The sequence below is a fragment of the Nocardia sp. NPDC058480 genome (assembly GCF_042720495.1).
GTDB lineage: Bacteria > Actinomycetota > Actinomycetes > Mycobacteriales > Mycobacteriaceae > Nocardia.
Genome location: NZ_JBHXMN010000004.1, coordinates 337,066 through 394,736 on the forward strand (window position 1 = coordinate 337,066; position 57,671 = coordinate 394,736).

Annotated in this window: 49 protein-coding genes and 2 pseudogenes (2 of these 51 only partly in view); 15 read left to right on the top strand and 36 right to left on the bottom strand. The window is 67.5% G+C overall.

Annotation, left to right across the window (positions count from 1 at the left end; translation table 11 throughout):
• The 4 genes in view from ACFWO8_RS13265 to ACFWO8_RS13280 are tightly spaced (at most 30 nt apart) and all read right to left on the bottom strand, a layout consistent with a single transcriptional unit that may run on beyond the window.
• Positions 1-4,119, bottom strand: partial view of an AMP-binding protein gene (locus ACFWO8_RS13265; RefSeq protein ID WP_378949266.1) — the 5' portion only. 30 nt of this gene lie to the left of the window's left edge; 4,119 of the gene's 4,149 nt are visible here — the first part of the coding sequence; its start codon is at positions 4,117-4,119; its stop codon lies beyond the left edge, outside the window.
• The gene (locus ACFWO8_RS13270; RefSeq protein WP_378949269.1) at positions 4,116-4,655 is read right to left on the bottom strand and encodes a DUF6309 family protein; all 540 of its coding nucleotides are present in this window, start codon (positions 4,653-4,655) and stop codon (positions 4,116-4,118) included. Before ACFWO8_RS13270 ends, ACFWO8_RS13265 begins: the two co-directional genes overlap by 4 nt.
• A gap of 14 nt (positions 4,656-4,669) precedes the next feature.
• Positions 4,670-5,467, bottom strand: coding sequence for a phytanoyl-CoA dioxygenase family protein (locus tag ACFWO8_RS13275; RefSeq protein ID WP_378949272.1), 798 nt, complete (start codon positions 5,465-5,467; stop codon positions 4,670-4,672).
• 30 nt (positions 5,468-5,497) lie between these two features.
• A complete protein-coding gene (locus tag ACFWO8_RS13280) occupies positions 5,498-6,469 on the bottom strand; it encodes an NAD-dependent epimerase/dehydratase family protein (RefSeq protein WP_378949275.1) in 972 nt (323 codons plus the stop codon).
• A 411-nt stretch (positions 6,470-6,880) separates the two neighbouring features.
• On the opposite strand from ACFWO8_RS13280, the gene ACFWO8_RS13285 reads away from it, so the two are divergent.
• Both ACFWO8_RS13285 and ACFWO8_RS13290 read left to right on the top strand, forming a co-directional pair.
• The gene (locus ACFWO8_RS13285) at positions 6,881-7,897 is read left to right on the top strand and encodes a zinc-dependent alcohol dehydrogenase family protein (protein WP_378949278.1); all 1,017 of its coding nucleotides are present in this window, start codon (positions 6,881-6,883) and stop codon (positions 7,895-7,897) included.
• 166 nt (positions 7,898-8,063) lie between these two features.
• Positions 8,064-8,990, top strand: coding sequence for a LysR family transcriptional regulator (locus ACFWO8_RS13290; protein WP_378949281.1), 927 nt, complete (start codon positions 8,064-8,066; stop codon positions 8,988-8,990).
• Here ACFWO8_RS13290 and ACFWO8_RS13295 read toward each other — a convergent pair.
• The 4 genes from ACFWO8_RS13295 to ACFWO8_RS13310 all read right to left on the bottom strand — a co-directional run bounded on the left by ACFWO8_RS13295 (position 8,939) and on the right by ACFWO8_RS13310 (position 12,750).
• Positions 8,939-9,502: an SDR family oxidoreductase gene (locus ACFWO8_RS13295; RefSeq protein ID WP_378949284.1), complete on the bottom strand. Its 564-nt coding sequence runs from the start codon at positions 9,500-9,502 to the stop codon at positions 8,939-8,941. The genes ACFWO8_RS13290 and ACFWO8_RS13295 overlap by 52 nt on opposite strands.
• 17 nt (positions 9,503-9,519) lie before the next feature.
• The gene (locus ACFWO8_RS13300) at positions 9,520-10,281 is read right to left on the bottom strand and encodes an SDR family oxidoreductase (RefSeq protein WP_378949287.1); all 762 of its coding nucleotides are present in this window, start codon (positions 10,279-10,281) and stop codon (positions 9,520-9,522) included.
• 240 nt (positions 10,282-10,521) lie between these two features.
• The gene (locus ACFWO8_RS13305) at positions 10,522-11,286 is read right to left on the bottom strand and encodes a MerR family transcriptional regulator (RefSeq protein ID WP_378949290.1); all 765 of its coding nucleotides are present in this window, start codon (positions 11,284-11,286) and stop codon (positions 10,522-10,524) included.
• A 129-nt stretch (positions 11,287-11,415) separates the two neighbouring features.
• Positions 11,416-12,750, bottom strand: coding sequence for a TerD family protein (locus tag ACFWO8_RS13310; protein WP_378949293.1), 1,335 nt, complete (start codon positions 12,748-12,750; stop codon positions 11,416-11,418).
• Between the two features lie 23 nt (positions 12,751-12,773).
• Between ACFWO8_RS13310 and ACFWO8_RS13315 the strand changes: the two are divergent.
• Positions 12,774-13,260 (top strand): annotated as a pseudogene (locus ACFWO8_RS13315) (hypothetical protein).
• Positions 13,261-13,300: 40 nt separating this feature from the next.
• Here ACFWO8_RS13315 and ACFWO8_RS13320 read toward each other — a convergent pair.
• From ACFWO8_RS13320 to ACFWO8_RS13365, 10 genes and pseudogenes are all read right to left on the bottom strand, one after another.
• A complete protein-coding gene (locus ACFWO8_RS13320) occupies positions 13,301-15,130 on the bottom strand; it encodes an ATP-binding cassette domain-containing protein (RefSeq protein ID WP_378949297.1) in 1,830 nt (609 codons plus the stop codon).
• A gap of 15 nt (positions 15,131-15,145) precedes the next feature.
• Positions 15,146-16,315: a type III polyketide synthase gene (locus ACFWO8_RS13325; protein WP_378949300.1), complete on the bottom strand. Its 1,170-nt coding sequence runs from the start codon at positions 16,313-16,315 to the stop codon at positions 15,146-15,148.
• A gap of 46 nt (positions 16,316-16,361) precedes the next feature.
• The gene (locus tag ACFWO8_RS13330; RefSeq protein WP_378949303.1) at positions 16,362-17,828 is read right to left on the bottom strand and encodes a fatty acid desaturase; all 1,467 of its coding nucleotides are present in this window, start codon (positions 17,826-17,828) and stop codon (positions 16,362-16,364) included.
• Between the two features lie 252 nt (positions 17,829-18,080).
• Positions 18,081-18,887: an LppX_LprAFG lipoprotein gene (locus ACFWO8_RS13335; protein WP_378949310.1), complete on the bottom strand. Its 807-nt coding sequence runs from the start codon at positions 18,885-18,887 to the stop codon at positions 18,081-18,083.
• A gap of 181 nt (positions 18,888-19,068) precedes the next feature.
• A pseudogene (locus ACFWO8_RS13340) lies at positions 19,069-19,545 on the bottom strand (transcriptional regulator); the annotation flags it as partial.
• A 12-nt stretch (positions 19,546-19,557) separates the two neighbouring features.
• Positions 19,558-19,968: a helix-turn-helix domain-containing protein gene (locus ACFWO8_RS13345; RefSeq protein ID WP_378949313.1), complete on the bottom strand. Its 411-nt coding sequence runs from the start codon at positions 19,966-19,968 to the stop codon at positions 19,558-19,560.
• Positions 19,969-20,110: 142 nt separating this feature from the next.
• Entirely contained in the window at positions 20,111-20,920 is an 810-nt protein-coding gene (locus ACFWO8_RS13350) for an SDR family NAD(P)-dependent oxidoreductase (RefSeq protein WP_378949316.1), read from the bottom strand.
• A 110-nt stretch (positions 20,921-21,030) separates the two neighbouring features.
• Positions 21,031-22,281: an alpha-hydroxy-acid oxidizing protein gene (locus ACFWO8_RS13355; RefSeq protein ID WP_378949770.1), complete on the bottom strand. Its 1,251-nt coding sequence runs from the start codon at positions 22,279-22,281 to the stop codon at positions 21,031-21,033.
• A 146-nt stretch (positions 22,282-22,427) separates the two neighbouring features.
• Positions 22,428-23,051, bottom strand: coding sequence for a TetR/AcrR family transcriptional regulator (locus ACFWO8_RS13360; protein WP_378949319.1), 624 nt, complete (start codon positions 23,049-23,051; stop codon positions 22,428-22,430).
• A gap of 384 nt (positions 23,052-23,435) precedes the next feature.
• On the bottom strand, positions 23,436-23,840 hold the full coding sequence (locus tag ACFWO8_RS13365) for a MarR family winged helix-turn-helix transcriptional regulator (RefSeq protein ID WP_378949326.1): 405 nt from the start codon (positions 23,838-23,840) through the stop codon (positions 23,436-23,438).
• Positions 23,841-23,917: 77 nt separating this feature from the next.
• Here ACFWO8_RS13365 and ACFWO8_RS13370 point away from each other — a divergent pair, with 77 nt between their 5' ends.
• A complete protein-coding gene (locus tag ACFWO8_RS13370; RefSeq protein WP_378949329.1) occupies positions 23,918-25,738 on the top strand; it encodes an ABC transporter ATP-binding protein in 1,821 nt (606 codons plus the stop codon).
• Between the two features lie 22 nt (positions 25,739-25,760).
• On the opposite strand, the gene ACFWO8_RS13375 is transcribed toward ACFWO8_RS13370, so the two are convergent.
• Together ACFWO8_RS13375 and ACFWO8_RS13380 are read right to left on the bottom strand one after the other, a co-directional pair.
• On the bottom strand, positions 25,761-26,651 hold the full coding sequence (locus ACFWO8_RS13375) for a cyclopropane mycolic acid synthase family methyltransferase (RefSeq protein WP_378949332.1): 891 nt from the start codon (positions 26,649-26,651) through the stop codon (positions 25,761-25,763).
• A gap of 214 nt (positions 26,652-26,865) precedes the next feature.
• The gene (locus ACFWO8_RS13380; protein WP_378949335.1) at positions 26,866-26,991 is read right to left on the bottom strand and encodes a hypothetical protein; all 126 of its coding nucleotides are present in this window, start codon (positions 26,989-26,991) and stop codon (positions 26,866-26,868) included.
• A 199-nt stretch (positions 26,992-27,190) separates the two neighbouring features.
• Between ACFWO8_RS13380 and ACFWO8_RS13385 the strand changes: the two genes are divergently transcribed.
• Positions 27,191-28,597, top strand: coding sequence for an aldehyde dehydrogenase family protein (locus ACFWO8_RS13385; protein WP_378949338.1), 1,407 nt, complete (start codon positions 27,191-27,193; stop codon positions 28,595-28,597).
• Between the two features lie 56 nt (positions 28,598-28,653).
• Here ACFWO8_RS13385 and ACFWO8_RS13390 read toward each other — a convergent pair whose 3' ends face one another.
• Complete coding sequence (locus tag ACFWO8_RS13390) at positions 28,654-29,160, bottom strand: hypothetical protein (RefSeq protein WP_378949341.1); 507 nt, start codon at positions 29,158-29,160, stop codon at positions 28,654-28,656.
• On the bottom strand, positions 29,157-29,762 hold the full coding sequence (locus tag ACFWO8_RS13395; RefSeq protein ID WP_378949344.1) for a TetR/AcrR family transcriptional regulator: 606 nt from the start codon (positions 29,760-29,762) through the stop codon (positions 29,157-29,159). Before ACFWO8_RS13395 ends, ACFWO8_RS13390 begins: the two co-directional genes overlap by 4 nt.
• Positions 29,763-29,982: 220 nt before the next feature.
• Here ACFWO8_RS13395 and ACFWO8_RS13400 point away from each other — a divergent pair, with 220 nt between their 5' ends.
• The 5 genes from ACFWO8_RS13400 (at position 29,983) to ACFWO8_RS13420 (ending at position 36,966) form a co-directional block, all read left to right on the top strand.
• The gene (locus tag ACFWO8_RS13400) at positions 29,983-31,152 is read left to right on the top strand and encodes an amidohydrolase family protein (protein WP_378949347.1); all 1,170 of its coding nucleotides are present in this window, start codon (positions 29,983-29,985) and stop codon (positions 31,150-31,152) included.
• Position 31,153: 1 nt separating this feature from the next.
• Positions 31,154-32,392, top strand: a complete 1,239-nt coding sequence (locus tag ACFWO8_RS13405; RefSeq protein WP_378949350.1) for a M24 family metallopeptidase — start codon at positions 31,154-31,156, stop codon at positions 32,390-32,392.
• A complete protein-coding gene (locus tag ACFWO8_RS13410; RefSeq protein ID WP_378949353.1) occupies positions 32,382-33,506 on the top strand; it encodes a M24 family metallopeptidase in 1,125 nt (374 codons plus the stop codon). The genes ACFWO8_RS13405 and ACFWO8_RS13410 overlap by 11 nt, the downstream gene beginning before the upstream one ends.
• 68 nt (positions 33,507-33,574) lie before the next feature.
• On the top strand, positions 33,575-34,534 hold the full coding sequence (locus ACFWO8_RS13415; RefSeq protein WP_378949356.1) for an enoyl-CoA hydratase/isomerase family protein: 960 nt from the start codon (positions 33,575-33,577) through the stop codon (positions 34,532-34,534).
• The gene (locus ACFWO8_RS13420; protein WP_378949359.1) at positions 34,531-36,966 is read left to right on the top strand and encodes a CoA transferase; all 2,436 of its coding nucleotides are present in this window, start codon (positions 34,531-34,533) and stop codon (positions 36,964-36,966) included. Before ACFWO8_RS13415 ends, ACFWO8_RS13420 begins: the two co-directional genes overlap by 4 nt.
• A 231-nt stretch (positions 36,967-37,197) precedes the next feature.
• Here the strand turns inward: ACFWO8_RS13420 and ACFWO8_RS13425 are convergent, their stop codons facing one another.
• From ACFWO8_RS13425 to ACFWO8_RS13435, 3 genes are all read right to left on the bottom strand, one after another.
• The gene (locus ACFWO8_RS13425) at positions 37,198-38,514 is read right to left on the bottom strand and encodes a lipase family protein (RefSeq protein ID WP_378949362.1); all 1,317 of its coding nucleotides are present in this window, start codon (positions 38,512-38,514) and stop codon (positions 37,198-37,200) included.
• Between the two features lie 116 nt (positions 38,515-38,630).
• Positions 38,631-41,078 carry a glycoside hydrolase family 2 TIM barrel-domain containing protein gene (locus ACFWO8_RS13430; RefSeq protein ID WP_378949366.1) on the bottom strand — a complete coding sequence of 816 codons (2,448 nt, stop codon included), beginning with the start codon at positions 41,076-41,078 and terminating at the stop codon, positions 38,631-38,633.
• On the bottom strand, positions 41,075-42,661 hold the full coding sequence (locus ACFWO8_RS13435) for an aldehyde dehydrogenase family protein (RefSeq protein ID WP_378949371.1): 1,587 nt from the start codon (positions 42,659-42,661) through the stop codon (positions 41,075-41,077). The genes ACFWO8_RS13430 and ACFWO8_RS13435 overlap by 4 nt, the downstream gene beginning before the upstream one ends.
• A gap of 163 nt (positions 42,662-42,824) precedes the next feature.
• Here ACFWO8_RS13435 and ACFWO8_RS13440 point away from each other — a divergent pair, with 163 nt between their 5' ends.
• The 5 genes from ACFWO8_RS13440 to ACFWO8_RS13460 are packed head-to-tail and all read left to right on the top strand — an operon-like array spanning position 42,825 to position 47,656.
• Positions 42,825-43,982, top strand: coding sequence for a mandelate racemase/muconate lactonizing enzyme family protein (locus ACFWO8_RS13440; protein WP_378949374.1), 1,158 nt, complete (start codon positions 42,825-42,827; stop codon positions 43,980-43,982).
• On the top strand, positions 43,979-45,049 hold the full coding sequence (locus ACFWO8_RS13445) for a zinc-binding dehydrogenase (RefSeq protein WP_378949377.1): 1,071 nt from the start codon (positions 43,979-43,981) through the stop codon (positions 45,047-45,049). Before ACFWO8_RS13440 ends, ACFWO8_RS13445 begins: the two co-directional genes overlap by 4 nt.
• On the top strand, positions 45,049-46,038 hold the full coding sequence (locus tag ACFWO8_RS13450) for a hypothetical protein (protein WP_378949380.1): 990 nt from the start codon (positions 45,049-45,051) through the stop codon (positions 46,036-46,038). The genes ACFWO8_RS13445 and ACFWO8_RS13450 overlap by 1 nt, the downstream gene beginning before the upstream one ends.
• Positions 46,035-46,805: an IclR family transcriptional regulator gene (locus ACFWO8_RS13455; protein ID WP_378949383.1), complete on the top strand. Its 771-nt coding sequence runs from the start codon at positions 46,035-46,037 to the stop codon at positions 46,803-46,805. The genes ACFWO8_RS13450 and ACFWO8_RS13455 overlap by 4 nt, the downstream gene beginning before the upstream one ends.
• The gene (locus ACFWO8_RS13460) at positions 46,802-47,656 is read left to right on the top strand and encodes an SMP-30/gluconolactonase/LRE family protein (protein WP_378949386.1); all 855 of its coding nucleotides are present in this window, start codon (positions 46,802-46,804) and stop codon (positions 47,654-47,656) included. Before ACFWO8_RS13455 ends, ACFWO8_RS13460 begins: the two co-directional genes overlap by 4 nt.
• A 351-nt stretch (positions 47,657-48,007) precedes the next feature.
• Here the strand turns inward: ACFWO8_RS13460 and ACFWO8_RS13465 are convergent, their stop codons facing one another.
• The 11 genes from ACFWO8_RS13465 to ACFWO8_RS13515 all read right to left on the bottom strand — a co-directional run.
• Positions 48,008-49,210, bottom strand: a complete 1,203-nt coding sequence (locus tag ACFWO8_RS13465; RefSeq protein ID WP_378949389.1) for a cytochrome P450 — start codon at positions 49,208-49,210, stop codon at positions 48,008-48,010.
• 38 nt (positions 49,211-49,248) lie between these two features.
• Positions 49,249-50,430: a cytochrome P450 gene (locus tag ACFWO8_RS13470; protein ID WP_378949773.1), complete on the bottom strand. Its 1,182-nt coding sequence runs from the start codon at positions 50,428-50,430 to the stop codon at positions 49,249-49,251.
• 94 nt (positions 50,431-50,524) lie between these two features.
• Positions 50,525-50,719 carry a ferredoxin gene (locus tag ACFWO8_RS13475; protein ID WP_378949392.1) on the bottom strand — a complete coding sequence of 65 codons (195 nt, stop codon included), beginning with the start codon at positions 50,717-50,719 and terminating at the stop codon, positions 50,525-50,527.
• Entirely contained in the window at positions 50,716-51,909 is a 1,194-nt protein-coding gene (locus ACFWO8_RS13480; protein ID WP_378949395.1) for an NAD(P)/FAD-dependent oxidoreductase, read from the bottom strand. The genes ACFWO8_RS13475 and ACFWO8_RS13480 overlap by 4 nt, the downstream gene beginning before the upstream one ends.
• A gap of 187 nt (positions 51,910-52,096) precedes the next feature.
• Positions 52,097-52,942, bottom strand: coding sequence for an SDR family NAD(P)-dependent oxidoreductase (locus ACFWO8_RS13485; protein ID WP_378949398.1), 846 nt, complete (start codon positions 52,940-52,942; stop codon positions 52,097-52,099).
• A 29-nt stretch (positions 52,943-52,971) separates the two neighbouring features.
• A complete protein-coding gene (locus ACFWO8_RS13490; protein ID WP_378949402.1) occupies positions 52,972-53,826 on the bottom strand; it encodes an alpha/beta fold hydrolase in 855 nt (284 codons plus the stop codon).
• Positions 53,823-54,965: a 3,4-dihydroxy-2-butanone-4-phosphate synthase gene (locus ACFWO8_RS13495; protein WP_378949405.1), complete on the bottom strand. Its 1,143-nt coding sequence runs from the start codon at positions 54,963-54,965 to the stop codon at positions 53,823-53,825. The genes ACFWO8_RS13490 and ACFWO8_RS13495 overlap by 4 nt, the downstream gene beginning before the upstream one ends.
• Entirely contained in the window at positions 54,962-55,576 is a 615-nt protein-coding gene (locus ACFWO8_RS13500; protein ID WP_378949408.1) for an NADPH-dependent FMN reductase, read from the bottom strand. The genes ACFWO8_RS13495 and ACFWO8_RS13500 overlap by 4 nt, the downstream gene beginning before the upstream one ends.
• Before the next feature lie 15 nt (positions 55,577-55,591).
• Entirely contained in the window at positions 55,592-56,581 is a 990-nt protein-coding gene (locus ACFWO8_RS13505) for a cyclase family protein (RefSeq protein ID WP_378949411.1), read from the bottom strand.
• A gap of 19 nt (positions 56,582-56,600) precedes the next feature.
• Positions 56,601-57,440, bottom strand: a complete 840-nt coding sequence (locus ACFWO8_RS13510) for a coniferyl-alcohol dehydrogenase (RefSeq protein WP_378949414.1) — start codon at positions 57,438-57,440, stop codon at positions 56,601-56,603.
• A 4-nt stretch (positions 57,441-57,444) separates the two neighbouring features.
• Positions 57,445-57,671, bottom strand: partial view of an LLM class flavin-dependent oxidoreductase gene (locus ACFWO8_RS13515; RefSeq protein ID WP_378949417.1) — the 3' portion only. Its footprint extends 1,099 nt past the window's final position; only the last 227 of its 1,326 coding nucleotides appear in the window; its start codon lies off the right edge, out of view; the stop codon is at positions 57,445-57,447.

The window sequence follows — 57,671 nt, forward strand, 5'->3', positions numbered from 1 at the left end:
AGGGAAGTACCCGGCCCCGGTCCCCCACGCGAGCGCGGTCGACCACCACCGCGGGGTCGGTGCGTCGAAGTGGATACCGAGCCGGTTCAGCGCGGCGACCGTCCAGGAACTGTCGATGCCGACATTGCGGTCCGCGTCGTGGTGCGACCACGCCATCGCCTGCCGGACCGCCGCCGAATGCGACCGTTCGACTCGGGTGAGCGCGGCCGTGAACGTGGCATCGTCGGTGAGGACGACCGGATAGCCGGCCGCGGCACTCCAGGCGACGAGCTCGTCGTGGGCCACCAGGTGCGGGGTTTCGATGTGATAGACGCCGGGCGCGCAGGCGGGCCGGCCTGCCAGTACCGCGATCGACTCGGCGACCGTGTCGACATGGGAGAACCCGAAACTCACCGCGGGCCGACACGGTGCGGCACCGGCGAGCAGATACCCGCGGATCAGCTGGTAGACGCGGTTGTCGCCGATATTGCGCTGGAATTCCCCGGTTCGGCTATGGGCCGCGATGTGGCCGCTGCGATGGATGTAGCACTGCCGCCCCCGGGCCGCCCACTGCCGCACAGCCAGCTCGGCCCCGAACTTCGCACGCTCGTACGGAGTCCGGAAATACTGGCCGATCCGCAGGTCGGCTTCGCTGAAGCGACGCGCGGCGCCGTCGACACCACCGGCGACCCCGAGGGTCGACAGGTGATGGAACCGCGCATCCGGGGCGTGCGCGTCGATCCAGGAGAGCAATCCGGACACCGCGGTGTGATTGGTTCGTTCGAGTTCTGCGGGTGCGGCGACCAGTCGGGTGTCGGCGGCGGCGTGGATGATCACCTGGGCCTGTCCTGCCGCGTGCGTCGCGTCGGCCGACATTCCGAGATCCGCACGGGTGATATCACCGGTGAGCACCCGGATTCCCCGCACGTGGCGCAGCCGCTGCCGCGCCTCGATGTCTCGCTCCCCCCGCACCAGGCACGTCACCTGTGCGTCGCGCGCGAGCAGTGCGGTGAGCAGGTGCCCGCCCAGGTAGCCGGTGGCACCGGTGACCAGTACCCGTGGCGCCTCGTCGACCACCCGCGCCCGCGCTCGCGGTGCTCGGGCGCCTGTCAGCAGGACCTGGCCGGAGGTGGACAGCGCCGATGTCGTGTAAGCGGGCGCCACCGTGCCCGCGTGCTCGGCGACGGCACCGGCGAAGCGAGTCATGATCTGGCGCGCCCGGTCGTCGGAGTCCGGGGAACCCGGGTGCACGAGGTCGGTGACCAGGCGGCCCTCGACGATGCGGGCGGTGAGCTTCAGCCGATAGAGCAAGTCGCAGTGGGGATTGCGCGCGGTACCCGCCTGTTCCGGCGCGACCGACCAGTCCAGGGTCTGTTTGTCCGGCAGCTGGAAGGTGCCGAGGAAATTGAACCCGATATCGGGGCGCTCCCCCGCGGCGTCCATCGGCTGCTCGGGCGTGTGCGCGAGGAGGTGCTCGATCTCCGCGGCGGATTGGGTAGGCCCCGAAGGTGCATGCCGTTCCAGGCGTAGCCATTTGGTTGCGGTGAACCAGCCGACGGTGTCGAGGTACTCGCCGCCGCCGTCACCGACATCTCGGCCGTGGGTCTCCACCTCGACCGCGAGCGGCGACTGGTCCTCGCCGCGCTGCACCGCCGCGGTGAACGCGGACAGCAGCAGCGCCTCGAGGCGCTGCGCACCCCCGTACGCGCGAACGAGCGCCGCCGTCGCCGCCCGGTCCAGCGTCCACACCAAGCTCGCCGGGCGTGGCGCGGGCCCGATCGTGCGAGCGGGTCGGCGTGCGGGCGCGGCTGCTCGGTCGCCGCGATCGGCCGCCCAGCGGTAGTAATCGCCGGTGTCGGGCAGATCGAACTGCTTGCCGTGCAATGCCGTTCGATACGCGTAGGCGAAATCGTCGAGCAGGATGTGCCAGGAGAACCCGTCGACGGCCAGATGGTGGACCACCACGGCGAGGCGGTCGTCGTGATCGCCGCCGCCGTCGAACAGGTGCACGCGGATGAGCCGACCCGCGGCCGGATCCAAGCTCAGGTGCAGGTCTGTACAGGTGTCCTCGACGAACTCCGCGATCTCCGCGGCCGATCGCGGCAGCCGGGAGAACGACACTGCCTCCCCCTCGTCGATGTCACGGCAGACGCCCGGCCCGCTCGGCCCGATCTCGGTGCGCAGGACGGCATGTCGCCCGAGGAGATCGGCCACCGCACGCGACAGCACACCGGCGTCGACGGCGTTGCCGCAGTGCAGCACCACCGACTGATTCCACTGCCGGTGATCGGCGACCGGCTGCGCGAACATCCACCGCTGGGCAGGCCCGAGCCTGCGCATGGGCTGCTGTCGCGCGGAGTCCGGCGAGACACCGGATTCGATCGGTCGCGCGACCGCCGCCAGACGCCGCGGGGTCGGGTGCTGGTAGAAGTCGTCGAAGGTGACGCGCTGACCACGCCGGTACAGAAAGGCGATCGTGCGCATCGCCAGAATCGAGTCACCGCCGAGGTCGATGATGTCGGCTTCGGTATCCACCGACTGCACGCCCAGCGCACCGGCCCACAATCCGGCGATGCTGTGCGCGAGGCCGCCTGCCGGATCGTCAGCTAGACGAGCATCACCGGTGGCGCCGCCCGCTCGGGAGTCGAGCAGCTCGGTCACCATCGCGGTGACGCGGGGGCGATCGAGCTTCCCGGTGGACCCGAGCGGTAGTTCGGCCAGTACGAAGATCGGTTGCGGCACCGCATAATCCGGTAGCACCTCGTGCAGGTGCGCGCGTAGCGCCGCCAACGTGGCCGTGTCGGCGCCGGTGCGCGAGGTCAGCCGAACAGCCGCACGGAGCCGGTTGCCCACTGCGGTCGACTGGACGACCACGGCCGCCCGCTCGACGCCGGGCACCAACTCGGCGGTCCGTTCGACCTCGGCGGGATCGACCCGGAAACCACGAACCTTCACCTGACGGTCGACGCGGCGCAGGAACACCAGCGCTCCGTCCGGGCGCCGTCGGCAGATGTCGCCGGTGCGGTAGACCCGGTCCCCGCCCCGCGGAACGAACTTTCGCGCCGTCTCACCCGGCGAACCGAAATAGCCTGTGGCGACACCTTTTCCGCCGATGTACAGCTCGCCCTCGGCACCGTCGGGAACCGGGTCGCCCCGGTCGTCGAGCAGGCACAACGTCGTCGCGCCGATGGCCGTCCCGATGGGAACGACCTCCTCCGCGGGCAATTCGGCCGCCGCGGTGGCGACGAAGCAGGCCGCGCCGACGGTCGCCTCGGTGGGTCCGTAGTGATTGACCACCCGGTGCGCGATGCCGCGCGTGAGCAGGTCGGCGGCGGTGGCGCGCGAGAGCGGCTCACCGCCGAGCAGCACCACGTCCAAGGGGGCGCAGTCCGTGCCCTGTTCGAGTAGTGCGCTCAGATGAGAGGGCGTGGTCTTCAGTACCGAGATACCGGCACGGCGTACCGCGGGCCAGAAGGCCGCCGGGTCCCGGGTGTCACGATCAGCGATGACGTGCACCGAACCGGCGCTGGCCAGTGCGAGCAGCCACGCCGTATGCCCGAGGTCCGCGGCCAGTGTCGTGACGTGCCCGACGCACGGCGCGTTGTCGGCATCGAAACCGAGTCGTTCACACAGTGACCGCGCGTAATGCGTGGCGTTGCCGTGCGTCACCGCGACCGCCTTCGGCTCACCGGAGGACCCGGACGTGAACGAGAGATAAGCGAGGTCACCAGCATCGACAGGGCACGCGCCGCCCAGCCTGTCGTGCCCGACCGCCTCGACCGGATCGATGACGAGGGGCCCGTAGTCGTGCACCGCCGCCGACACCGCGCAGCGCACCCCGACAGCGGCGAGACGTCGGCGCAGTTGTCCAGCGCTCCACGAGGATTCGACCGGAACGGCCACCGCACCGCAGCACAACACCCCGAACATCAGCGCACACTGCCTGGCGTCTCGTTCGCCGAGAACAGCGACACGATCGCCGCGGCCGATTCCCTCCGCGCGCAGCCGGTCCGCGGTCACCTCGGCTATTCGCTCGACCTCGCGATAGGTGAACACACGGTCGGCATCGGCCAGCGCCGGCCGCTGTGGATACGCACGGGCGTTGTGCCGCAACAGGTCGATCAGTGTGTCCGCGCTCATCGCCGAAGACCTTCGCCGCGCAGCGCACCGGCCACGACACCCTCGATCAGGTCCCCGTCAGCAAGTCTGCCCGCGAGTTCCCAAGCGATCATGCGGTGCAGTCCGTCGAGATGGAACAGCCCTTCCTCGGCACACAGATCGGCGTAGTCGCTGTGCCCCGCTGGAGCGGCGCTGAGGAACACCGTGTTGAACGGTGCCGCGACGAGTGCGGTGATCAACCCCGTGCAGACCGGATTGGCGGCAGCCAGATCGGCGCGCTCGGTGCGCAGCCGCGCGGCGGCCTGTTCGACGGTCAGCCCGGTGCGCGGCACCAGTTCTCGGTCGCCACCCTCGCTCAGGTGCCAGGGCAGGGTGACAGCGGCCAGATCGGCCCGCGACAACAACACTTTGGTCCAGGTGCCCGTCAATTCGTCACCCCGGCGAAGATTGTCCTCCCCCTCGCGAAACCGCACGCCTTCTTCCGCGCCGTGCGCGCAATGCTCATCCCGATAGATCGCCAATACCTCGGCGAGATCGCTGTCTCCGATGATTCTCATGATCCTCAGCGCCCCTATCCTTGTGCGATATCGTCTCGGAAATGCTTGTCGGCGAACAGCTCCGGTGACAGACCGGTGCCAAGGCCCAGCTCCCGCGCGCGAGCGAGCATATGGCGCCAATACGGTTTCACCGGCCGCCAGCGCGCCGCGCCGGTCTGGCAATAGGACGCATCGACGAAGTAGCGCCGCCGGTCCGATGCCGTCGCCGACAGTCGTCGTGCGTGCAGCAACGCCGAATGCAAGAGCACCGTCGAACCCGGCGGCAGCGAATTGATCACCACTTCACCATCGATGGGGCCGGTCCCCAGGTGCGCCATCGCCGACTTACCGCGAGGCTGACGATGCGACCCGGGCAGGATGACCAGCGCGGCCATGGCGTCTTCGAGTCCATTGAGATAGTGCAGCGTGTGCACCATCGCCATCGAGGAATCGGCCAGATCATTGGGTTCGTAGTCGTGATGCCAGGATTTCGCCGCGATGGTCGCGTCATGGCGGTCACTGTGCAGGTGGTGGAACACGAAATCGGGTCCGAGCAGCTGGGACAGGATCGCCATCAGCGGCCGGTGCGTCAGTATTTCCCCGTGCGCGGGCAGTTCCAATTCCATCACCGGCGGGATTCCGAAAGTCGCGGGATCGCGACAACTGTCGATGGACCGGGCACGGAGTCCCTGATCCACCCATAGGTCCACTTCCGGAAATAACCGTGCGCACAATTCGTCCGGGATCAGTCCCGGCACGATCAGATAGCCCGATTCGGCGAATTGTTTCGCTGCGAGGACGCCGGTGTGATCATCATCGAGAACAGGCCGCATCAGCCCGCCCCTCCCTTCGGCAACAAGCAATTACACGGTGGGAACCAGGGAGGCTTGCGCGTCCCGTAGCCAATTCAAGGTGCGTTCGATGCCATTGGGCAGGGCGGTGGTCGCCTCGAGGATTCGCTCGGAGCGTGCGCGCGCGACATCGAGGCAGCTGCGGCGCACTTCACCATCGCGAGCGGCGGCGTAATGCGGAAGCCATGTGGTCGGTTGCAGGCCCGCGGCGGTGCGGATCGCGTCGACCAGTCCGTTCACGGTGATCTCGACTCCCGTGCCCACGTTGTATTCACCGAAACTGTGGTGACCACATTGCGCGGCGGCGATATTGGCTTCGACCACGTCGTCGACGTAGACGAAGTCACGGGTTTGCATGCCGTCGCCGTAGATGATCGGTGGTCGGCGATCCAGCGCGGCCGCGCAGAAACGCAGCACGACACCGGAGTCACCGTCGAGGGATTGCCGGGGACCGTAGATATTGCTGTATCGCAAGGCCACGACGTCGATATTCGTGGTGTCGGCGAACCAGCGCCCGTATCGTTCACCCGCCCATTTCGCCAGCCCATAGGCCGACGGCGGATCGGGCGCGGTGCCCTCGGGTGTCGGGTAGCGCGCGGACTCGCCGTAGATCGCGCCGCCCGTCGAACTCAACACCACGCGCCGAACCCCGGCGGCAGCCGCGGCGGCCAGCACACTCACCACGCCGACCACGTTCTGTTCGGCGTCTGTCACCGGATCGGCGATCGAATAATGGACGCTGACCTGGGCTGCGAGGTGGAACACCACGTCCGGATGAAACCGCTGCATGATCTCGCGGACCGCGTCCGCCGACCGGACGTCCGCGCTGACCAGGTCCGCACCGCGGTGCAACGCCGACTCGAGATTTCCCACATTGCCGTGACTGAGATCGTCCACCACGAGCACGTCGGCCCCACGTGCCACGAGCGCATCCGTCACATGCGAGCCGACAAATCCGGCACCTCCGGTCACCAACGCACGCATCACTGCGGCCCCCTGAGAAGAAGTGGTGGAGAACCATCATGAGTTGATGGCTCGAGTTTTGAACGATGTTGTCCTACAAGGTATTTCGCAACATCTACCGAACCCGACGGTGCAGCCACCGTAACACGCGGTTACCGAATGATGTTGTAACTCAACAGGTTTCAATATTGCGAACGCAGTTCGAGCGATCGAACGATACCGAGCGGTTCCAGGAGCGGGTCATCCAGCGAAGTGCCGGGTAGCGGATGAGCTGGGACAACAGGGGGTCACCCGACGTGGTCGGCGGAACGGGAGAGAAGCGCCGTTGCTCTCTGATCCCGTCTTACAGTGGGCCACACTGTGTTTGGATCGTAGCAAGCGAATTACGTACCACCTGTTGGTAATTGGTCATTCATTGACAGGATCGATCTCATGCGCGGCACCGTCCTCCACGCCCCCGGCGACATCCGCGTCGAACAGCTACCCGATCCCCGGATCGAGGCACCGACCGACGCGATCATCCGCACCGTCGCCACCTGTGTGTGCGGGACGGACCTGTGGGTCTATCGCGGCATCGAGGCCGTCGCCGAACCGCAGCCGATGGGCCACGAGTACATCGGTGTCGTCGAAGAGGTCGGCGCCGAGGTGCGCACCCTGCGGCCGGGTCAGTTCGTGGTCGGCTCGTTCGCCACCTCCGACAACACCTGCCCGAACTGCCGCCACGGCTACCAATCCCGGTGTACGCACCGCGCGTTCCTGAGTACGTGCCAGGCCGAACACATCCGCATCCCCAACTCCGCCGGCACCCTGGTCGCGCTCGACGAGACCCCTGATCACCGCCACCTCCCGAGCCTGCTCGCCCTGTCCGATGTGATGGGCACCGGTTGGTACGCCGCGGTCGCCGCCGAGGTACGACCGGGTTCGACCGTGGCCGTGGTCGGCGACGGCGCCGTCGGGCTATGCGCGGTGCTGGCCGCTCGCGAGCTCGGAGCCGAACGCATCATCGCGATGAGCCGGCATCCCGCGCGCCAGAAGCTAGCGCTCGCGTTCGGCGCCACCGACATCGTCACCGAACGCGGTGAGGACGGTGTCGCGGTAGTCCTGGATCTCACCGGTGGCGTCGGCGCGGACTCGGTCATGGAATGCGTTGGCACCGGCGAGTCGATGACCCAGGCCCTGCGCTCGACCCGTGCGGGCGGGAATCTGGGCGTCGTCGGCATTCCCCACGCCGTCGAGTTCGACAGTGCCGAACTCCTCGCGTCGGCGGTCGGCGTGCGCGGCGGCGCGGCCCCCGTGCGCCGTTTCCTCCCCGATCTCATCGACCGTGTCCGCACCGACCGCATCGACCCCGGCCAAGTCTTCGACCTCACCCTCCCCCTGGACCAGATCGCCGAGGGCTACCGGGCGATGGACGAACGCCGAGCGGTCAAAGCCCTCGTCCTACCATGAATTTCGGCGGCATGGAGCGCTGGAGCCGTGCACGTCGGCCCTCGTGCCGCGGTGTCGTCAGGACGGCAATGGAGTAAACGCACCGCCGGCGGCGTTGTAGCACTTGTTGTTGCAGCGATTGATCGGGTTCGGGCGGCGGTCCGGCCCACGAAGGGAAGGGGTGCCGATGAGCCTTCGTCAGTTCGAGTACGCCCTGGCCGTTGCCGAGGCAGGTTCTGTGACGGCGGCGGCGGCGATGATGCATGTCGCGCAACCGTCGATGTCCCAGCAGATCCGCAACCTCGAGCGGGAGCTCGGGGTGACGCTGTTCGCCCGGACACCGACCGGGCTGGTGCCCACAGTGGTCGGTCGCGCGTTCCTGCGGGAGGCGGAGGTGGCGGTGAGCGCGTCGCGGCGGGCGCGCGCGACGGCTCGCGCCGCTGCCGATGAGCTGGTGGGCGAGTTGGTGGTCGCCGCGCAGATGGGGTTCGGCACGCGGCAGCTGCCAGTCGTGCTCGCCTCGTTGCGCCGTCGCTTTCCTCGGCTCGAGGTCACTGTCTTCGAGGAGCCGAGTTCCGCCGAACTGGAGCGGCTGTGTCGTCAAGGCGTACTCGACCTCACCCTGATGGCGGCGTGCGATCGCGGCCCCGCCGACGCCCACAACCTCGGCCACGAAGAGTTCGTCGTGATGCTGGGCGCCGGGCACCGGCTGCTCGCCGCGGACCGGGTCGAGCTGCACGAGCTGGAAGGGGAATCGTGGGTGCGGTTCGAACCCGACAGCGCGCTCGACGGCGTGTTGACGGGCGTGCTGCGCGACAACACGCTGACCCCGACTACAGCCGCCCGCGTGTCTCAAACCGTCACGGCTGCCCGCTGGGCCGCGAACGGACTGGGCGTGACTCTCGTCCCCGCCTCCGCAGTCCCCCACGGGTACGAGCATCTCGCCCGCCCCGTGGCCCCGGCGGTGTCCCAGCCCGTCGTCGCCGTGCTCCGCCAGGACGCTGGCCCGGCGGAGACGGCGCTGCTGGAACTCCTGCGTAACGAGAGTTGGCACCAGCCCGCTCAGAGCTGGGTAGCACCTCCGTCCATGACGAATTCGATACCGGCCGCGTAAGTGGCGTCGAAAGCGAGAAAAGCTGCAGCCCTAGCAATTTCGTCGGGGGTGCCGAAACGCCGCATAGGATTTCCGGCAACCATTTCCGCTTTGAGTTGCGCGGCGGCCGCCGCGGTCATCGAATTCTCCAGAATTCCCGTATCTATGGGACCGGGACTGATCGCGTTGACCCGGATTCCGCGCGGAAGCAACTCACCCGAGAGGGTGCGGGCCATCGAGCGCAGCGCCGCTTTGCCCGCCGCGTAGACGCTGGTCTCCAGCAATCCCATGACGTTAGCGTTCGAGGTGGTGAGGACGACGCCCGCGCCCGCGCTGAGCAGCGGGGCAAGCTTCTGCACCGTGAAGAACGCGCCCTTGACGTTGATCCCGAACAGTTCGTCGAACATCTGCTCGGTCGTCGACTCGAACGGCGTGAGAGTGGCGATGCCCGCGTTCACGAACAGCGCATCGATCGTGCCCAGTTCGGTCTGCACCCGGTCTGCCAGCGAATCTAGATCGGCCGATACGGCCACATCGCCTCGGACCGCAATTACCTGGGGAATTCGCCGCCGTCGACGACGAGGCTGCTCCCGGTAAGCCAGCTCGCCCGGTGGGACACGAGAAACAGCACCGCGTGGGCAATGTCGTCGGGGTGACCATCACGACCCAGCGGTGGACTGGTGTTGTCCTGGCCCGGCCCCTCGTTCAGTCGCGCCCATTGCTCGCGCGTCGCTTCGCCGCCGGGAGTGGTGGTTCTGCCAGGAGACACTGTGTTGACCCGAATTCCGAACGGGGCCAGCTCCGCGGCCAGTCCCCGGCTGTAGTTCTCCAGCGCCGCCTTCGCGGTCGTGTAGTGCAGAAATGGCGGCGCCACAGTGGGAACCGCGGCCGAGGAGATATGTACGATCATCCCCGAACCGCGTTCCCGCATCCCCGGCGCCAGCAGCGAGTCCAGCCGCACCGAAGCCAGGAAGTTCAGGTCGAGCGCGTGCTGCCAGACCTCGTCCGGGATCGCCAGCGCGCCTTGGTACGGCGCCGCGCCGCCCGCGTTATGGACCAGGATATCCACCCCACCGAGCACCTCCTGCGCGGCCGCCGAAAGCGCTTGCGCCCCAGTCTGTGTCCGCACATCGGCTGCCACGAAGGCTGCTCCCTCCGGTGCCGCGCTCGTCGCCGACCGTGCGGTCGTGAGCACCGCGGCACCCGCATTCAGAAGTTGGCGCACAACAGCCGCTCCGATTCCGCGCGTACCTCCTGTCACCAGTGCGCGTTTCCCTGCGAGTTCTCCCGAATTTTTCTCGATCGTGCTCATGCCAGCAGTCCTCTCGATTGCGCATTTATCGGATCGACGAAAGGAGATCGCACTGAATACCTCGTCGAGCTGTTTCACGGTATGTCCGCAATAGAACGAGAGGCAAAGACGAATATTCAGCAGACGCCATAGGGGATTCCTTTACCGCCTGGCAATAGCTCAATCATTGGACGGGTGTTGCGATCATCGGGTCGATCCACGCGACTGCTTTCGACGCCGTCCTTCGTACGGCGGCGCCCGCTACCCCCGAGCGGCGTTCGCGGCCGTGATGAAATCGATCTGCGTGGGCGACGGTCCGCAGAATTCGCTCTCGATGCGGTTGGACTCCTCGGCCTGCATCCGATACATGCTGTCGCGCAGGCCTGGATCCCCACCATGGAACTCATCCAAGAGCTCCATCCACCGCGCCGCCATTCGCTGCGCCTCGGGTGCGGTCGGGTCCATTCCCGCGGCGATCGCCGCGTCGACCTCGGGGATCAGCTCGGCCCAGTCTGCCTCTGCTTGCTGAATGTGCTGTTCACCGAGCGTCTCCCGGCGCAGCGCGAGCTGGGTCAGCTGCGCCTCGGTGAAGTATTCCTTGATGGTGTCGTCGACCATGACGGTTCTCCTGATCAGTTCCAGGAAGTGATCCGCGGATGTGTCCGACCTGCTCTCCGCCGTGGCGGTCAGTGCCGCGACCAGGGCATGTAGATCCCGGGTCGCAGCAAGCTGCACGGCCAAGTAGTCACGATGTGCAGCCAGCACCTGCGGCATCGCCACGACACCCTCGAGCAGGTCCGCGATCTGGTCCAGGCCGAGGCCCAGCTGACGCAGAGCCAGCACTTGGTAGAGACGCTCGACATCGCTCGCGGTGTAGATCCGGTGGCCGGTGCTGGTCCGCGCTGCGGGGTGCACCAACCCGATCCGGTCGTAATGATGCAGCGTCCGCACAGTCAGTCCGGCCTCGGCCGCGAGCTCACCGACCTTCCACACACGCCCGGTACCGCGCTGGTCCATCCGTTTCATCCCACTTCCACCGGCGCATTGTGCGCTGGTGTGATCGACGGTAGAACCTCACCTTACGTCAGGTGCAAGCCCGATGTGCGCCCGTCGAATCCGACCTGGGACGCATTGCCGTTCAGCTGATTATCGACCTCAGCGAGGGGTCGGGCACTGGCCTTCGTAGCGGCTCAAGCCGAGGCCGCTGGCCTTCTTGCTGCGGCCTACGGGGCCGTTCTTGGCCGAGCGGACCCAGGTGCCATCGGTGTCGAGGACGGGCATGCGTTCGCTGAAGGCGCGGCTGTAGTGGATGGTGCCGTCGACGGTGAGGATGCCGTCGCGAACGTCGATATGGGCGACGGTGGCCCAGAAGGAGCTTTTGCCGTTGCCGATGATGACGGTGATCTGATCGGCGTCCTTGTCGGGGAGCCCGTCGGGGCCGGGGCGGCCGTAGCGGACGCGGACACGGGGTTTGCCGAACTTGTCGATGGCGCCCGCTCCGTTGTCGACGGATTGGTAGACGTTGAGAAGGAGGTCGCCGTTCTCGGTGGGGCGGACGGTGACCTGCTCGGTGGCGGGGAGGTTGTTCGCGCCGGGTCCGCGGGTGTCACCCTGGTGGTGGATGAACGGCCACTGCGTGATGTCGCCCTGGTGGCCCTTCTCGCCGCTGAGGACCACGTAGTCGCCGGTGATCTCGTTGCGGCAGAAGAAGTACACGTCCAGGTCGCCCGTGCCGAACTCGGTGACGCGGCCGTTCGCGTCGTATTTCGCGCCGCGACCATCCCACTCGAGGCCGACGGTCAGCACATAGCCGGGGTCGCCCTTGCGGAGGTCGATGGTCGCGCGGCGGCCTGGCGAATCCTTGGTCAGCACGACATCGACTTTGCGGAGATCGACCGACGGCGCAGGGGGCGTAACACTCTGCGCCGCAGGCACTTCGGTCACGCTCGGAGTGGCTTGCACTTCGGCCGGCTCTTCTTCCGCATCGACGACGATGCCGTGATCGGTCGCGAAGGCCGCCAGTCCGGCGCTATACCCCTGGCCGATCGCATCGAGCCGCCACCCACTCCCCCGGCGGTACAGCGCGACAGCTTGCAGCACCGTCTCCGAATCCAGGCCCGGTGGCACGAAACTCACCGATTGACTCGCGCCGACGGCGGAAACCCGAAGCCCGGCCACCGCACCGAACCGAATCCCCTGCGCCTCAGTACTTCCGGTGATCACCACCCGGTGAATCTCGGCAGGCAGGGCCGAAAGATCGACCGCGACAACAGCATCGGACTCCAACCGAACACCGGATGCCGCCGGGTTGTTGAAGAACACGAAGTCGGCATCGGAGCGCACCTTGCCGTCGGCGGTCAACAGCACCGCGGCAATGTCCACCGCCCCGGCCGGACTGTCGAGATCCAGGCGCACCGTGTACTGCCCGTCGACGAGATCGGTCTTGGACCCTTTGGAAACCTCGACCATCGTTGTCGCACTCCCACTCATGATTCTGCCCCTCCGCCAGTCGACTGAGCCCCACGGTACCCGCAGAGTCCGCCGATGGTCCCGCGCTCAGCGACGGCCCCGGACCTGTAGGTATCGCCGGGGTGGTTGGTGCTGTTCGGCCGCTGCTCGGTGGGCTGGTGGACGAGTTGATCGTGGTCGATGCCGGGTCCGCTGATCGCACCATCGCGCGGGCACGGGCGCCGGGGCCGCGGTCTACACGCGGGAGGAGGCCTTGCCCGGAGTCGCGGTGCGGCCGGGCAAGGGTGAGGTGCTGTGGCGGTCGACCTCGGGATCCGCGTACACCGCAATCGGTCGACGCACGAACTCGCGGTGATGAGCCGACAGGTGGTGGCGACTCTGCTCGATCGACTCGGCATCCGCGATTCCGGGGTCGGTCTGGTCCCGTTCCTGCCTGATGAATCCGGTTGGCGACGAACACCTTCCGAGGTCAGCCTCGCTGACCGGCCGCCGATGCCACGCCGCCTCGCCGAGTACCGGGATATCGCCTGACACGCGAGAACGCCGGCCCCGCAGGACCGGCGTTCACGCACTACACGGCGACGAGGCCGAGGTCGAGCTTCACCAATTGATCGGCGCAACCGAAGTACCGGTCGTCGTGGGTGATCACGATGACGGTCTTTCCACGGCGCTTCAGATCCGTGAGGATCTCGTGATAGAACACGTCGCGGAAGCGCGGCTCCTGATCGGCGGCCCATTCGTCGAAGACGTAGATCTGGCGGTCTTCGAGCAGGGCCGTGAGCAAGGCCAGGCGCTTGCGCTGCCCCTGCGACAAGTCGACAGTCGACAACCGCCCGTCCTGCACGGTCACCTTGTGCGCGATCTGCAACTCGTCGAGATAACGCTGGACTTCGGCGTCGATACCAGGGCGGTCGAAACCCAGGTAGTCCTCGAACAGATGGAAATCGGTGAACACCGCAGACGAATTCTGTCGGTACCACTCGATATTGTCGTGGTCGATCCTCTCCCCGTTGAGCGACAACGACCCCGAGCGTGGCACATACAGACCGGTGATCAGCTTGGCCAGCGTCGACTTCCCGCTGCCGTTGCCACCGACGATGAACGTGATCTGGCCGGGTTCGAAAACCAGGTCGATCGGTCCGAGCCGGAAACCGGCGTCGCCGGATTCATCGAGTCCGGGCGGAGCCAGCGGACGCACATCGGCGCCACCATGGTCGACCCACTTCTTGCCGTTCACATCCACCGGACCGCCGCCACCCGGATGCGCACCGGGGTGGGCGGGATGCGGATGTCCCGGTTTGCCCTCACGCGGCGGCATCCCGGGACGCGGCGGAGGTCCACCCGGCCCGTGCGATCCCGGCGGCGGTGGCACCAGAGACGGCGCCTCCGAACGATAGATGTAGCTGACGTTCGTCAGTTCCAGCTTGGCCTCCCCTGCCGCTGGACGCTCCGAATACGGCAGCGACTCCTCGTCGTGCAGCGTCGTCATCGACAGGTTCATCGCCCGGATCTTGGCCAGTGCCACATCACCACGCAGCAGATCGGGGATGCGGTGCATGAAGTTCTGCATCGGCATCGCCAAGAAGGTGGTGACCAGCACGTAGCCGACCATCGTCTCGCGCGGCAGATCCAGTGCGGCCGCGATGACGAACAGGATCAGCGCCATCGTGCCCAGCTGCAACGCCTGGCCGAAGCCTTGGGCGTAGGAGAACTTCGAGCCCGCGTCGGTGTTCTGATCGCGCAGCGTGCCCGCCGAACCGAGCAGGTGCCGGTCCATGAAGTCGCGGCGACGGCCACGGTGCAGCTTCAGTTCCTTGATGCCGAGGGTGACGGCCTGGAACGATCGCAGCAGCGCGTCCTCGTTCTCACGGGCTTCCCGGTAGATACCGCGGACGCGCTTGAGGACCAGTTCCACACACGCGATGCCGACCAGCGTGCCGCCCACCGTGACCGCGAAGATCGGTCCCGACACCACGGCGAGGAACACGAAGCAGCCGACGATCGTCGCCACATCCACACAGATCGAGGGGATGGCGGTGACGGCCTGCGACAGCGAACGCACGTCCTCGGTGAGCGTCGCCATCAGACGATGCATGCCGAGCCGTTCGAGGTGTTCCAGTGGGGCGGAGACGATTCCGGAGCTCAGATCGCTGCGCAGCCGGTAGATCGCGTCCTGGGAGAGCCGGATCAGCAGAACCTGCGACAGCACACCGCTGACGAGGATCACCAGACCCGTGGCCCCGAAGTGGAGCAGCAGGTTGTCCGGCTGCGGGCGCGGCGAGACGACCGCGTTGATCAGCGTGACCAGGTAGGTGTTGGCGGCGCCGCAGATCAGGCCCGCGGCGACGACGGCCGCGATCCTGGCCGGCGAGAGCGCGGCGAGAAAACGGAGCAGATGCATGACGTGACTGCGCTCTCAGCTGCGGATGACATCGAACACGATGCCCTCGAGGGTGACACCGGGTGCGAACGAGAACGCCACACCGGTCGAGATCGGTGCCGCCGTCTGCGCGTCGCGGATCATCCGCTCCAACACGAAGATCAGCGAGACACTGAGCATGTTGCCGTGCTCGGCGAGCACCTCCCAGCTCGGCGCGGCAAGCTCGGTGGGGATGCCGAGCGAACGCGCCGACTCCTCGATGATGCGGGGACCACCGGGGTGGATCGCCCACAACTCGATATCGGTTTTGCCGAGTCCGTTGCGCGCCAGCACTTCCGAGACCACCGGGTCGACACCGCGGTAGATGTAGTCGGGCAGGCTGGTCGCCAGTTCGCAGGTGATGCCCGCGTCCTTCACGCCGAGCACGATGCCGTCCTCGGCGTCGTCGAACAGGTGGCTGAAGCTGTCGCGGATCACGACGCTGCCGGCCGCGAGTGGCTTGTGCACCTGGTTGGCGCCGATCACCACCGCACCGCAGCCGTCACCGAACAGGCTGTGGGTGATCACGTCGTTGACGTCGTCGTCGAAAACGGCGTTGACCGAACTCAATTCGATGCACAGCACCATCGCCTTCTTGTCCGGATGGGCCCGGACGTAGTCGACGGCGGCGCGAATGCCGTTCATGGCCGCGGCGCAGCCCATGAAGTTGATGACCATCCGGCCCACCGTCGGCGACAGACCCAACTGCTTGACCACCGCGACGTCGACGCCGGGGGCGATGAAGCCGGTGCTGGTGACGAAGATCAGCTGGCCGATGTCGTCGGCCGGGTTCTCCAGCCCGGCGACCGCGCGCCGTGCCACGTCGACCGCCAACGGCACAGCGTGCTCGACGAACAGGTTCATCCGCTCCCGGATGGTGCCGGGCCTGCGGCTGAACTCGAGGAACTCGGGGGCGAGCGGGTCGATGGCCAGGTGGCGGGTGTCGATCCGGGTCTTGGCGTAGATGCGCGGAATACGCTGGCGCTGAACGGGATCGGAGAACAGTTCGGCGACCCGGCCCGCGTTCACGGCTTGATCGACGACTCGCGAGGGCGAACCGGTGGCGACCGCCTCGATCACGCCGACGGTCGTCGGCGGCGTGGGTGGTAGCAGGTCGTGCCCGCGCTCGACGTCGGGCGTGTGGAGCAGGTCAAAGGAAACAGACACGGGCACAAATCCTTTCGAGACAGAACAGATGCGGCAGCGGGCCGGGTCAGACGGTTCCGATGCCGGAGAAGCCCTGCGCGGTATAGGTGACGCAGGTCTTCAGCGCTGACGGTGCGCAGTGTTCGCGCACGAAACCCCACCGGTTCTCCTGCGCCTCACGGGAGGGCGCGAGCAGATAGGTCCGGCACAGCTTGGGGAAACGATCTCCGAAGAAGCTCTTGGCGGGCAGCCACTCCACGCCGAACTTCGCGGCCTCCTCACGCACCACGTTCTCCGACGCGATATTGGCGAACCCACTGCGCTGGAACGGAAGTACGTGATGCGCGCGGTGCGAGCTCAGGCCGGCCGAGAGGAAGCAGTCGACATATTTGTTGCCGACCACGGTCAGGTCGTAGGCCTGCTCGAGCTGGTTCACCGCCCAGTCCTCGGTCTCGGTGTGCAGTTCCTCGATCGGGACCTCGAAGTCGTGGCTGGCCACCACCATGAAGGTGCTGATCCACAGCGTGATCACGAATTGCAGGCCCCAGGCGAGCAGGTCGCCCGCGAAGGCGAAGGCCACGAACTCGGCCACCAGCAGGAACCGCATCCCGAACGAGCCGATGAAGTGCGGCAGCGCACCACGCCAGCTGCCGTACATGTCCTTGATGCCCACCTTGCGGGTGAGCCGGCAGACATCGAGAAGCCGAATGATCATGCCCGTCAACAGATGTCCGAACTTGTGCACCGTGTGCACCGGCACCCGGTACAGGCGCGGAATCTGCATCATCATCGTGAAGACGTTCTTCTTGATGTCGACTTCGCTCTGGGTGTGCGGGTGGTGCAGCAGCGCGTGGCCGTCGGCGGTGACGAAAGACAGTGCGACATAGTTCATGTCGAACGCGTTGACCGCGTACTTGTTCAGGCCCTTCTGCGCGCGGTGGATCGCGTAGTGGCCGAAGCCTGCCAGCGAGCTGCGCAGCAGCACCATCGCGATCACGAAGGCGGGCAACGGCATCCAGCTCGTGTCGTAGAGACGCAACGCCTGCACGGCGATGTAGGCGAAGATCAGCACACCGACGACGATGTTGAACGCGCGATCCATCCGCTGCAGGCGCGCCGCCAGCTCGGGCTCCTTGAGCCGGGCCTTCACCTGGTGCAGCAGATCGGACTTGTTGTCGAACTTGTACTTCGGGGTGTCGTCCCAGCTGTTGAAGCCGTCCTTGAACAGGAAGTCGGGGGCGTTGTTCTTGGGATGGATGTCCTCGGGCGTGGCATCGCGACCGAGACTGTAACGCTCGATCATCCGCGCGATTTTTTCCGGATCACGATGGTAGGAACCGATGATCGAGGTGATGTCGCGATTTTTCGTGCGGCCGATGAAGAATTCACCGCCTGGATGCTTGGAGATCCAGTCACTCAGGTCGTAGGCTCTGCCGTTATAAACCCATACGTTGTTGACGGGAGGCCGACCCCCCGGACCGGGCGGTGGCGGGAGCTCGCGCTCCGCTTCATCCGGTCGATCATCGATCGTCATTAGTTCTTCCTCCGTGTCCGATCGGCGTCCGATGCGTGTTGCCTGCCGACCAGCGTCCCGACACGTATAGTCCTTGTGGCGCCTTGCATCTCGCTGAACATTCTCTTATTGGATGCGCACTGGTGCGTTCGTGATTCGCTTACCGCTGGCGACACCCAGACGACACACCGGCCCGGGGCTGCGGAGGGCACTGCGTGCCAGGTTCCGCTGACCCCGGACCGGTGTGGGTTGATCCGGTAGTACCGGCGAGTATCAGCCGGCGGGCTTGATGATGTTGACCGGCTCGGCCCAGTTCGACAGGCCGACGGTGACCTCGCCCTGATCCTTCTTCACCACGGCGCGAACGAGATTCGGGCCGTCGCCGGTGGAGGGCGCGTCCGAGGGCTTGGTGGAATCGGAGGCCGGCGGGGCGGTGTCCTGGATCCACACGGTGATCGGCATGGTGCCCGCGTTCTGGCCGATGCGCGGCACGATCGGGTCGATCACGGCGGCGTCGATGGTGCCGGAGACCTTGACGGTGTTGATACCGTCGATCACTTCGCGGCCCTCGGTCTTCGCGTTCTGGATATTGGCGATCACATTCGCGATGCCCTTGTCCTTGTCCAGGATGACGCCCGGATCGTAGACCTTCTCGGCCGGACCCGCCGGCACGTAGCGGCCGCCGGTCTGGGTGTACAGGACCTTGTCCACCACCAGGAACTTCGCCTCGGTGAAGGAGGCGTCGGGGGTGAGCTTGACCTTCGCCTCACCCATCGCGGCCCCGGAGCCCTGGGTCTCATTGGTGACGTCGGCGGAGACGGTTTCCACCGGCAGGTCGGGCAGGTTCTTGACGTTGATCTTCAGGTGCACGTTGTGCAGGGTCTGCGTGGTCTTCGCCGACTCCTTCACGATCTGTGCGCCCTCGGGCAGCTGGCCGGTGGGCGCCGGGCCCGCCGTGGTGGCCGAATCGTCTTTCGTGCAGCCGGATACGAGGGCCGCGCAGACCGCCGCCGCCGCGACGACCGAAGTGATGCCGGAACGTCGCGCGAAGCGCCGACGCGAGGTGGGGTTCGGTGTCATGTCGATCAAGTTTCATCCCCTGGAGATGGTCGTATATCGGTATGAGGCAGCCGAAGACCATCGTTCATCTCTCGTGCTCCCCCGTCGGCGATAGTACCCGAGGAACTCGATTTGCGAGTTGTCTACACGGACTGACTGTTTCGGATATCTGAGACCAGTCGAGATGCCCCATTGCCCCAGGTCAGCCGACCGCGTGGAACCGCCGCCGATGCTCGTCGACCGGGCGCAACCGCGCTTCGTCCGACATCGCCAGTAGCACGGACAGTTTCGCGGCCTCCGCCGCGTCTACCGGAGTGAAGATCTGGATCCATTCGCCGTCGGTGGCGGGCAGCGCCATCATCGTGAGGTGCGTCGCGAGCTCGCCGACCGCGGGGTGCTGGATCACCTTGATCAGGTTCACCGGCACCGCGACATCGTTGCGGGCCCACATCCCGGCGAATTCGGCACTGGCCTCACATAATTCGTCGACGAGCGCCTGCCACGTCGGGTCGTCGAGGTGTCGGACGTAGGCGCCACGCAAATAGGCGACCATGCGGCGCTGGTCATCGATGTTGTGCTGATAGGGGTTACAGCACTCGGGCGTCAGGAACACCGTTCGCAGGACATTGCTGCCATCGTCGCTGAGGCCGGGGAACAGCGCGCGATAGGCGTCGTTGTGCGCTAGGACGTTCTACTTGGAATCGAGCAGCACGGCGGGCAGCGGCGAGAGCTGGTCCAAGATCATCGGCAGGCCCGGCGGCATCATCGACGGCTCCGGCGCAGCCGGCACCGACGGCACATCCGCGAGCCGGTACAGGTGCACTTTCTCCGCGTGGTCGAGCTCGAGCGTGCGCGCCACCGCGTCGAGCACCTGGACGCTCGCATTGATCGGCCTGCCCTGTTCCAACCACGTGTACCAGGTAACTCCGATGCCCGAAAGCTGGGCGACCTCTTCGCGGCGCAAGCCGGGGGTGCGTCGGCGTGAACCCGGCGGCAAGCCGACGTCACCCGGGGTGATCTTGGCGCGGCGCGACTTCAGGAACGCACCGAGTTGGGCTCGGCGCTCGGTGCGCACCGAGCGCATGTCGACCACTTCACTCATCCCACCATCGTCGCCGATGCTGGTCCTGGTATCCAGGTGGTGCTGATACCCGGATCGACGCGGGTCGGCGTTCGCCGCCCTCCTCGGCGACCGGCCCGGGCCCGGCGCCACACATAGTCGCGGGTGCGAATAGTCGACCAGCTCAGCGCAGCCCTGGGTGCTGGCGCGAAAGGATGGGCACCAGAAGACGTTTCGGCAGGAAGGGCACCAACGCGGCGGCCGCGCGGTTGGCCAGGCCCGGGATAGCGACCATGGCGCCCTTGGCCAGGCCGCTGATGCCGACGCGGGCCACCGTCTCCGGTGATTTCCACATGACGGCCGGCAGCGCGGCGTGCGCCTCCTCGGAAGTGAAGCCGGCACGCTCGCCGAAACCGGTATCGACCGGCCCGGGGCACAGCACGGTCGCGGTGACGCCGGTGCCGCGCAGTTCGCCGGACAGGCTCAGCGTGTAGGACAGCACGAACGCCTTGCTCGCGCCGTACCCGGCCTGGCCGGGTAGCGGCTGAAACGCGCCGGTGGAGGCGACATTGAGCACCGCTCCCGTGCCACGGGCCACCATCGCGGGCAGGAAGCGGGTGCACAGATCGACGACCGCGACCACATCGAGTTCGACCATCGCGATCTCGGCATCCGGGGTGGCCTTGTGCACGGGGCCGAGAGTGGAGATTCCGGCGCAGTTCACCAGGATCGAGGGCGCGAGACCGAGCGCTTCGACGCGACCGAGCAGCGCGGCGCGGGCCTCGCGGTCGCCGAGGTCGGCGGCGAGGATATCGGCGCGGCCTCCGGTCGCGGTGATCTCGGCGGCCAGTTCGGCCAGCTTGTCGGCGCTGCGTGCGACCAGCGTGACCTGGTGTCCGCGCCCGGCCAGCTCACGGGCCAGGGCGGCGCCGATGCCCGAGGACGCGCCGGTGACGATCGCGGTGCAGTCGGCGGCAGGCGAGGGAAGACTCATGCGCCCCAGCCTAGGGTGAGCGACGCCCACCTACGCAGAGCCTGATGACCGGCAGGCGGCCCGATCGGTCAGTGCGGGGCGCGCGACGGTCACGGTCGCTGAGTCGGAATTCAGGTCCGACCGGGCAGCGGCAACGATCGTGGTGCAAGTCTGGTCAGCTGCGTGACGTGCTGGGGCGTGAGCTCGTCCAGACAAGTGACGCCGAGCAGCCGCATGGTGCGTTCGACTTGTTCGGACAGGATCTCGATCGCACGGTCCACACCGGCTTCGCCGCCGGCCATCAAGCCGTAGAGGTAGGCACGGCCGATGAGGGTGAACCGCGCGCCCAGCGCGATCGAGGCGACGATATCGGCACCGGACATGATTCCGGTGTCGATCATGATCTCGGTGTCGCGGCCGAGTTCCGCGGCCACCGTAGGCAGGAGGTGGAACGGGATCGGCGCGCGATCCAGTTGGCGGCCACCGTGATTGGAGACAACGATGCCGTCGACACCGATCTCGACCAGTGCACGCGCGTCCGCCAGCGTCTGTACTCCTTTGACAACGACCTTTCCGGGCCACTGATCGCGGATCCAGGCGAGGTCGGCGAAGGTGACGGTGGGATCGAACATCGTGTCGAGCAGTTCGGCCACGGTGCCGGACCACCGATCCAACGACGCGAAGGCGAGCGGTTCGGTGGTGAGGAAGTCGAACCACCACTGTGGCCGTGGCAGGGCATCGAGCACGGTGGACGGTGTCAGCGCGGGCGGTATCGACATGCCGTTTCGCTTGTCGCGCAGGCGTGCTCCCGCCACCGGCACGTCCACGGTGACCAGCAGCGTGTCGTAGCCTGCTGCGGCGGCGCGCTCCACCAGTGCCATCGAGCGGTCGCGGTCCTTCCACATGTACAGCTGAAACCAGTTGCGACCGTGCGGGTTCGCACCCGCGACATCTTCGATGGATGCGGTCCCCATGGTCGACAGCGAGAACGGGATGCCCGCTCGACCCGCCGCCCTGGCACCCGCGTACTCGCCTTCGGTCTGCATCATCCGGGTGAAACCCGTAGGCGCGATTCCGAAAGGCAGCGAAACAGGCGCGCCCAAAACCTCTCGAGTGGTGCTGATCGTCGAAACGTCGCGCAGGATCGCGGGGTGGAACTCGATGTCGAGAAACGCTTGGCGCGCGCGAGCGATCGACAGCTCTGCTTCGGCCGAACCGTCGGTGTAGTCGAAGGCAGCGGTGGGAGTGCGCCGTTTGGCGATCGCGCGCAGATCCTCGATCGTCAGCGCCGCGGCCAATCGCCGCTTTTTTCCGTTCAGCTGCGGCCGCTTGAACTGCAGCAGCGGCGCGAGGTCGCGGGGTTTGGGCAATTGTCGTTTCATCAGCCTACTTTCGGAACCAGGGACACGCCGCGGGGCCGGGCGGGGGCAGCTGAGCCAGCCGACGCGCCCGCGCAGCCTCCCGGCACCGAAGCACGCATTTCTATGGACGCCGATACCCATCACGTCTCGTCGCGATCGGCTCTAATTCACCTGACCACACCCTGGTCGTACTGCTCGACCGCGCTTGCGTCAGCCGGTGCCGCTGCCGCGGGGAGGGCGTTGTCGACGAGGAGGGCTGCGATGGCGGCGGCGGTGGTGAACGCTTCGGTGTTGAGGACTCGGCCGCGGGCCGAGGCGCCGTCCAGGAGTAGCGCCAGTTGCTCGCCGAGCTGCTCGGGGTTGGTGGCGCCTGCCTCGCGGGCGGTATCGGTGAGCCGGGCGGCAAAGCCATTTTTGTAGTCGCGGGCGAGTACGCGTGCCGGGTGGCCCGGGTCGGGGATTTCGACGGCCGCCGCGATGAATGGACACAGGGGCGAGTGCACGTCGAACACGGCGAGAAGTCGTTCGCGAGGCGTGAGATCGGTGCGGTCGAACACTTCGGGCAGGATGTCGGGATCGAATCGGCGTAGGCATTCGGCGATCAGCTCGTCTTTGCCGGTGAAGTGCTGGTACAGCGTGCGCTTGGACACCTCGGCCACTGTGCAGAGTTGGTCCATGCCGGTGCAGCTGATGCCTTGATCGCGGAACAGTTGTTGTGACGCGCTCAGGATGCGCTCTCGTGCGCCCCTGCCGCGCCGCTGGCCTCGCGGCCCCTTCTCCAACTCTGTCACAAGCCCAGCTTAGCCCAATCGGGTACCGATCGGTGTGCATAGCTTGCACGCCGCGTAGCTGTTCGCTACGTTAAGCACTCAAATTGGTGTCTTTAACATCGGCGTGGCGCGCGAATGGAGTAGTTGTGGGAAAGCTCGATGGCAAGTTGCGGTGATCACCGGCGCGACAAGTGGTATGACACTGGCCGGTGCGAAGTAGTTCGTCGACGAAGGAGCTCACGTCTTCATTTCGGGCCGGCGGAAGGACGCGCTGGACGAAGCCGTCAAGCTGATCGGCCGGAATGTGACCGGCGTGCAGGCCGATTCGGCCGACCTCGATGATCTGGACCGTTTGTTCGAGACGGTCGAGCAGGAAAAGGGCTGGACCGCACCCCACGCCCCGCCTCAGCGGGCGAGTTTGCCGAGAATGTCCCGCAGTGCGGCGCGCTCATGGTCGGTGAGTCTTCCGAAGAAATCGTCGGCGTCCTTCGTCCTGGCCGCGGCCAGGGTGGCGAGGGTCCTTCTGCCCCGCGCGGTCACCGCCACGAGAATCGCGCGGCGGTCTGTCGGGTCGGGCTGCCGAGCGACCAAGTCTGCCTTTTCGAGTGCGTCTACCACTTCCGTGGCCGAGCGGGGGCTGATCCGCAATGCGTCGGCGAGGGCCGACAGCCGGAGACCGTCTTGCTCGCCGGTCACCCGAAGCGCGCGTGCCTGGTGCGGGGTCAGCCCCATCGGCGCGTACGCCGCCGCCCAGCACCGACGCAGCGTCCTGGCCACCTGCATCAGGAGGTCGCTGTCGTTGTCGGGCATAAACCCGCCTCTCGCTTTGTTTCCCCTACCAGATAGTGAGGTAACCTCAGCATAAGCACAACCCAAGGGGGTTGCATATGGAAGTGAAAGACTCCGCCGGCGGCGGACGTGCCCGCCGCCCCGACCCGGCCGACCGCGCACAATTGCGCGAGTCCCCCGTGTCCCTGCGCCGGATCGCCGCGCTTTTCGCGCCGTACCGGCTTCAGCTCACCCTGCTGACCGCCCTGATCGTGGCGGGTTCGACGATCAGCCTCGCCTCGCCGTTCCTGCTGCGACTCGTGATCGATGACGCGTTGCCGCACCAGGACGTCTCGCTCCTGCTCTGGGCCGTGGGCGGCATGCTCGCCGTCACCGTGCTCACCGCGGTGCTCGGCGTCGGCCAGACGCTCATCTCCACCACTGTCGGACAGCAGGTCATGCATGTCCTGCGTGCCGACGTGTTCCGTCACCTGCAGCGGCAGTCACTGGCTTTCTTCACCCGCACCCGCGGCGGTGAAGTCCAGTCCCGCCTGATCAACGATGTCGGTGGCATGCAGTCCGTGGTCACCAGCACCGCGACCTCCATCGCGAGCAACGTCACCACTGTGGTCGGCACGGCTATCGCGATGGCCGTGCTGTCGTGGCGGTTGTCGCTGCTGTCGCTGGTGGTGCTGCCACCGGCGATCTGGCTGACCCGACGCGTAGCCCTGCTTCGCCGTGACATCACCGCCCAGCGCCAACGCCACCTCGCCGACCTGCACGGCCAAGTCGAGGAGGGACTTTCGGTGAACGGAGTGCAGCTCGGCAAAACCCTCGGCACCGGCCCTCTCACGTCCGCCCACTTCGAGAAGACCTCGCACGACCTGGTCGGCCTCGAAGTGCGCTCACAGCTCGCGGGCCGCTGGCGGATGGCCACCATGAGCATCCTCTTCGCGGCCATCCCAGCCCTGCTCTACCTCGCCGCCGGTCTTCCGGCGACCAGCAGCGGCATGACGATCGGCACCCTGGTCGCCTTCACCACCCTGCAGGCCGGGCTCTTCAGGCCGCTGATGGCCCTGCTCAACGTGGGTGTCGAAGTCACCAGCTCGATGGCGTTGTTCAGCCGGATCTTCGGCTACCTCGACCTTCCGGTCGAGATCGATGAGCCCAGCCAGCCGGTCGACCTGGACCCGCGCGATGTCGTGGGCGAGGTCCGGTTCGAGGAGGTCGGCTTCCGATACGACGCCGCGGGCCCCGATGTGCTCGATGGCGTCTCGCTCGTCGTGCCGCCTGGGTCGACGCTGGCGCTCGTCGGCGAGACCGGCTCCGGCAAGACCACCCTCGCCTCACTCGTCGCACGACTGCACGACGCGACCGCCGGTCGGGTGAGCATCGACGGCGTCGACGTCCGCGACCTGAAGCTCGGCACCCTCGCTCGCATTGTCGGCGTGGTGTCGCAGGAGTCCTACCTACTGCATACGACCATTCGCGAGAACCTCCGCTACGCCGCGCCCAGCGCCACCGACGCGGAGATCGAGCGCGCGGCCCGCGCCGCCCAGATACACGAGCTGATCGCCTCGCTACCCCAGGGCTACGACACCGTGGTCGGGTCGCGCGGTCACCGGTTCTCCGGCGGTGAGAAACAGCGGATCGCCCTGGCCCGCACCCTGTTGCGCGACCCACGCGTGCTGGTGCTCGACGAGGCGACCAGTGCACTCGACAACGAGACCGAGCGTGCGGTGCAGGCCGCCATCGACGTGGTCGCACAGGGCCGCACGGTCATCACGATCGCGCACCGGCTCAGCACCATCCGCGACGCCGACCAGATCGCGGTACTCCACCATGGCCGGGTGGTCGAGCTCGGCGATCACACGACACTGCTCGACGACGGCGGACGCTACGCCCGACTCAACGGCGCCGCCGAGGTCGTGGCAGCCTGAGCGGACGACCGAACCGTGCGGGTCATGCCGGCGGTGTTTTCGCGCAGGTGAACTGCATGACATCGATCTGACCGGCCCGGAAGCGCTCGGCGCTGCCGGTCAGGTAGCGCTGGTAGTTATCGACCGTGGCCTGCCCGGCGATCGCGACCGCCTCGTCGTTGTGCGCGGTCAGCGCGGCGACCCAATGGTCGAGGGTTGTCGCGTAATGCAACTGCAGCGCCTGAATTTGCGTGACGGTGAAACCGCCGGCTTCGGCGCGTTCGCGTACGCCGCGCGAGTCACTCCCCCATGGCACGGGCAGCTGCCCACCCGGAAAGATCGTCTCACGGATGAACCGCATGAACTCGAAGTCCTCACGGGTCCATCGGATCCCGTTCTCCCGCAGATGGTCCCGCCCGTATCCGACGATGGTGTGTAACAGCATGACCCCGTCGGCGGGCATCGCCCGGCGAGCGAAGTCGAAGAAATCGCCGTAGCGCTCGGTCCGGAAATGCTCGAACGCCCCGATACTCACGATTCGATCGACCCGGCCCTCGAACTCCTCCCACCCAGCCAACAACACCTCACCATGCCCACCGCCGCCATCGCGCTTGCGCAACAGATCCGATACGTATTCGTACTGATTGCGGCTCAACGTCAGCCCGACCACATTCACCTGATAAGTGTCCAGGGCCCGCAGCATCGTCGAGCCCCACCCGCACCCGACATCGAGCAACGTCATACCCGGCTCTAGCCCGCATTTCCCCAGCGCGAGATCGATTTTCGCGATCTGGGCCTGTTCCAGGGTGTAGCCGGGTTCTTTCCAATACGCGCAACTATAGGTACGGGTCGGATCCAGGAACAATCCGAAGAAATCATCACTCAAATCATAGTGGGACTGGACATCGGTATAGAACGGGCGCTGACTACTCACGACAACAACCTCCACGCCATCGAAGTGAGATCCCGCGACCACCGACAGGCAACCACAGGACATGATCATCCAGCCTCCACCACCCCACCGCTCGCAGCAACCCCCGGAAATCGCTCTTCACCGACGACCCGATAAACAAATCGGTCACACCTTCATTGCGAATAAAGAATGCAACCGTGAGCGGTTACGGTCAGTGAAGTAAAGGCGAACCGATTCAGTCGCGCTGCTGCTGAAGCATCACGATCGCCGGATGCGACAACCCCGCGGCCCGATCGGCCTCCCGCTCGGACCGCGTCCAAAACTCCGGCTCCGCGGAGAACTGCGCCGCCAGCACCTTCACCGCATCGGATCGGATCGGATCGGATCGGATCGAGGTATCCGCAGAGTTGACTTTCCTTAGCTATATGCCATTTCCCTCTAGGGAGAGTATCATTCTCATCGGTTACTGCCATGGGAACCCTTTCGTAGCAGGGGTTCTCGGCACCCGAGGACTCCGCGCCGACCCGCGCCCAGGGCGGCCCGGCGAAAGGAGAGGCACAGTGAGCAACACCATCGAGGTCTTCGACCCGTCGACCGAGGAACAGATAGCGGAGGTCGTCGATTCCGACCGGGAGGCCGTCGACGCGGCGGTTGCCCGGGCCCGCGAGACATTCGAGTCCGGGGTCTGGCGCAAGCAGCCGGCCGGTCACCGCGCGCAGGTCCTGTTCCGGGCCGCGGCGATCGTGCGGGAACGCACCGACGAACTCGCCGCGATCGAGGCCCGCGACAACGGCATGAACGCTGTGGCCGCCCGCCACATCATCGCGGTGGCCTACGACATGCTGATGTACTACGCCGGGTGGGTCGGCAAGATCCACGGCGAGTCGAGCAGTCTCGTCTCCGACGGGCTGCTGGGCGAATTCGAGAGTTTCCATACCTTCACCCAGCTCGAGCCGGTCGGCGTGGTCGGCCTCATCGTGCCGTGGAACGGGCCGTTCTTCGTGGCGATGCTCAAGGTCGCGCCTGCGCTGGCCGCCGGGTGCAGCGCGGTGCTCAAGCCCGCCGAGGAGACCCCGCTCAGCGCGCTGAAGCTCGAGGAGATCTTCCGCGAGGCGGGTCTGCCCGACGGTGTGCTCAATGTCGTCACCGGGTACGGCGAGACCACCGGCGCGGCGCTCACCGCGCACCCGGACGTCGACAAGATCTCGTTCACCGGATCGACCGAGGTCGGGCGCCTGATCGTCAAGGCCGCCGCGGGCAACCTCAAGCGCCTGACCCTCGAACTCGGCGGCAAGTCGCCGCTGATCATGTTCGACGACGCGAATCTGGACAAAGCGATCATGGGAGCGGGTATGGGCCTGCTCGCCGGTTCCGGGCAGAACTGCTCGTGCACCTCGCGCATCTACGTCCAGCGCGGCATCTACGACCGGGTAGTGGAGGGACTGGCAGCCTTCGCCGCGATGCTGCCGATGGGCGGCAGCGACGATCCCAACTCGGTACTGGGTCCGCTGATCAGCGAGAAGCAACGCCGACGCGTCGCGGGGATCGTCGACGACGGTGTCGCGGCAGGCGCGCAGGTGGTGACCGGCGGCAAGCCGATGGACCGCCGCGGCTACTTCTACGAGGCGACGATCATCACCGGAACCACCCCCGACATGCGGCTTATCCGCGAGGAGATCTTCGGCCCGGTCGGCTCGGTGATCCCCTTCGACGACGAGGACGAGGTGATCGCGGCCGCCAACGACACCGAATACGGTCTGGCAGGCTCGATCTGGACCGAGAACCTCGGCCGCGCCCACCGCCTCGCCAACGAGCTACGCGCGGGCCAGATCTGGGTGAACACCTCGCTCGCCGCCGATCCCTCGATGCCGATCTGCGGCCAGAAGCAGTCGGGCTGGGGCGGCGAACGCGGCCGCAAGGGCATCGAAGCCTATTTCAACACCAAGGCCGTCTACATCGGCATCTGACCGGCTCGCCGCCGTTCGCACCCGACTCCACGGGCGCGAACGGCGGCTTCGGCGGTTCAGCCGACCGGGCTCAGATCCGCCCCGATGGGCGGGAACATCGACGCCCCGCTGCGGAAGACCTCGGTCGCGCCGACCGATTCGGCCGGCAACCGGGCCGCGGTCAGCGCCTGCGCCTTGAACGCGCGCGCGGCCACACTGAGCCGGTGCACCACCGGATCGACCCGATGTTCGGGTGGCGAGGACCAATCATCTCCCCAGACAACGACTTCCACGCCCCCGTCGCGCAGGGCCGAGACCACACCGCGGTGCGCGCGGGAGTCGCGACAGCAGACGTCGCCCGCGATCGCCAGCGCGTGCGGTCTGCGGCCCTGCCCGTGCGCGGAGAGCACCTGGTGCAGGTCGACCAGTTCGGCACCGAGGATGCGCAGCGGTCGCGCATCGGAGATCTCGGCGACCAGCACCGACACATCCCAGCCCGCGACGGCGCGATCGAACAGCCAGCCCCCGGCATGCTCGACGACATCGACCACACTGGTCGCCACGACGTCGAGGCGATACCTCATCGCCGAGGGTCCGGGGCGAAGTCGCGTGTCAGCGACCTCGTGTACTCGGCGAACACCTCGGCCAGGGGTATCGAATGATCGAGCAGCCATGAGATCTCCATTCCATTGATGAAAGCGACGATCTCCACCGCCCGGATCCCGGGATCGAAATCGGCACGGTAGCGGCCGATTTCCTGGTTGTGGCGGATGAGCGCCGTGACGATGCCGACGGCCAGGTTCCATCTGTCCAGCATCCGGTCGTGCAGCGGAGCCTCGGGCTGGAGGTTCTCCACGAGCAGGACCGCGAAGGTGCCGACCAGTTCGGGCGAGCGCTGGATGCGCTCGGCGACCTTCTCGATCTCGGCGATCAGGTCCCCGCGCAGGTCCGCCTGCTGCAGGTCGTCGGCATCGCGGGCATCGAGCACCGCATGCAGCAGCTGGTTCTTCGAGGTGAAGTGGTGCAGCAACCCCGCGGGGCTCACCCCGGCCTCACGCGCGATCATCGCCAGACTCGTATTCCGCCAGCCGTTGCGGGTGAGCAGACGCTGGGCGACAGTCACGATCCGCTGGCGGCGATCCTCTCCCTTGGCTAGTAGCGAGGCGTAAGGACGGGGAGAAGTCATGCGCGGCAACCTGTTCGACAAAAACCTAGTGAACACACAGTAGGTTGGTTGGCTCGATGTGACAAGGGTCTCACCCCTCTCGGTCGGGCTCACTGATGAGAATAGCGTTCTTGCGCTGCCGGGTGGATGGAATCGCGCTCATGAGAAAAGTGCTGACCGATCGGCTCTCCACCTGTGATAACGTTATTTCCGCATTAGGAGAATCACATTGGAGGGCAAGATGCCGGTTCCCAGTAGTAGCGCCCCGCTGTACCCACCCGGCGGATTCGGCCCGCCCAAGGACCGGCGCGGCAAGGCGGCAGGCACCCCCGGGCTGCCCGCCGGCACGGAGGTTTTCTCCGCCGACAACCACATCTCGCTGGCGCACGACATCTTCTACGAGCGTTTCCCCGAGAACCTCAAGGACCGGGCACCGCGGGTCTGGTACGAGGACGGCGCCTATCAGCTCGGCCGCAAGGGAAAGTCGTTCCTGCCCGGCGATTTCAGCCATGTGCTCATGCAGTACGACCCCCTCGAAGGGTCCGGCAGCGCCAATCTGGCCGCCCGCGGCGCCGACCTGCGCGCCGACGGCATCGCCAGGGAACTGGCGTTCCCCAACGCGCTGCTCGCGCTGCTGTTCTACCCGGACAAGGAGATCCGCGAGCTCTGCTTCCGCGTCTACAACGCCTACATCGCCGAACTCCAGGAACAATCCGGTGGCAGTTTCTACGGTGTCGGCCTGATCAACTGGTGGGACGCCGAGGGCGCGCGCCGCACCCTCGACGAGCTGAAGTCGCTGGGGCTCAAGACCTTCCTGCTGCCGCTGTCGGCGGGCAAGGATGACGACGGCGCGGTCATCGACTACGGCAGCACCGCGATGATCCCGGTCTGGGACGCCATCGAGGAATCCGGTGTGCCGGTCTCCCACCACATCGGTGAGTCGCCGCTGTCGGCACCGTGCGAGGTCAACAGCGTCGCGGTCGGCATGATGCACAATGTCGCGCCGTTCCGGGAACTGTTCTCCAAGTACATCTTCAGCGGCATCATCGACCGGCACCCCGGGCTGAGCATCGGCTGGTTCGAAGGCGGCGTGAACTGGGTGCCCGCGGCCATTCAGGACGCCGAGCACATGCTCGCCTCCTTCCAGCACATGCTGGACCGGCCGGTGGAACACGACATCCGGCACTACTGGGACAACCACATGCGCGCCTCGTTCATGGTCGACCCGCTCGGGCTCTCGCTCATCGATCAGATCGGGATCGACCGGGTGATGTGGTCCTCGGACTACCCGCACAACGAGAGCACCTTCGGCTACTCCGAGCAGTCCCTTGCCGCGGTCGTCGCGGCGGTCGGGCCCGCGGCGGCGGCCCGGATCGTCAGCGGCAACATCCGCGATTTCCTGGGCATCTGAGATGACGGTGTCCGGCACGGCCGCGCGGTCCGCGGCCTTCGAGATCCCCGATGTCCCCGACCGGGCGCGGATGCGGCGTGAGACCGGCGCCCGATTGCGCGCGGCGATGGCCGCCCGCGGTGTCGACGCGCTGGTCCTGCTCAACAACACCAATGTCGCCTATGCCACGGGTGCGAACTGGCCGCTCGGTGATGCCGGGCTCTCGCATGTCGAGCGTCCCGTCGCCGTGGTGGTGGCCGGTGATCCCTGGCCGCACCTGTTCCTGCCGTTCCGGGAGGGCACCTCCGACGAGGCCGAACTGCCCGCCGATCACCTGCACGGGCCGGTCTACCTCGAATTCGACGAGGGCGTGGACACTTTCGCCCGCGTGCTCGCCGAACTGGTTCCGGCGGGGTCCACTGTCGCGGTCGACGAATGCACCGGTGCGATGCGCCGGGCGCAGGACGCGCTGTTCCCCGGCGGCGCTCCCTCCGATGCCGCGCTGGTCGTCGGGGCGGCCAAACTGATCAAGACACCGGATGAGATCTCGTGCCTGCGGATCGCCAACCGGATCACCGAGAAGGCCATCGCCGAGGTGCAGGCCGACCTCGCGCCTGGTCGCCGCCAGATCGACCTGTCGGCCCGATTCGTCCGGCGCGCTTTCGAACTCGGCGCCACCGCGAACATGCTCGACGCCATCTGGCAGGTGATGCCGCAGTCCAAGGCCGAGGGCGTGTGGACCACGCACGGCGACCTGGCGCTGCCGCTGCTCACCACCGAGCGCGCCCTCGCGGCCGGTGACGTGCTGTGGACCGATGTCAGCATCACCTACGGCGGCTACTGCTCGGACTTCGGCCGCACCTGGATCGTGGGCGACGCTCCGAACGCGCGGCAGCAACGCCAGTTCGAGCGCTGGCACGAGATCATCACGGCGGTACTCGAGGTCACCCGCGCCGGTGCGAGCGCCGCCGATCTCACCCGGGCCGCGATCGCGGCCAACGGCGGCGTCAAACCCTGGCTGCCGCATTTCTATCTGGGTCACGGCATCGGCGTCAGCGCCGCCGAGATGCCGATGATCGGCACCGATCTCGGCGCGGAATACGACGAGAACTTCGTGTTCGAACCCGGGATGGTGCTGGTGCTCGAACCGGTCGTCTGGGAGGACGGCACCGGTGGATATCGAAGCGAGGAGATCGTTGTGATCACCGACCAGGGCTTTTCGCCCCTCACCGACTACCCATACGACCCGTATGGGTACTGAGATCCTGCCCGACGAGCGCGCCCTGCGGCATGGGCGGCGCGCTCGCGCACTGGCACAGATGCATGCCGACGATCTCGACATCCTCGTCCTGGGCAGGCAAGCCAATGCCCGCTACGTGGCAGGCGCCCAGCAATTGTGGGTGGCGGGGACCCGGCCCTTCGGCCCCGTCGCCACCCTGGTGCGCGACACCGGCGCGGTGCATCTGCTGAGCACCTGGGACGAGGGCATCCCCGAGGACATCCCGCACGACAATCTCTACGGCCTGGCATGGAATCCGCTGACCACCATCGAGGTGCTGCGCCGCATCGATGGCGCGAGCACGGCCCGCCGGGTCGGCACCGACGCCATGTCCCCGACCTTCGCCCAGTTGCTGCCACAGGCGTTCCCGCAGGCCGAACTCGTCGACGGGGAACCGGCGATGAGCGCGGCACGGCGGATCAAGACACCCGAGGAGATCCTCGCGTTGCGCCGTGCCCTCGCCGTCGCGCAGACCGGTCTGGCGGCGTCGGTGGCCGCGCTCGCGCCGGGCGTGAGCGAGCAGTCGCTGATCGGGATCCTGCTCGAGGCCATGGCCGCGGGCGGGATCAGTACGCCCGCCTCGCAGGATTCGGCATGGGTGACCTCGCGAGCGCATCCATGGCAGCGGGCGGGCGCGCAACGGCGGGTGGGAGCCGGTGACCTGGTGGCGTTCTCGGCGGGGATTCTCGGCGAGGGCTACATCGGTGAGGTCGGCCGCACGTGGCCCGCCGACGGCGAGGCTGATGCCGGCGTGCACGCGCTCTACCGGCGCTGGGATGTGCTGTGGGACAGGCTCGTCGAGGCTTGCCGTCCGGGCGCGGTGGCCGCCGATCTGCTCACCGCCTACGAACTCGCCGGGGAAGCACTGCCGCCGATGCCGGTGGCCCGCGGCCTCGGCATGGGTTTCGACGCCCCGGTGGTCTCGCCGCTGTTGCGGCAGACCGCCGAGGCCGAACGACTCGAACCCGGCATGGTGCTGTCGGTCACCAGTTATGTCTGGGAGCCCGGCGTCGGTGCGGTCTTCGGCCGTGACGCGGTCCTGATCACCACCGACGGCGCCGAGGTGCTCACCGACGCGCCGCACTGGCCGCACTGACCCGCAACACATTTCGAGGCGGGCCGCCTGCCGGGCGGTCCGCCTCGTCCAGGCAAAGGAGCCGCATCGTGCCCGGACCGGAGCAGCCGTCGGCGGAGGAGATCATCCGCTACGACAAAGACCCCGAAACCCGTATCGCCACCATCACTTTCGACCGTCCCGACCATCTCAACGCCCCCACCAGCGCGGCCCGGCTGCGCTACGGCGACCTGATCCATCGCGCGAGCATCGACGACGACGTCAAGGTGCTCGTTGTCCGGGGCGTCGGCGACGATTTCGGCAGCGGCGCCGATCTTCCTGAATTCCTTGCTACGCAGCGGGATCCGGACCAGGGGCCGCGACTGGCCGAGTACAAGATCGGCGCCGAGGAGGGCGTGCGGTACCCGCCCACAGGGTCGTTCCGGCACGGCGCGTCGGTCAGCCAGTGGTACGCCAACGCCCAAGCGGGCTGCCGGAGCCTGCAGGAGTTCAAGAAGATCAGCATCGTCGAGGTGAAGGGCTACTGTTACGGCTGGCACTTCTATCAGGCCGCCGACGCCGATCTGGTGATCTCCAGCGATGACGCGCTCTTCGGCCATCCATCGTTCCGCTACTACGGCTGGGGACCGCGGATGTGGACCTGGGCGCAGACCATGGGATTGCGCAAGTTCCAGGAGATGGTGTTCACCGGCAGGCCGTTCACCGCGCAGGAGATGGCCGACTGCGATTTCCTCAACAAGGTGGTGCCCAGGGACGAACTGGAGGCCGAGACCGCCAAATACGCGCTGGCCTGCGCCCGTAATCGCCCCACCGACACCATCTTCATGCAGAAGGTCTTCTTCGAGATCATGAAGCAGCAGCAGGGCGAGTACATGGGCAGCCTGCTGAGCGGGTTCTTCGAATCGATGGGCGGACACGTCCACGCCGACGACGAGCTCATGCTCGGCGATGCCTACGACAGCGGACTCAGCGCCTCGGTGAAGGACAACGACGCCCGCTTCCCGCCGGAGTTCCGGCTGAGCAAATCAGCGCGCAAGGACGACCGGTGAGTACCGCGCCGCTGTCCGGGTGGTCGGTCCTCGACCTGTCCACCGGGATCGCGGGGGCCTACTGCACCAAACTGCTGGCCGACGGCGGCGCCGAGGTCGTCGTGGTGGAACCGCCGGGCGGCGCGGCGCTGCGGCGGTGGTCCGCCTCGCACACCGTGCCCGCCCAGGGCAGCGATGCGCCGCTGTTCACGTTCCTGTCCGGCGCCAAACGCAGCGTGATCGTCGACGTGGCCGCGCCACCGGATCGAACACTGCTCGACGCACTGCTGGCCGCCGCCGATATCGTTGTGTGGGAACCCGATTCGCCGATCACTGCCGATCCCGCCTACTCCCCCACGGCCCTGCGGCGCGCGCACCGGCACCTGGTGGTCACCGCCATCACGCCGTTCGGGCTCGACGGGCCGTGGGCGAGTCGCCCCGCCACCGAGTTCACCTTGCAAGCCTGGTCGGGCGGCATCATCGGGCTCGGGCGCGGGGCGCCGGAGCGGGCGCCGGTGGCGGTCGGTGGGCGGATCGGCGAATGGTTCGCCGGTGCCCACGCCTCGGTAGCCACCCTGACCTCCCGGTTGCGCGGCGGTGCGGGCGAGCTGATCGACCTGTCGATTCTCGAAGCCCAGATCCTCGGACTGACCTACTTTCCCGTCACCTTCCACGACGCGCTGGGCCGCCCGTTCCGGGATCGGCGCCGGCGCAGTGTGCCCGGTATCGCGACCGCGGCCGACGGCCTGGTCTCGGTGGGCTGCGGTACCATGCAGCAGTGGTTCGACCTGTGCGCGATGGTCGGGCATCCCGAGTGGATCGACGAGGACACCGACGCCTCGATCACCGAACGCGCCGCCGCCAGGGCACCGCAGATCTACGCCTGGCTGGCCGAACAACCGGTCGAGGTGGTGCAGGATCTGGCTTCGGCCTTCCGGATTCCGAACGGGCCGGTCGCCGACGGGTCGAACGCCCCGACGATGGACCATCACCTGGCCCGGGGGTCGTTCGTGACCGATCCCCGGGACGGGTTCGTCCGGCCCGGCGCGCCCTATCGTTTCGATCCGCCGCTGCTGCCGGAGCTGGGTCCCGCGCCGCGGCTGGGTGAACACACCGAGCACTACCGCGCCCCGGCGAACCGATCACGCGGTGTCCGAACCCGCAGTGGCGCAACCGAACAGCTGCCGTTCCGTGGTGTGCGAGTACTCGATCTCACCACCTTCTGGGCGGGTCCGTCGTGCACGCACTATCTGGCGATGCTGGGCGCCGAGGTGATCCATGTGGAGTCGGCCGCCCGGCTCGACGGCACCCGGCTCATCGCGGGAGTACCGGTCAGCGAGGACCGGTGGTGGGAGAAGTCACCGATCTTCGCCGGGCTCAACGCGGGCAAGAAGAGCGTCACCCTGGACCTGTCCGACGACCGTGGCCGCGCGGTGCTGGCGAAGCTCGCCGCGACCTGCGATGTGGTCGTCGAGAACTACACCCCCCGCGTGCTCGCCCAGATCGGCCTGGACTATCCCGCCTACCGCGCGCTGCGGCCCGACGGGATCATGGTGCGCATGCCGGGTTTCGGGACCACCGGGCCGTGGCGGGACAATCCCGCGTTCGCCTACGTCATCGAGGACACCTCGGGCATCAGCTGGCTCACCGGCCACCCGGACGAGAATCCCGTGCAGCCCTATTCGATCGGCGACCCCAACGCCGGGGTGCACGCGCTCAACGCCCTGCTGCTGGCCCTCACTCACCGCCGCCGCACCGGTGCGGGCACCCTGATCGAGGCCGCCATGGTGGACGCCGCACTCAATGTCGCCGCCGAGCAGGTGCTCGAGTACTCCGCCAACGGAGTGCTGCTGCACCGCGACGGCAACCGTGGTCCGGCCGCCGCGCCACAGAACCTCTACCAGGCCGCGGGCACCGACGAATTCGGTGGCCGGGACTGCTGGGTCGCGATCGCGATCGCCACCGACGGGCAGTGGCGCAAACTCCGCGAAGCCCTCGGCACACCGTTCTGGATGCTGGACCCGGCACTGTCGAGCGCGGCGGGCCGGCGCGCCAGACACACCGAAATCGACACCAGACTCGCGACCTGGTGCGCCGACCGCGACAGCGACGACATCGTCCGAACCCTCTGGGATGCAGGCATTCCCGTGGCAAAGGTGTTGCAGCCGCACCGCCAGACCGAGATCCCGCAACTCATCTTCCGCGGCTTCTTCGAGAACCTCACCCATCCGATCACCGGAACCGCCCGCCACAGCACGATCCCCGCCCGCTTCTCCGCAGGCCCCTACCGCTTCCACCGCACGCACGCCCCCCTGCTCGGCCAGGACAACCACGCCATTCTCACCGACCTCGGACTGGAGCCGACCCTGCTCACCGAGCTCTGCACCGCCGGCGTCGTCGGAGGGCACCCGACAGTCGGTCCGGCCACGGTCCCCTCATCAACCAACCGGTAGGCCCATCGGTCCGAGTCGGCTTCGCCGAGATGCGCGGGCTCTACGCGGAGATCCACGTTCACCGGGCACCAGATGCCCGAAGCGTATGCGCGGCAACTGATCCACGACTGCAATCACAAGGGCATGGCCGCTTTGGACCCCGGCCACTCGTGACGGATCGGTCAGATGTCCATGCCTCACCGCTATCTGACTGAACCTGTCAGGAGCACTGGCCAACTAGATGGCATTGGATCAGAGCTGGTGGGCGTGGCGTTCGGGAGTGAGGGGGTTGCCTGCGGGGATGTTTCCGCAATTGGTGGGGGCGGGTTGGTTGTCGAAACGGTCGATGAGCCACTTTTGCGCCGCTGGTGCCCAGGCGATGAGAGCAGTGACGTGGCTGTGGGCGTCGTACTGGTCGTATTGAACGGCCAGTCCGGCAGCGCAGTACTGATTGGCCAGGGTGCGGACATCTCCAGTGATCATGACGCCGTCTCCGGCGCCGAAGCCAGGATGTGCTGGTGTGCCCTCGAGGATGCCGTTGGCGCCCTGGGCGATGAACATCGGAACGGTCGGGGTCGGCGCTGTGCCCATGTTGAGCTTGTTGACAACGTCGACGTATTCGGGAATCGAGTTCGGGTCGGCGTATTCGGGTAGGGCCATTTGTGCCCAGGTCAGGCCGGGGTATTGGGCGAGCACGTTCATGATCGACGCGTCCTGCATTTCCTCGAGGACGCGGCGGCCGGTGTCGCTGAGGTACTTGCTGAAGTCGACGTCGAAGGACCGCGAGATGCCGACAATGGCCATTCCGATCACTCCGGCCCAGATCGGACTGCCCGCGACGTAGCTGAGGTTGTGTGCGGGGTCGACCAGGACTCCTCCTTCGGCGACCCCGATGAGATCTTCGTTGATGTCGGGGGCGTAGGAGGGTGCTTCGATCGCGGTCCAGTTCGCGGCGATCGCGCCGCCGGAGTATCCCATCAGGCCGATCTTGGTCGTGTCGTCGATTCCGCTGAGAGTGGTGATATGACGTGCTGCGCGCAGTGAGTCCAGGGTCGTTCTGCCGTATTCGGGGCCAGCGGCGAAGTCAGCGGCGGGGCCTTCGGTGTCGGGTACGACGATGGTGTATCCGGCCATCAGCAGCGGGGCGAAGAACTGGACTTCCGAAGAGGCGATATCGCTCAGGGGATCCGAAAGGCCGGTGAGTTCGATATCGGCGGCAAATGCTCGGGAAGGACTGTGCGCCGGGTTGAGTGAGTCGTATGCCGAAAGGAAAGAAACGACCTTGGCCGCGCCGGTGGCCGGTGCCGGGGGTTTGATGATCGTGGTGACGTTGGCTGTCGGGTTTCCAAGGGAATCGGTCGACCGGTAGAGCACTTGGATCGTGGTCAACGGTGTGGCGAAAGTGTCGGCGTGATATTCGAGGGTCCGGGTCTTCAGCACGGCGCCTGGGGCAAGTGATGCCAGCGGTTCGGCGCCGTCGTAGCTGTAGAACGACTCCGGCGCCTGCGCCATCACCGCAGGCACGCTTCCCAGGGTTGTGGCCAGGGTGGCCGAGAATGCCGCTACCATCAGCCGCGGCATCCCCGCCGGCTTCCCGGCTCTGGTACTCACGCGCCGCCCGCCCATGGTGCGGCCACGGCGTTGTAGGTTGAGCATCACTGTCGAATTCCTGTCGTCGAGAATGGTCAGCAGACGGGCTGCTGGTCGCCGCGCACATCGATGGTTACCGTGCGCGGTTCGAGGTCGTCGGCGCCGGCGCGAACCGTCAGGATCCCGGCACCGGTGGGTCGTACGATCGCCAGGATCGTGCCGGCGTAGGTGGTTCGGGTGGTAGTGAGCATGGGTTCGTCAAGGCGCGGGTCGCCGCTGCCGAGCCCGGCCAGCACCCCAGGGCCCTCGATATCGACTCGGACAGTGCGGGTTTCGGCGGGATTGGTGCGACCGTACTGGTCGACGAGGGCGATGCGGACGTGGACCAGGTCGTTGTCGTTGGCAGTTGCTGTCGTGCTCTCTGCGGTGAGACGCAGGTCGGCGACGCGTGCGGCGGTGTGCAGTTCGGTGGTTTCGGCTTCGACACCGTCGCGGTAGGCGGTCGCGGTGAGGACGCCGGGTGTGTAAGTGGCTTCAAAGGTAGCGATATAGCCATGTTCGGGGCCGGCGGAGCGTCGGCCGAGGCTCTGCTGGTTGACCCGTAGTTCGACCTGTTCGGCGTCGGAATAGACGTCGATGCGGACCGGTTTTCCTTCGTCCGCGGGCCAGGTCCAGTGGCCTTCGGAGCCGTCCCATGCGAAGGCGTTGGGGACGGCGCCGATTCCGAATCGTTGCGGTGGGTGGACTGAGATGTAGGGCTCGGTGCGCAGGCCGAAGACGATTTCACGGAAGTAGGAGGCGGGTCTGCGGGTACCGGTCATGTCCAGGTCGCCGGTTTCCGAGGTCAGATGCGGGTAGTCGCCGAGTGCGCTGTCGAGGCTCATTTCCACAGCGCTGCCGGGTTCGCGGACGCGGCCGATTCCGGCTTCGCCCAGATAGTCCCAGCCGGTCCAGCAGAAGTCGCCGATGACATGGGGCAGGCGGGCGGTTTGCTGCCAGCGGGCTGCGATGTCCTGGCGTGCCGTTTCGCTGCCCACGCATACCCGATTCGGGAATTGCGTCGGGTCGAGGTCGTAGCGGGCATCGCCATAGTTGTATCCAGCGACGTCGACCTGGGCGAAGGCTTCGGCGGTCAGAGCCGCGGTGTCCTCGGAGCGCCACAGCATCGCCACCATCTCCTCCATCGACCCCAGCATGTCGTTCACACCGCCGCAGGCCCCTGCCGCGCTCATCGCCGCGGCAATCTGGTCCAGCGACGAGACCAACACGTTGATCGCGTTCACGGTGAAGCGGTGGGGGTCCAGTGTCTTCACGGTGGCGGCGAGTTCTCGTCCCCATCGGGCGCTGAGTCGGTTGCCGGTTTCGAAGATCTCGTTTCCGATGGAGTAGAGGATGACACTGGGGTGGTTGTAGTCCTTGGTCACCATCGACTCGATGTCGGCGCGCCACCAGGTCGGGAAATCGCGCGAGTAGTCGAAGCGCGTTTTGCGCACGGTCCAGGAGTCGAAGGCCTCGTCCATGACCAGCATTCCCAGCCGGTCACAGGCGCGCAGCATTGCCTTGCTCATGGGCTGGTGGGCGCTGCGCAGCGCATTGAATCCGGCGGCACGCAGAAGTTCGACGCGGCGTTGTTCGGCGCGCGTGATCGCTGCCGCGCCCAAGGGCCCGTTGTCGTGGTGCACGCAGGCGCCGCGCAGTTTCACCGGCTGCCCGTTGATGCGCAGACCGTGCGCGGGATCGATCTGAATACGACGGATACCGAAGTGATCTTTGCTGTGGTCGACGACTCGGTCGTTGTGGATCAGCGAGACGCGCCCGAGATAGAGATCGGGGTGCTCGGGGCTCCACAGTTTCGGGTCGCGGACGAACACTCGACGGTGCACGGTTGCCCGCTCGCCGGCGAACACGGTCAGCGGCATCGTCTCCTCGGCGACCAGGTCGCCATCGGGGTCGAGGATTTCGATGCGGACGTCGAGATGCGCTGTGCGGGTGGATTCGTTGTGGACGGTCGCGTCGACGTGGACCGCGGCGAGGTCGTCTTCGATGTCGGGGGTGGCGAAGCGGGGACCCTCGACCGTCAGATGGATCAGCTCTCCCCGGTGTAGGGTGACCGGCCGGTGGATTCCGAGGCCGGAGTACCAGCGAGTGTCTTCGGTAGCCGAGCATTCGACGCGGATGACGTTGGTCTCACCGTATCGCAGATACGGGTCAGCGGCGACGAAGAACCGGGAGTAGCCGTACGGCCGGTGAGCAGCCAGCGCGTTATTGATGAAAACGCGCGCATCACGGTAGATGCCTTCGAACTCGAGGGTGATCCGGTGATCGGCCCATTCGAGTGGCACGTCGAAGCGCTTTTCGTAGTCCGCGTCACCGTCGGGAAAGAACCCGTTGGCCGCGCCGTCGCCCGCATCGTGGGCGCGTGGAAGGGTGAGCATCTGGTCGTGTGGCAGGACCACCGGGCGATAAGGTCCCGCGGTCATCGCGAAGAACGCGGATTGCAGCGGGCGAACGCCCCAGCCGTCATTGAAAGATTCGGCGATCATCGAGCGGTCCGATCTGAGTTCGAGTGCGGGTTGCTGTCGAGCTGTGTCTGCGGGCCCGGACCGACTGCGACGCCGTCGACGAGCCGTGACAAGTTCATGGGGTTCGCGTCCTGAAGCTCTTGCGGGAGCAGAGGCTCGGGCGTGTTCTGATAGGCGACCGGGCGCAGCCAGCGTTCGATGGCAGTGGAGCCGACCGAGGTGGAGGTCGAGGTGCTCGCCGGGTAGGGGCCGCCGTGATGCTGTGCGGCAGTGACTGCGACTCCAGTCGGCCAATCGTTGACCACAACCCTGCCGACCATCGCACTCAGTCGTCGCAGCAGCCCCGCGGCATTGCCGTCGAGTTCGGCGGCTTCCTGTTGGGAGAGTTGAGCCGTGGCCGTCAGGGCGCCCGGTATCCGGGACAGCGTCTCGGTGCACTCGCTGCTCGCGGCGTAGCGAGCAACAACCGTCACCGGACCGAAGCATTCTTCGAGTAGTAGCGCGTGCCTCGGGTCCGAGGCCATGGCGGCGGGTACCGACAGCAACGCTGGGCTCACCGCATGGGTGTCCGGGCGCGGGGCGACCACGGTCTGCACATGGGGGAGGTTCGCGCGTGCGTCGATACCGGCGGTGAAATCGGCGAGCATGCGCTGGTCGAGCAGTGCTGCCGGTGGTGTTGTGGCCAGGTGCTGGGCGAGTTCGGTGACCAGGGCATCGCCGTCGGGGCCCTCGGGCACCAGCACGAGCCCGGGTTTGACGCAGAACTGCCCGTGTCCCAGGGTCACCGAGGCTGCCAGCGTCCGGCCGATCTGCCCGCCGCGTTCGGCGGCAGCCGCGGCGGTCACGACCACCGGATTGAGGGAACCGAGTTCGCCGTGGAATGGGATCGGGCGCTCTCGCGCGGCCGCGGCGTCGAATAGGGCGCGGCCACCGCGCTGTGAGCCGGTGAAACCCGCCGCAGCCACCAGGGGGTGACGAATGAGTTCGACACCGGCGTCGAAGCCGTGCACCACGCGTACGACATCCGCCGGTAGCCCGGATTCGGCGGCGGCGGCACGCACGACCGCCTCGGTCAGTGCCGATGTCGCCGGGTGGCCGGGATGAGCTTTGACCACCACGGGGCAGCCAGCCGCCAGCGCGCTGGCGGTATCCCCACCGGCGATGGAGAACGCGAAGGGAAAGTTCGAGGCGGAATAGACGGCCACGACGCCGAGGCCGACTTTGTATCTGCGCAGGTCGGGTCGGGGTGGGACGTGATCGGTGTCGGCGTGATCGATGATGATATCGAGAAAATCCGCTGCCTCCACCAGGTCGGCGAAGGCGCGGAGTTGGCCGCACGTGCGGTCGATCTCCCCGTGGAGCCGGGACAGCCCGAGTGCGGTCTCGGCTTCGGCTTCGGCCGCCAGTGGTGCGCGCTCGGCGGCCAGGCCCTCGGCGGCATTACGCAGGAAGTTCGCGCGAGAGGACCTGTCGTTCAACGCGCCCCGTGCAGCATGTGCGGCTTTCACCGCACGGTCAACGGCGATGGCGTCCGTTTCCCGCGTCACCGCCCGGCGGCGCGCACCGGTTCGCGGATCGAGGCTCCATACATCGACGTCTCCCACACCCACTCCTTGTTCGAAATATCGAACATTGTTTTCGATTTCGAACATATACTGATGCACGGACCGGTGAGCGTCAACACCGGATTTCTGTTGCGCTGCCGCCGTTCCTGCTACGGTCGATATATCGGACCCCGTTCGAAATATCGAACCAAAGGAATTGTGGATGCGGATCACCCGGCTGGACACGCACGTCATCGGCACACCCTGGCGGAATCTGACTTATGTGGTCGTACACACCGACGAGGGCCTCACCGGCGTCGGTGAAACACGGATGCTCGGTCACACGGACGCGCTGCGCGGCTACTTGAACGAAGCCGCCGCCAACCACATCATCGGCTCGGACCCTTTCGCCGTCGAGGACCTGGTGCGCCGCATGAAATACGGCGACTACGGGCGCGCGGGTGAAATAGTGATGTCCGGCATCGCGTGCGTGGAGACCGCATGCTGGGATATCAAGGGCAAGGCGCTGGGTGTCCCGGTCTGGCAGTTGCTCGGGGGCGCGGTCACCGACAAGGTCAAGGCTTACGCCAACGGCTGGTACACCACCGAACGGACACCGCAGGCCTATGCCGACGCCGCGCGGACGGTGCTGGCGCGCGGGTATCGGGCACTCAAGATCGACCCCTTCGGCGCAGGCCGTTTCGAGTTGTCGCACGATGAGACGATGACAGCCGTCGGATTGATCGAAGCCGTCCGAGACGCGATCGGACCCGACACCGAGCTGATGCTGGAAATGCACGGCCGCTTCAACCCGGCCACAGCGGTGCGCCTGGCGCGGGAGATGGCGCCGATGCGGCCCGCCTGGCTGGAGGAACCGATCCCGCCGGAGAACCTCGCGGCACTGCGCAAAGTCGCCAGCAAGACAGATATCCCGATCGCCACCGGCGAACGCATCCACGACCGCATCGAGTTCCGGGAACTGTTCGAGAACCAGGCCGCTGACATCATCCAGCCTGATCTCGGCCATATCGGCGGTATCGCGGAAACACGCAAGCTCGCCGCCACGGCCGAGACCTATTACCTGCTGGTAGCTCCCCACAACGTGGGCGGTCCGGTCCTGACCGCGGCATCGTTACAGGTCGGATTCTGCGCGCCCAACTTCAAGATCCTCGAGCACTTCAACGATTTCGCCGACGACCGGATCAAGGGCATCGTCAAGGGAGCTCCCGAGGTCGTCGACGGCTATTTCCACCGCACCGACTCCCCCGGCCTCGGTGTGGAGTTCGATGCCGACGCCGCAGCCGAGTTCCCCCAGCAGAGCGCGCATTTCGACCTGTGGGCCGAGGGCTGGGAGAAACGCGCACCACGGGCACGCCGATGATCGGCGATCAAGCCCTCGTGGTCATGTGCCCGCACGAATTCACCCTCGAACACCACCACCCGCTCCCGCCCGGGCACGGGGAGGCGCTGGTCCGGGTGCATGCAGTCGGGATCTGCGGCAGTGATCGCGAACTGTTCCACGGCACCAGACCGAGCGAGTACGTCCGCTATCCCGTGGTACCTGGCCATGAATGGTCCGGAGTCGTCGAAGCTGTCGGCGCGGCGGTGCCCGACGATCTGGTCGGCCGCAAGGTCGTCGGCGAGGGCTTTCGCAGCTGCCGTCGCTGCGACCGCTGCCGAGCGGGCGAAACCACCCTGTGCGCTGGGGGGTACGAGGAGACCGGGTTCACCATGCCCGGCGCGATGGCAGCCACACTCACCCTGCCCGCCGACCTGCTGCATACCCTCGACGACAACGCCGACCTGACCGCGGCGGCCCTCCTGGAACCGGCCGCCTGCGCAGCCGCGGCAGCGCTGCAATGCCGAACGCAACCTGGCGACCGTGTCGCTGTCGTCGGAACGGGCACCCTGGGGTTGCTCGCACTGCAACTCCTCGCGGCATCGGGCCCAAGGGAACTGTTGGCAGTCGGGATCCATCACGATCACGCGCACACAGCGCTGGGTTTCGGAGCGACACACTTTCGGCGCCACGACGAACTCGCCGGCCCCGGCGAATTCGACATCGTCCTCGAAGCGGCGGGCGGCGCCGGCAGTGCTGCAGCGGCAGTGAGGTTGCTCCGCCGCGGCGGGCGCCTGGTATTGACGGGCATCCCCGCAAGCAACGCGATCGGGTTGGATCCGACTGACTTGGTGACCCGCCGGATCCAAGTGCGCACGGTCTTCGGCGCCCCACCCCAAGCATGGTCGCACGCAGTGCGCGCCTTCAACGCCGCGATCCTGGACCCGCTGCCCCTGATCACCCACCAATTCGCCCTGTCCGAGTTCCGGACCGCCATCGACCTGGTCAGCGCTGGCGATCCGGCCGTCGGAAAGGTGCTGCTGCATCCCGGCCGCGCCGCCACCACTACCGGCGCCGCCGCGGCACCCGCTCACCGAAAGAGGATTTGATGCACACCCCCACCAGCCACCGACAGCCGGGACAACCGCACCTGGACGCCCTCGGACTCGGCGGCCCTGCGCCCGCCATGGACCAGGCCTCGCCGCACGCCTTCCCCGACGGCGGAACCTGGCGCACCGAAATCCCGTCGGTCGAGGGCCCCGCCGCACTACACGAAGTACTGAACGAGTCACAGCGGTTGTCGGTCCCCATCCACCGGATCAGTCAGGGCAGCGGCATCTGGATGCTGACCGATGCCGAGATCACCGAAATGGTCGCCGCCTGCACCGCACACGACATCGAACTGTGCCTGTTCACCGGCCCTCGTGGGACCTGGGATATCGCCGCGGGCGCCTCGACGCCGGCCGGTGGTACCGGGCCGCGCGCCGTCGGTCATCGTGCGGTCGCCGGCTGCGTCGAAGATGCGGTACGCGCCACCGAACTGGGCGTGCGATGCATTCTCGTCGCCGACGAAGGGGTGCTGTGGGTGCTGCACCGGCTGCGGGACAACGGCCTACTGCCCGCCGACACCACCTTCAAGGTTTCCGCGTTGATCGGCCCGGTCAACCCGGCCTCGGTCACCGTCTACGAGCGGCTCGGTGCCGACTCGATCAACATTCCCTCGGACCTCTCGCTCGAGCACCTGACCGAAATCCGATCCGCGGCCCGAGTCCCGCTCGATATCTACATCGAAACACCCGATGATCTCGGCGGCTACGTCCGCATGTACGACGCGGCCGAACTCATCCGCCGCGGCGCACCGGTATACCTGAAGTTCGGCCTGTCCAAGGCCCCCGGCATATATCCCGCCGGCGCACACCTGCGCGAGACAGTCCTGGCCACCGCCCGCGAACGTGTCCGCCGCGGACGGCTCGTACTTGATCTGCTCGAGCGACTCGGCGCCGTGGACGGCATGTCACCGCTGGGTGCTCGCCTTCCGGGCGAGCTCGGACGATTCCCCGTGCCCGATCACACTGTCATGAAGACCCTGCACCGATGAGCCGACTCGTTCCCGCCGTCACCCGAGCCCTCGACATTCTGGAGCTCTTCCTCACCGACCGTGACGCGCTGTCGGCGCCGGAAATCGTCGCGGCACTGCAACTCCCGAGAACCACCGTCCACGAACTGATCAGCACTCTCGTCACGCGACGCTACCTCGAACCCGCAGGCAACGGCCGCTACCGCCTGGGAGTGCGCACCCATCAACTGGGCAGCCGCTACGCCGACCAGATCGACCTCATCTCCGAAGGCGAGCACGCAGCTCAGCGAACCAGCGGGCTATGCAAGGAAACGGTCCACGTGGCGACTCTCGAGGACACCTCCGTCATCTATATCGCCAAGGCCGACTCCACCCACACCGTCAGAATGGTATCGGCCGCCGGCCGTCGGCTCCCCGCCCACTGCACCGCGGTCGGCAAGATGCTGCTCGCGTCACTACCGCACGAGCGTCTGCGACAGCTCTATCCTGAGGGGCGCACCCTCACAGCCATGACACCCAACAGCGTCACCGATCCGGCCGCCCTGTTCGTTGAACTCGCCGAGACACAACACCGCGGCGTCGCGATCGAGGAATGCCAATCGAACCCCGACGTCTCCTGCATCGCCGCCCCAGTGCTCGACCGAACCGGCAACGTCGTCGCCGCCATGTCGATCTCCGTGCCCTCCATCCGATGGTCGGGCCAACGACGCGCAGAACTACAGGAACTGGTCATCGCGGGCGCGGCCGAGTTGTCCGAACGCCTCGGCTTCCGCGGCACAGTACCGTGACCGGGCGACCGGCCGTGCACGAAGCACTGGCCATCGATGCCGAACTCGGCGAAGGCCCCACCTGGGATCCCGTGCGGCAGCGACTGCTGTGGGTCGACATCCTCGCCTCCCGCATCCACAGCCTCGACCCCGTCACCGGCGTCGTCGAGACGATCACCACCGACCAGCACGTCGGGGCAGCCAAACCACGCCGCGACGGCGGACTCGTCGTCAACCTCCGCGACGGCATCGGAACTTACACTGCCCGAGGCGGTTTCGACTGGCTTCACCATGCGCCCACCCCAGGCCGGCGCGGCAACGATGCCGCTGTCGCACCCGACGGATACCTGTGGGCAGGCACCATGCGCTACGACGAGGCACCTGGACGGGGAGCTCTCACCCGCACCACTCCTGGCGGCGACACGACGGTGGTCCTCGACGACGTCACTGTCAGTAACGGCATCGGGTGGAGTCCGGACACCCGGCGGATGTACTACATCGACTCGCCCACCCGCCGCATCGACACCTTCACATACCACGACGGCCACCTCACCGACCGCGAACCTCTGGTCGTACTCGAACCAGGATGCGGGATACCGGATGGACTCACGGTCGACGCGGACGGCGCGATCTGGGTTGCCCTGTGGGACGGTGCCGCCCTGCGCCGTTACACCCCCTCCGGGCGTCTCGACCGGATCCTGACGCTGCCGGTCACCCGCCCTACATCCTGCGCCTTCGCAGGTAACGCACTGACCGATCTCTACATCACCACCGCCCGCACCGGACTGACCACACCCACCCAACAGGACGGCTCCCTGCTGGTAATCCCCGGCATCGGCCACGGCTTACCTCAACCGCTCTACTCAGGATGACATGTCCGCGACACCCGAAACAACCTCGCGGACAAGCGCGCCATCGCCGGCCGCCACGGAAGCGGAGTACGAAGGTTGTACCGTCACAGATCGCCGCTGCCGCCGAACGCGAACTGGCCTGCGACCACTGTCACGCCCTCGTCCCATCACTCCGAAACTGTCGACCCGGATGGCACACCACGAGTCAACCACCGTGGCCGCGCCACCCCGGCCGCTCAGCGACGTACCGGCCGCCGGTCGCGGGATCGCTGCGGCAGTACTGCGCACAGTCGCGGCAGGTTGTCCGGTCCGCCGGCACGGTCCTCGTTCGGTGCGAACCGGGCTTGCCGCATGCGTTCGCGCCAGGCGAGGTCAGCGAGTGGAAGCGGGCATGGACTCCCAGCCGCGGACGGTGGAGGTGGGTGAGAGGCGGGCGGCGGACAGGTCCACGTCCCATTCGGGGAAGCGGCGCAGGATTTCCTCGAGGGCGATGCGGCCTTCGAGGCGGGCCAGGGCTGAGCCGAGGCAGTAGTGGGTGCCTGCGCTGAAGGACAGGTGGGGGCGGGTGGGGCGGTGGATGTCGAAGATGTCGCCGTCGGGGGCGAAGTGGCGTTCGTCGCGGTTGGCTGCGCCGATGATCATCATCATGACGCTGCCTTCGGGCACGACGCGACCGTGCACCTCGGTATCGCGGGTGACGTAGCGCGCCACATGCGGGGCGGGCGGTTCGAAGCGCAGCAGTTCCTCGACCGCCTTGGGGATCAGGCGCGGGTCCTCGACCAGGGCCTTGCGCTGGTCGGGGTGTTCGGCCAGGACCTTGCCGGCCCAGCCGATCAGGCGGGTGCTGGTCTCGTTGCCCGCGCCGGAGACGACATTGACGTAGGTGAGCAGTTCCTCCCGGGTCAGGTGCCGGTATTTCCCGTCCGCGTCCTCGAATTCGACGGTGAGCAATTCGGTCATGATGTCGTCGGCGGGATGTTCGGCGCGCCAGTCGATGTAGGCGGCGAACAGGTCGCCGCCGGTGAGGCCCTCGGAGGCGGCCTTCATCGGCCGGCCCTCCTCGGTGCGCATCTGGTCGTTGGCGAAATCGCGGATGGCCTCCTGATCCTGCTCCGGGATGCCGAGCAGCAGGCCGATGGTGCGCATGGGCATCTGCGCGCCGATATCGGCGACGAAGTCGATGCGGCCGGTGCCGGCGATCGGGTCGAGGCTGTCGGCGCAGAACTGGCGGATCTGGTCTTCCAGTGCCGCGATCTTGCGCGGGGTGAACATCCGCGACAGCAGCCTGCGGTGGATGTCGTGCACCGGCGGGTCCTCGAAGATGAGCACGCCAGGCGGGATCGGGATGTTCGCCTTGATCAGTTCGAGGATGGCGCCGCGCGCCGAACTGTAGGTGTCCTTGTCGAGCAAACCCGCGTTGACGTCGTCGTAGCGGCTCATCGCGTAGAAGTCGTGGGTTTCGTTGTAGTACAGGGGCTGTTCGTCACGCAGCCGTTTGAACATGGGGTACGGGTCGGCGTTGAGCTCGACATCGTACGGATCGTAGAACGCGGCGTTGGTGGCGCTGACGGTCACAAGGATCACCCCTCACAGGAGTCGGGAATGGGAATCGGTCACCAGGTGACGGGTAGCGAATACAGGCCGTAGGCCAGCCGGTCGTGTTTGAACTCGACCTCGTCGAGCGGAACCGCGAGGCGCAGGGTGGGCAGGCGGCGCACCAGGGTGCGGAAGACGATCTGCAGTTCGGCGCGGGCCAGCTGCTGGCCGACGCACTGGTGCGGGCCGAACCCGAAGCCGAGATGGTGGGCGGCGGGGCGGGCGATGTCGAGCTGATCCGGTGCGGCCCATTCCCTTTCGTCCCAGTTGGCCGGGGCCAGATCGAAGATCAGGCCTTCGCCGGCGCGGATGGTCTCGCCGCCGATCACGATGTCGCCGACCGCGACCCGCCGCTGCCCGTTCTGGATGATGCTCAGGTAGCGCAGCAGTTCCTCGACCGCGTTCTTCACGATCGCCGGGTCCTCGGTGTCGCGCAGCAGCGCGAACTGCGCGGGGTTCTGCAGCAGGGCCAGGGCACCGAGGGAGATCATGTTGGCGCTGGTCTCGTGCCCGGCAATGAGCAGCCCGGTGCCCAGCTGGGCGGCTTCGCGCATGTCGATCTCACCCGCGCGGACGCGCTCGGCGATATCGGTGACCACGTCCTCGGCGGGCTCGTCGAGCTTGCGCTTGATCAATTCGATCAGGTAGCGCGCCAGTCCGGCCCGGCCTTGCGCGGCCTGCTCCTTGGTGGCGAACCGGTCCACGTTCACGCTGGCGTGCCGCTGGAAGAACTCGTGGTCCTCGTAGGGCACGCCGAGCATCTCGCTGATCATCAAGGTCGGTACCGGCAGGGCGAGCGCTTCGACCAGATCCGCCGGTTTCGGCCCGGCCAGCAGCCGGTCCAGATGCTCGTCGGTGATCTGCTGGATGGCGGGGCGCAGGCCCTCGACCCGTTTGAACGTGAACGGTTTGGTGAGCATGCGGCGGTAGCGCTGGTGCTCGGCGCCGTCGGTGGTGAACACCGATTTCGGCCTGCTGTCCTTGATCGCGACCATGCCCTCGTTCCAATGCGGGAACCCCGGCTGATGGTCGTCGACACTTACGTTCGGATCGGACATGAGCTGCTTGTACTCGGTGTATCCGGTGACCAGCCACGGGGTGCTGCCGTCCCAGATCCGGACCCGGTGCAGCGGTGCGGACCGTCCCAGTTCGAGGGTTTCGGCGGGCGGCGCGAACGGGCAGCCCGCGGCGCGCAGCATGGGGTAGTCCGGGGCCGCCGCGGTGGCGGTCGTCTCGGCCGAGGTTTCGGACACGGTTGTCTCCTTCTCCGGGCGCCACGCGGGCGCCGCACGTTCATTCCTCGATGTGGATGGCCATGGCCGGGCAGACGGCGGCGGCCTGGCGCACGTCGTCGGCGAGTTCGGCCGGTGGCGTGTCGTCGAGGAGCACGACGATGCCGTCCTCGTCGCGCTGGTCGAACACCTCCACCGCGTGCATGACGCAATGGCCGGCGGCCACACACTTGACCTGGTCTACGGTGACCTTCATCGGGACCTGCTCTCGCTCGGGACGAGCGGCTGCCCGTCGATCAATTCCTGGCGGCGGATCCTGGACTGCTTGGCCATGTTCCAGCCGAGGATCGCGGTGACGACGCCGTCGCGGGTATAGCGGACGACGAACCGGCCCGCGGCCGGGTCACCGTCGACGATCTCGACGTCCGCGTCGCGGGTGACGGTGCCGTGGACCTGGATCTTCGTGGCGAACTGGTCGGTCCAGAAGTACGAGATCGGCGCGTGCGGTCGGGGGGTGCCCGCGATGGCGGCGGCGACGGTCGCGGCCTGCTCGGTGGCGTTGGTGCGGTTCTCCCACCGGACCTCGGTGCCGAGCACCGGATGGCGCCAGCGCGCGACGTCACCCGCGGCGTAGACCCCTTCGGCGGCACGGCAATACGGGTCGCAGACGACACCGTCGCGCAGGGTCAGGCCGCTGCCGTCGAGCCAGCCGGTGGCCGGTGCCGCGCCGATGGCCACCACGACCAGATCGGCGGGCAGCACGGTGCCGTCGGCGAGGGCGACGCCGGTGACCGCGCCGTCGCATTCGGTGAGTCCCTGCACCGCCGCGCCCAATGCGAGACGAACCCCGTTGGCGCGGTGCAGATCGGCGAGCAGGCTCGAGACCAGCGGGCCGAGCTGCCCGGCCATGGGCGCTTCGAGCGGCCCGCACAGGGTGACCTCGCGGCCGAGTTCACGTGCGGTGGCGGCGATCTCGCTGCCGAGGACACCTTCCCCGACGACCACGACCCGCTGCGCGGTGCGCAACCCGTCGCGCAGGGCGAGGGCGTCGTCGAGGGTGCGCAGGACGTGCACGCCGCGCAGTCCGCGCGAGTCGGGCAGGGTCCGTGGGCTGGCGCCGGTGGCGATCACGATGTGGTCGGCGATGATGGCTCCCCGCGCCGTGCGCACGGTCCGGGTCGCCGCGTCCAGGCCGAGCGCGGGGGTGTCCAGGATCAGGTCCAGGTCGAGACCGGCCAGCTGCCGTGGCGGCCGCAGCAGGGTGCGCTCGGGGCGCCACTGACCGGAGAGGACCTGTTTGGACAGCGGTGGCCGGTCGTAGGGCAGGTGCGCTTCGGCGCCCAGCAGAGTGATGCGCCCCGGATATTCCGCGCGGCGCAGGGCTTCTGCGGTGGCCAGGCCCGAGGCCGAGGCGCCTACCACCAGCACGCCGGTATTCCGTTTCATCGAACACCTCCGACCACCACGGCGACGGGCTCAGACGACAGTCCGCGACCTCTCGCCGCACCATCGCCTCCGCCCACCACAACGAGCTGCCCACGCGGCGATCCGGCACACCTCGTCCAACGAACGTCCCGCCCCACCGCAGCCATCCGGGCGATCGCCCGGTCCGCCCGCGTCTCCGTTACGCCCCTCACCGCAGGCTCCCCTGCGCGGCCGGTTCGCTCGAGGAACTGTGGTTCTTCTTGTGCCGCAACGGTTTTCCTGCGACGGTGCCGCCGTCGACCGGCAGTACGGTGCCGGTGACGTAACGGGAGCGGTCGCCGGCGAAGTACAGGGCGACCTCGGCCACATCCTCGGGGCGGCCGTCGTCGGGCAGCGGCCGGTCCTCGCGCATGTTCTCGCGCACCATCCGAGTGAACCGTTCCAGGACCTCCGGGGGCATCGACTGCCCGGAGGAGGCCAGCAGCGGGGTCGGGATGCTGCCGGGGGCGATGCAGTTGACCCGGATCCCATACTGTGCCAGTTCGATCGCCGCGGACTTGGTGAAGTGGATGACCGCGGCCTTGGAGGCACGGTAGCTGTGCACACCGCCGCCGGCCTGGATGCCACCGATGGACGACATGTTGATGATCGATCCACCTCCGTCGACCATGTGCGCTGCGCCGAAACGGGTGCCCGCCATGACGCCGAGCAGGTTCACCCCGAGCACATGGTGGAAGTCGCCGAGGTCGTCGTGCAGGAAGTCCTTGTGCATGACCCCGGAGACGCCGGCGTTGTTGCAGACCACGTCCAGGCGGCCGTAGACGTTGACGGCCCGGTCGACCAGTCGGCGGACCTGACCGGGGTCCGCTACGTCGACCGTCTCGAACACCGCTGCCGCACCGTAGTTCTCGATCGAGGCGTGGCCCCGGTCCGCATCGACGTCACCGACGATCACCCGGGCGCCTTCCGCGACGAATCTCGCCACGACGGCCCCACCGATCCCGGAGGCGCCGCCGGTGACGACGGCGACCTTGCCTGCCAGCTCGTCGGCCATGTGTTCTCCTTTTCTCCGAAATCCCCGGGTCACCGCGCCGCGACGGGAATGTCGGCGGCGTCGGCGTGCCGGGCGAGGAAGTCCAGCAGCAGTGCGTTGACAGCGGCGGGCCGCTCGATCTGTGGGCAGTGGCCCGCGCCGTCGATCACGGCGCTGCTCCCCCGCCGCACCCGGTCGGCGAGTTCGCTCGCCCAGCCCGCGGGCAGCAGCTTGTCGCCCGCGCCTTCGACGAACAGCGTGGGCACGGTGATCCGGTCGTAGTCGCGGTCGCTGGACGGGGTGCCTGGTGCCGCCGCGCCCGGTCGCCGGAATCTCGCCGCCGCCAGGGCTTCCCACGCACCGGGGGCGAGGCTGGACTCGTGCCTGCGACGCACGTAGTCGACGTCGGCGGGATAGGCGCCCGAGTGGAACAGTGCGGCCACGATGCGGCGCATGCCGTCGACGGTGGCGTCGTAGTCGTAGAGCGCGTCGACGTGCGCGTTGCGCAGGATGTCGCCGCCGCCGCACAGCGCGACCATGCTGCGCGCCCGCAACCGGGGCCGCGCGGAGGTCTGGTCGACCAGCAGGTTGATCGCGCCCATCGAGTTGCCGACGAAGTGCGCGGTGCCGATACCGAGGAGGTCGAGCAGGGCCGCGACGTGCCGGATGCGCAGTCCGCGACCGTCGGTGAAGTCGACCACCTTGGCCGAGCGGCCGTAGCCGAGCATGTCCGGGGCGATGACGCGGTGCCGGCGGGCCAGTGCCGTGACGGTGTGTTCCCAGCCGAGGGCGGCGTCGGCGCCGAACTCGCCGCCGTGCAGCAGCACGACCGGCTCGCCGGAGCCGGTGTCCAAGTAGGCGGTGTCGTGGCCGTCGACGATCAGGCGGCGGTACTCGGGGCTCATGAGGCACGCTCCGTTCGTCCGGCGGCCACCGCGGACAGGGGGATCCGGGCCGCGACCCGGAGGTGGGCGGGTACGGCGTGGGTCTCGCCGGGTTCGGTGAGCAGCCTGATCTCCCGCATGCCGAGGTCGTCGAGGATGTCGAAGGCGGACTGCAGATCACTGTGACCCACCGGATGTGCCTGTGGTGCAGTGGATTCCCGACTGTGGCCACTCGCGCGGAGCGTGTCGCCGATCGCGGTGGCGCCGGCGCGCACATAGATCAGCACGCCGCAGCCGTCGGCCACGATCCGTGCGATCGCGCCGTGCAGCGCGTCGCGGCAACCGCACGCCCGCGATCCGAGAACATCACCGATGAGGCATTCGAAGTGCAGCCGCACCAGGGGCGCGCTCGCGCGAGCGGGATCGCCGTGGACGAAGGCGACGTGTTCGCGGTCGAGACCGTCGGTGAACCCGATGGCCCGGAACTGTCCGAGCGGCACCGGGATTCGCGCGGCACCGTGGCGAGTGACCCGGCACAGCTCGCGACGCCGGTAGGCGATCAACTCCGCCACCGAGACCATCGGCAATTCGTGGGCGCGGCCGAGTTCGGCCAGTTCCGTCCAGGTCGGGTACTCGCCGTCGGCGCCGGTGATCTCGCACAGCACCCCGACGGGCCGCAGCCCGGCGAGTTCGGTGACATCGACAGCGGCCTCCGGGATTTCGGGTAGTTCCAGTACCCCGTCGGCGGCGGTGCCGAGCGGGAAAACGTTTCCCGGCCTGGCGAATTCGGCGGCGTGAGCATCGACCGAGGCGAGGGCGCGCACGGTGGCCGCGCGCTGGGAGGCGCGGATCCCGGCCGCGCCGGCCAGGCCGACCGAGACCCGGTAGCGCGATCGGTCGGGGCCGGTGCCCGCCGGATCCGCGGGCGGAACGGCGAGAGCGTCGAGGGTGGCGGCGCGCAGGGCGACCTGCACCAGTCCGCAACCCAGACTGCTCAGCACGGTGATCGCGGCGGCGGTGACGTATTCGGCGGCCAGCACCAGGTGCCCGCGCACCCCTTCGGCGGCCGGGTCGGCGACGATGATCATGCGGCCCGCCCGCAGCGCGGTCAGTGCGGTGGATACCACCAGATGCCCGGTCTCCGTGCGGTTCTCGCTCATGACAGGCCGCCGCCCGCGGGGACGAAGGACAGCAGCTGCCCGGCGAGCAGGTCCAGCTGCGCCTCGATGCCGGTGTCGGTGAGCGCGCCCTCGGCGTCCCAGATCGGTTCCGCCGAGTTGATCGCTACCCCGATCGGGGTCGGCCAGGCGCGCAGGGCGTGACCGATGACGCGCAGCTGGCCGAGTGTGCCGACCGCGGCCTGCCACCCGTAGGCGCAGGTGATGCAGCCCCACGGCTTGTTGTCCAGGTACACCGTGGTGTCGGCGCGCATGTCCTCGATGTAGTCGAGCGCGTTCTTCACCAGGCCGGATACCCCGCCGTGGTAGCCGGGTGACCCGACGAGCACGGCATCGGCCTGCCGCAGTGCCTCGACCAGGGCGGCCGCGCGCGGGGTGCGGTCCGGTTCGTGCGGGCTGTACATCGGCAGATCGATATCGGTGCCGCTGAACAGGGCTGTGCGCCCACCGCGCCGCTCCACCGCGGCCAGGCAGTGCCGCAGCGCGCGTTCGGTCGAGGAGTCCTCGCGCAGGGTGCCACCGATGCCGACGACGAACGGGCGTCCGTCGGCGACCGGCGTGGCGGCGGTCGCGCTCGTCGTGCTGACTGTCATGGTCTTCGACCTCGCTTACTTGATCGCGATGGGGTTCAGGGGCGACCCGACCGCGCCGATGACGCGCAACGGCGGTGCGACGAGCTGGAATTCGTAGACCCCGTCGGCGGCGCAGTCGGCGGCCAGCGCGGAGAAGTCCCAGTACTCGCCGAGCATCAGGCCCATGTCGCGCAGGCAGAGCATGTGCAGTGGCAGGAAGGTGCCCTCGACGCCGGAAGCCGGGTCCTCGACCATCAGGTTGTCGGCGGCCACCGCGGCGACCTCGTGTTCGTGCAGCCACAGCGCGCAGGTCCAGTCCAGGCCCGAATACGGTTCGGCGCCGTCGCGGGCCTCGAGGTAGCGGTCCCACCAGCCCGTGCGCACCAGCACGATGTCACCGGATTCGATGGTGACCCCTTGGCGGGCAGCGCATTCGTCGAGTTCGTCGGCGGTGATGGGCGCGCCCGGCGCGAGGTAGGTGTCCGCGCCGCGGTAGCGCACCAGGTCCAGCAACACGCCACGGCTGGTGATGCCTTTGCCGTCGACCTTGTCGATGCCGCAGTGGAAAGCGCCCTGGCTGGTTACCGATTCGGCGGGGAATCCGTTGTAGAGCTGGTCGGCGTAGTAGACGTGCGACAGCGCGTCCCACTGGGTGGCGGCTTGCAGCGGCATGATGATCATGTCGTCGTTGAAGCGGAACGGATTGTCGGCGAAGAAGCTGCTCAGTTCGCCTGCGACGCTGTTGCGCAACCACTTCGGGCCGTATTCGGCCAGGGTCCTGGCATCGCCGCCGTCGACGGTCATCACGTGCGTGGGGTTCTGCCGGAACTGGAAGGCACCCTGCGGGCCGCTGGAACCGAAGTCGATGCCGAGCGGGAAGACCTTGCCGTGCCGGACGAGTCCGGCGGCGGCGGCGATCTTGGCCGGGGTGATGAAGTTCAGGGTGCCCAGTTCGTCGTCGGCGCCCCAGCGGCCCCAGTTGCGGACCCGCTCGGCGAGGGAGTGGAAATCGGTGAGAGTTGCCACGGCGGTGGATTCCTTCCAGTTATTGCCGGGTGGCCGGGGCGGGGCCGGCCAGTTCGTTCGCCAGTCGCGCGGCGAGCGTGCCGCCGTCGACCCACAGCACCTGGCCGGTGATGTAGGCGGCCGCCCGGCTGTTGAGGAACAGCAATGCCGTGGCCTGCTCGGCCGGATCCGCGGAGCGGCCGAGCGGTTTCGGGATGCTGTCGAGGTACTGCGAGCCGTAGGCGGTGCGCAGTTGATCCAGGATCGGGGTGTCGGTGACGCCCGGCCCGGTGCAGTTCATCCGGATGCCCGCGGCGGCCAGGTCGGCCGACCGCCGCATTGTGTAGAGGATCAGTGCCTCTTTGGCCAGGCGATAGCCGCCGCCGTCGGCGACGATCTCCGGATGCTCGGCACACCACGCGAGACCGTCGGCGAAGGAGGTGGTGTCGAGCAATCCCGCAGTGTCCCAACGGTTCTCGTGGTAGGCCGAGGCCGCGAGGGAGGACACCGAGACGACCGCCGCACCGGGCGCCATGCCCGCGACGATCGCCTCGGTGAACTGGCGCAGACCCAGGAAGTTCACCGCGACCACCTGGTGCGGGTCGCCGATGCCCGAGGACACCCCCGCGACATTGAACAGCGCGTCGACGGCGCCCCCGATCCGGGTGAGCGCGGCGTCGACGGAGGTGGGGTCGCCCTGGTCCATCGCGACGAATTCGTCGAACACGTCGTCGCGGCCGGGTTCGCGCAGGTCGACGCCGACGACCCGCGCACCGAGGCGCGACACCTCGGCGGCGACGCACGCGCCGATCCCCGACGCGCAGCCGGTGACCACCACCCGCTGCCCGTCGAATCGGCATCGCTGCTCGAAGGTTTCCATCGGCTCAGGCCCGGCCGCGTTCTTCCAGTTGCCGCTGCTGCTCTTCGAGCCGGGCCGCGGCCTGTTTCTGGCCCTCTTCGATCTCGGCCATCGCCTCGGGGATCTCGCCCGCGGTGAAGGTCCCGCCGCGACCGGTGGGCAGACCGCCGAAGGCGTAGTCCTCGTCGAAGGCGGGCGAGGGCATCGGCACGCGCCGGGCCTCGGCCTTCGCCAGGATCGGCGCCATCCGCT

Excerpts from the sequence above, each read along its gene's own strand:
- ACFWO8_RS13270 (WP_378949269.1), bottom strand. The coding sequence starts at position 4,655 with ATGAGAATCATCGGAGACAGCGATCTCGCCGAGGTATTGGCGATCTAT.
- ACFWO8_RS13275 (WP_378949272.1), bottom strand. The coding sequence starts at position 5,467 with ATGCGGCCTGTTCTCGATGATGATCACACCGGCGTCCTCGCAGCGAAA.
- ACFWO8_RS13280 (WP_378949275.1), bottom strand. The coding sequence starts at position 6,469 with ATGCGTGCGTTGGTGACCGGAGGTGCCGGATTTGTCGGCTCGCATGTG.
- ACFWO8_RS13285 (WP_378949278.1), top strand. The coding sequence starts at position 6,881 with ATGCGCGGCACCGTCCTCCACGCCCCCGGCGACATCCGCGTCGAACAG.
- ACFWO8_RS13290 (WP_378949281.1), top strand. The coding sequence starts at position 8,064 with ATGAGCCTTCGTCAGTTCGAGTACGCCCTGGCCGTTGCCGAGGCAGGT.
- ACFWO8_RS13300 (WP_378949287.1), bottom strand. The coding sequence starts at position 10,281 with ATGAGCACGATCGAGAAAAATTCGGGAGAACTCGCAGGGAAACGCGCA.
- ACFWO8_RS13305 (WP_378949290.1), bottom strand. The coding sequence starts at position 11,286 with ATGAAACGGATGGACCAGCGCGGTACCGGGCGTGTGTGGAAGGTCGGT.
- ACFWO8_RS13310 (WP_378949293.1), bottom strand. The coding sequence starts at position 12,750 with ATGAGTGGGAGTGCGACAACGATGGTCGAGGTTTCCAAAGGGTCCAAG.
- ACFWO8_RS13320 (WP_378949297.1), bottom strand. The coding sequence starts at position 15,130 with ATGCATCTGCTCCGTTTTCTCGCCGCGCTCTCGCCGGCCAGGATCGCG.
- ACFWO8_RS13330 (WP_378949303.1), bottom strand. The coding sequence starts at position 17,828 with ATGACGATCGATGATCGACCGGATGAAGCGGAGCGCGAGCTCCCGCCA.
- ACFWO8_RS13335 (WP_378949310.1), bottom strand. The coding sequence starts at position 18,887 with ATGACACCGAACCCCACCTCGCGTCGGCGCTTCGCGCGACGTTCCGGC.
- ACFWO8_RS13345 (WP_378949313.1), bottom strand. The coding sequence starts at position 19,968 with ATGAGTGAAGTGGTCGACATGCGCTCGGTGCGCACCGAGCGCCGAGCC.
- ACFWO8_RS13350 (WP_378949316.1), bottom strand. The coding sequence starts at position 20,920 with ATGAGTCTTCCCTCGCCTGCCGCCGACTGCACCGCGATCGTCACCGGC.
- ACFWO8_RS13355 (WP_378949770.1), bottom strand. The coding sequence starts at position 22,281 with ATGAAACGACAATTGCCCAAACCCCGCGACCTCGCGCCGCTGCTGCAG.
- ACFWO8_RS13365 (WP_378949326.1), bottom strand. The coding sequence starts at position 23,840 with ATGCCCGACAACGACAGCGACCTCCTGATGCAGGTGGCCAGGACGCTG.
- ACFWO8_RS13370 (WP_378949329.1), top strand. The coding sequence starts at position 23,918 with ATGGAAGTGAAAGACTCCGCCGGCGGCGGACGTGCCCGCCGCCCCGAC.
- ACFWO8_RS13390 (WP_378949341.1), bottom strand. The coding sequence starts at position 29,160 with ATGAGGTATCGCCTCGACGTCGTGGCGACCAGTGTGGTCGATGTCGTC.
- ACFWO8_RS13395 (WP_378949344.1), bottom strand. The coding sequence starts at position 29,762 with ATGACTTCTCCCCGTCCTTACGCCTCGCTACTAGCCAAGGGAGAGGAT.
- ACFWO8_RS13400 (WP_378949347.1), top strand. The coding sequence starts at position 29,983 with ATGCCGGTTCCCAGTAGTAGCGCCCCGCTGTACCCACCCGGCGGATTC.
- ACFWO8_RS13405 (WP_378949350.1), top strand. The coding sequence starts at position 31,154 with ATGACGGTGTCCGGCACGGCCGCGCGGTCCGCGGCCTTCGAGATCCCC.
- ACFWO8_RS13410 (WP_378949353.1), top strand. The coding sequence starts at position 32,382 with ATGGGTACTGAGATCCTGCCCGACGAGCGCGCCCTGCGGCATGGGCGG.
- ACFWO8_RS13425 (WP_378949362.1), bottom strand. The coding sequence starts at position 38,514 with ATGGTAGCGGCATTCTCGGCCACCCTGGCCACAACCCTGGGAAGCGTG.
- ACFWO8_RS13430 (WP_378949366.1), bottom strand. The coding sequence starts at position 41,078 with ATGATCGCCGAATCTTTCAATGACGGCTGGGGCGTTCGCCCGCTGCAA.
- ACFWO8_RS13440 (WP_378949374.1), top strand. The coding sequence starts at position 42,825 with ATGCGGATCACCCGGCTGGACACGCACGTCATCGGCACACCCTGGCGG.
- ACFWO8_RS13445 (WP_378949377.1), top strand. The coding sequence starts at position 43,979 with ATGATCGGCGATCAAGCCCTCGTGGTCATGTGCCCGCACGAATTCACC.
- ACFWO8_RS13450 (WP_378949380.1), top strand. The coding sequence starts at position 45,049 with ATGCACACCCCCACCAGCCACCGACAGCCGGGACAACCGCACCTGGAC.
- ACFWO8_RS13455 (WP_378949383.1), top strand. The coding sequence starts at position 46,035 with ATGAGCCGACTCGTTCCCGCCGTCACCCGAGCCCTCGACATTCTGGAG.
- ACFWO8_RS13470 (WP_378949773.1), bottom strand. The coding sequence starts at position 50,430 with ATGCTGCGCGCCGCGGGCTGCCCGTTCGCGCCGCCCGCCGAAACCCTC.
- ACFWO8_RS13475 (WP_378949392.1), bottom strand. The coding sequence starts at position 50,719 with ATGAAGGTCACCGTAGACCAGGTCAAGTGTGTGGCCGCCGGCCATTGC.
- ACFWO8_RS13480 (WP_378949395.1), bottom strand. The coding sequence starts at position 51,909 with ATGAAACGGAATACCGGCGTGCTGGTGGTAGGCGCCTCGGCCTCGGGC.
- ACFWO8_RS13485 (WP_378949398.1), bottom strand. The coding sequence starts at position 52,942 with ATGGCCGACGAGCTGGCAGGCAAGGTCGCCGTCGTCACCGGCGGCGCC.
- ACFWO8_RS13490 (WP_378949402.1), bottom strand. The coding sequence starts at position 53,826 with ATGAGCCCCGAGTACCGCCGCCTGATCGTCGACGGCCACGACACCGCC.
- ACFWO8_RS13495 (WP_378949405.1), bottom strand. The coding sequence starts at position 54,965 with ATGAGCGAGAACCGCACGGAGACCGGGCATCTGGTGGTATCCACCGCA.
- ACFWO8_RS13500 (WP_378949408.1), bottom strand. The coding sequence starts at position 55,576 with ATGACAGTCAGCACGACGAGCGCGACCGCCGCCACGCCGGTCGCCGAC.
- ACFWO8_RS13510 (WP_378949414.1), bottom strand. The coding sequence starts at position 57,440 with ATGGAAACCTTCGAGCAGCGATGCCGATTCGACGGGCAGCGGGTGGTG.